The following is a 57,671-nucleotide window of genomic DNA, read 5'->3' as shown; positions in this document are numbered from 1 at the left end:
ATCATGCCTAACGAAGAGGGCGGAATAGCTATAGAACTTGAGAGTATGGTTATGAAACAATTTGGAGCAGAAATAGAAAGAGCATTGTTGCAAGCTGTAGAGCGACTCGAGAATGTTACTTTGCTCAACCATCATTATGTTATCGATTTACTTACTGAGCATCAAGTACCGCAATCCGAATTTGATAAATATAACCTCCACTGCTATGGAGCATACGTGTTGGATATGAAAGCCAGCCGAATCATTAAAATGACGGCAAAAATTACACTAATGGCTACCGGAGGATGTGGGCATGTATACAAAAATACGACAAATCCGACTATAGCTACAGGTGATGGTATTGGCTTGGCTCATCGTGCAAAAGCCAGAATCAGCAATATGCAATTTATTCAGTTTCACCCGACTGCATTCTATAGTAATACGACAGGTCAGCTACCTTTAATATCAGAGGCTGTAAGAGGCTTTGGAGCTAAATTACGTACTGCTTCAGGAGAGCCATTTATGCATAAATACGATGATAGGGAAGAGCTGGCATCACGGGATATTGTAGCACGAGCTATTGATAATGAAATGAAACTGCGTGGAGACGATTATGTTTGTCTGGATTGCCGACACTTAGATCAACGAAAGTTTCTCGAACATTTTCCAAANNTATCTATAAGCAATCTAAAGATGAAGGGCTGGACATGTTCATGGACTTGATCCCAGTGGTACCGGCAAGCCATTATCTATGTGGAGGAATAGATGTCGATTCATTTGGGCAAAGTACAATAAAGAATATGTTTGCTGTGGGCGAATGTTCGAATACAGGACTTCACGGTGCAAATCGTTTAGCATCCAATTCTTTGCTTGAAGCTCTCGTTTTTGCACATCGTGCAGCAATGAAAACGATAGAACGCTTGCATGAAGATAATTTTAATTACGATCATCTTCTAAAAATTCCCGAATGGAATCAGGAAGGAATGAGAGTGAATGAAGAAATGGTTTTACTCAATTACCTTCGAAAAGAATTGCAGACATTAATGAGTGATCTTGTCGGTATTGTGCGTAGCAATGCCCGTCTGAAAATGGCAAAGCAAAAAGAAGAAGAAATATACAAGTCTGTAAAAGAAATATATAAATTTTCGATACTATCGCCGCAACTCTCAGAATTAAGAAATCTGGCTAGTGTGGCTTATCTGATTATAACTCAAAGTATAGAACAAACCGAGAATAGAGGTACATTTTATAATAAAGATTTAGATATTCATGAATAGACCTTCATACGTAACTGATAGTAGATTATATCATTTTATTGATGAGGCCATTAAAGAAGATATTGGCGACGGAGATCACTCTACATTGGCCAGTGTGCCTGCTGATCTGCAACAAAGAGCTCATTTGATCATAAAACATGACTGTATCTTAGCCGGAGTTGATCTGGCTCGAGAGATATTTCATTATTATGATAAAAATCTGAAAATAGATATCCTCAAAAATGATGGGGATCAAGTAAAAGAGGGTGAGATCGCATTTATAGTATCAGGTGCGGCTCGTTCGATTCTCACAATGGAACGCCTAGTACTAAACTGTATGCAGCGTATGAGTGGAATAGCGACGTATACGCATCGGATGGTAGACTTGCTGGCAGACACAAATACGCGTATTCTGGATACCCGAAAAACGGCTCCAATGTTCCGTATGTGTGAGAAGTGGGCCGTGCATATAGGTGGAGGTCAAAATCATCGCTTTGGACTTTTTGATATGGTCATGCTCAAGGACAATCATAACGATTATGCCGGAGGAATAACCAAAGCTGTAGAGGCAACAGTAAAATATCTGAAAGAGAACAATAAAAATCTACGAATAGAGGTAGAAACACGCAACCTGAAAGAAGTAGAGGAAGCCTTGGCTACAGGTGCTGTGGACGTCATTATGCTCGATAATATGTCTTTATATGAGATGAGTGCTGCTGTAAAGCTAATAAACGGTAGGGTGAAGGTAGAAGCTTCTGGGGGCATAACAGAAGATATGGTGCATGATATAGCTAAGACCGGAGTGGATTATATTTCTTCGGGAGCAATTATATATTCTGCCCCAAATATTGATTTAAGCCTTAAAGCCTTTTAATTTTATCTGAATTACCATGAAAGCAGAAGAAATTCTATCCTTACGCTTATCTAATCATCAGTTGGATGGTACATTCGTGGGCGAAGCATACGAGTTGGTTTCGTGGATGGGAGCTATTCAGGCACAAGACTACAATATGGCGAAATGGGGCATCGGTATACGTATTCCCGAAATTCCCGATCAGAAGATTGAAGAGGCTTTGAACAAGGGTGATATTTTACGTCTTCATATCTTACGTCCGACATGGCATTTCGTATCTAAGGACGATATATACTGGATGCTTTATTTGAGTCTTCCGAGAGTGAAAACTGCAATGCGATCTTATGATAAGGATTTGGGACTTACCGAATCGTTAATAGCCCGTACAAATTCAATTATAGAAAAGGCACTTCAGGGAAATTCATTAACACGTCAAGAGCTGAAAGATGTAATAAATAGGGCAGGTATAGATGCCGATAATAGAACCGTTAATCATATAATGATGCATGCCGAGTTGGATGGCGTTGTATGCAATGGAGAGACGAAAGGCAAAAAACAGACGTATGCTTTGTTGCAAGAAAAAGTTGAAAATACGCCCGATCAGTTCGATAAAGAAGAATGCCTGTATAAATTAGCATTCAAATATTTTAGGAGTCATGGTCCTGCTACTTTACAGGATTTTGTTTGGTGGTCGGGATTGACTACAGCAGAAGCCAGACAAGGAATAGCTCTGATAGGGGGCGATTTTATTCATGAAACAATAAATGATCAAACATATATTTTTCATAGAGACTCTAAGCCGCTAAACAGTAATAATTTGATCAATCTTTTACCTGCTTTTGATGAATTTACAGTTAGCTATAAGGATAGAAAAGAAAGTCTGCATATTGACCATCACCATAAGATAATAACAAGTCCGGGAATATTCAGACCTGCTATCAGCCTTGATGGCAAAGTTATTGGTACTTGGAAAAAGTCATCAAAAAAGAATGAAATTCTTGATACCGAGTTCTTTTGCACATCAAATAAGAAAACGCAGAATTTGGTTACTAAAGCTATCGAAGGATATAAAAAATACCTACTTTAAGTATATATCATATACACTACAAATACAACATACAATGTAAAAGTAAGGAAGATAAAAAAGCTATTTATACTTATCAGAACAAAAGATTTTAAATTGGATATCAATCTGTTCTCTTCAAAGAATACTCTATTTCCTCTGAAAAAATAGAATGTTACATATAGAGTAGCAAAAGAATATAAAAGAAAATAGAATGTTGTATTTAAGTTTAACCAATCGAACAGACAGCTTAGAATTGTTGCTATCGTTATCGTTAGCAAGGTCGTAGAAAAGAAATGCAATGTAAATACTGCGCTGTCGAAATAATATTTTTTCTTTTTATTATGGAACAACCATAACCAAAAGGCAAAGAGAGGCATATATATAAAGAGAACTTTGGGGATATTGTGAATGAAGAACTCGATGGCTTTTTCTCCTTTTTGTTTATCTTTTACATTTTCTAATATACCTGCTATAAATTGTTTTGTCTTATTCCCTGTCTTTTCATCTACTCCTGATGTATTAATTTTATCTTCGATCTTACTAACTTTCTCAGGTATTTTAGTCTCATTAATGAGATTTTTCTTATTTACGTCCAGCTTTGCTATAATCGTATCTATGGACTTCGTATCTACATTTTCGCTGATCTCTTTTTGTGTTTTTTCTTTGTCAGGTGCTGATGCTTCGGGAAGGAGAGGGGGGATAAAAAAGGCAATGAAACCCATGAATATATAAAGAGTAAAAGGGTTCACATACGATTTTCGTTTTCCATTCATATACTCCAATGAGAGTTTGCCGGGAGAAAGAAATAGATATTTTGCTGTTCTCCAAAAAGAACTGTCGTAATGCAAAAAATCGAAGACAAAATGAGTAAATACATGATGGAAAGATTGCCTGCTTTCACTGTTTTCTTGTCCACATTTAGGACAGTAGTGCTGCTCAACAAAAGCTCCGCAATTTTGGCAAGTCTTGTTGATCCTGATTTTATGTTTACTCATAGTTCAAAAAAAGCTATTATAGTTATTTGCTGAATCGATAGGTGATACCTAGTGTACCGTATATGTTGTAGAACGTGAATTTAATAGGATTTGATCCCGAATAAAAATAAGGAAGAAGCCCCCAAGTAAAACTACCATAAAACCCAATATGACTATTTAAGCGATATTCACCTCCTGCTAATAGTCCAAAATCATAGTCACGAGAGTCGTTTCCAAAGTCGAATGTTGCACCCTCTCCGCTTATTTCTTGTTTCTGACCTACCGGAGAGTCTATTCTGATGTATCCATCATTTACATATCCGTCAAACTTGGATGAGAGAGTTCTTGCTGCATATATACCCAGTTTAACTTGCCATTTGTTATTGAATCGGTATGTACCATATATAGGTACGGTAAGATAAGTCATATCTACATTCGTTACATTCTTTCCTACAAAGTAACCTGTCAACTTTTCGCTTCCTTCGGTCAAGGTAACACTTGTGTACATGTACTTCACGTGATCGGAAACTCGCATCCCTTTCCAATCGAGACTTAGTCCTGTGCCTACACCCCATCGTTCGTTGAGGTTGCAGACTAGATTGAATCCTAGTTGAGGGTTGAATTTTGGATTGTAACTATTAATCTCTCTTACTTCAGCCGGAATAGGTACAGGAGCAGTTGCTCCCATATTAAATCCTAGGATAAAGCTCAGATCAAATGTATTGTTATCAGAATTCTGCGCTGAAATATTATTACTTATCATTAATACTGTTGCAAGTACTAGGATGATGTTATATTTTAATCTCATCAGATATATTCTTATTTTATAGGATCGCATACTAGTTCAAGGTCATCAGCAATGAGAGTGCTGCCCACAGCTCCCTGATATTCGTTTCCATCTTTGCTTGATGCCAAAACAATGGTAAGACGATAATCATTTTTCGTGAAATCGAGTTCTTCTTTATAACTGAATGGTATAGAAAAATGTATAAACCCATTGTTAGCTGGCGTTTCCACTATATTTCCGTCAGTATGAGACCATTTGGCTGTTCCTACAACTCTAGGCGATGTGAGAATTGATTCTCCATCAAGAAACTCTTCGTTTGCGGGAGCACCTTTACTTACTTTAAATATTGTAGCATACATCGACAGCGAATCTGTTCTGTTTGCTATAACTTTTCCATCTTTACCTGTAAAAATATCGCCCGGGGTATATTTGTAGTAACCATTGAACATGATTGGTTTACCATTTTCTTTCGGATGAGCCTGTCCCAATATTAGTGATTTTAGAGGGTTCGACATATTCGCGGAAAAAGCTCCTCTAAAAAGTGATCCCGAAAAGATAGGGTAGTCTATTCCAAAAACCGTTGTGCCTTTTATCGTGCGTAGTATCGCAGCATATTTTCCATTAACACAGTCGGTCGTTTTATCGGTAGGATAATGATCCAACGTTAATGATCCGGTGCCTACCAAAATAGACAGTCCCGAGTTTGCATTACTCCATAATAGATCACTTAAAATCGGATACGGTGCTTTTTCTGTACCCGCTGTTGTCCATTCTTCGAACGTATTTTTAAGACTAATCTTGGAGGTTACTGTTACTGTATATGTTTTTGTATACTTCCCATCTTCGGAAGTTACTGTATAGATAACATTTTTTCGTTTCGAAAAATCTTGAGAAGTTCCCGATTTCGGTTCGATCGTAGCTCCGGCTGTAACTTCAATTATTGGTGTAAGGTGTGAGTAATCAGCATTTTCGGAAACGAAAAGCTGAACAGTATATTCTGTTATAGCGCGAGTGATAAATACTCCATCTTCAACTTTCATATCTATAATGTCCGCCTCCATATTTAGCGGCTCATCTTTTATGCATGAAGTAATACTTAGCATACACAAGATAAATAGTGATAGATTCTTAATATTCATAAATTATTCTAAAAGAAACGATGATAAAGTTACACAATGATTTTGTGGCAGAAGTTTTTAGTTTTGTAAATTAATGCTTTTTAACGCTAAAATCTTCTGAGATAATTTATCATATTTCCTTCTGTGAATATGATATAGTTCACGAATAGAGTCACTTCCTAGTAGTATATTTCAGTAGGAGTACTACTTAGTTCAACATATAGGTTTTCATTTTTGACTGAAAAACGTACTTTGTTTTCCTTCGAGAGCCAACCTAATGCAAGAAGTATCAACGAATTTTTGTAATGTGTTAATTCTTCAATTTCTTGAACCGACATTTTGCCTCTTTCCGACAGATACTGCCAAATAGCTGTGGCGTTTATACGAATATCTTTCTTTAGCATGGCGAATCGTTTTAGTTTGGTTAAATAAAGCATATCTTATATGTAAATATACTAATTTTAATTGATTAACGAGACAACTAAGCCTCCTAATATTGTACCAAAACCACAATTTACCCAAGATTCAGCTGAAAGGGGATATGTTCCCCAATAACATGCAAAATAGTACCAATAGATATATGAGGCTATGAAACCGATCAACATACCTATCAGTACAATTTTGTTATGCAATATAAATTGTATTATATTTTTCATTATTGATTAAGCTAAAGAATATAGACCCGCATGACTTGTTTCAGGCAGTATAAGGGATTCTTCTTGTATACTTGGGAATACCGCTTCTCTAATGGCTCTAGCAAACATATTGTTTATTTTATGTCCCGGACAATTAGCTATAACTTTTCCCTTTATAAAACGACCGACTAAAGCTAAATCACCTACAATGTCTAACAATTTATGCCTGGCCGGTTCATTCGGATAAAGCAAAGGCTTGTTCATGATATATCCTAGCTTTGTAGAATCTTTTCTCTTTGCTCCCAGCATGTCGGCTAATAGATCGAACTTTTCTTGCTCTATAGGCTTATCGTATATAACAATAGCATTATCCAAATCTCCACCTTTCACTAAGTTATTATTGAGTAGAGATTCAATTTCTTTTACAAAGACAAATGTTCGTGCAGAAGCAAAATCTTTTGGAAACTCAGATAGGTCATGCATTGTTGCATCTTGCCTTTTTAGGAATGTAGAGTTGAAGGATATATGTGATTCTATACTAAAAGACTCATCCGGAATTAGTATCATTGACGATCCGGTGGCTTTATCTACAACCTTAATTTTTTTGCGTTTTATCGAAATATATTCTCTTGCAGTATTCTGTATTTCTGTACCGACTTCTTTTATTTTGCTCACATACAAAATAGAGCTTCCATCTAATATAGGAAACTCGGGTCCATCTACATCTATCAGGCAATTGTCTATTTCGCATGCGTATAATGCAGCCATAGCATGTTCTACTGTGCTCACATTAACACCATTGGCTGATACTACAGTTCCTCTTTGGGTAGCTGTAACATTCTCTGCCAAAGCATTTATTATCGGTTTTCCCGGTATATCTACTCGTCTGATCTTATATCCATAATTTTCAGGTGCCGGATTGAATGTGATATGTATATTTAGTCCTGTATGCAATCCTTTCCCTTGTAGGGAAAAACTGTTTTTTAAAGTACGTTGATAAACCATAATAATATTTATTTAATTTTATATTTAGGGAATCTTGATCAGGCATGAGCCTGCAGAATATCCCCCGCCGAAGACCGATATGCATATCAGGTCTCCCCGTGCGATTTTTTTTATATTTTGTGCCAATACCAATAAGGCACCTGTTGAGCCGGTGTTTCCTAACTCTTGAATATTCGTTAATACCTTTTCTTCGGGTATTGCTAGTTGTTTCGCAACATTCTTTAATATTCTCATATTAGCCTGATGTCCTATAAAAAAGGTTAGGTCATCTAACGAATATCCGTTGATTTCGACTATATCCTTCGTGTTTTGCGCCATGTATGTGCAAGCCTGTATAAAAACATCTTTGCCATGAGGCATTTTCAAACCATCTTCTTTCGGATTAAGGTAAACTGCTCTCGAAGCTAATCCTATATGTCCTAATCCTTGTGTTGTGACATCTATAATCTGAGGGTCTTTTTCTGAATAGGACTCGGTTGAGAAAAAGTAAGCCGTAGCTCCGTCTCCCCACAAGTGTCCAGATACGCAATCTGTATCATCTGAATATGTAGAGTTGCGATCGGCGCAGATAAGCAGTGCTTTTTCCGCTATCTGCGATGTGAAAAAGGAATATATGATTTCTATCGCATTGAGTCCCGACGAACATGCCGATGATACAAAAAATACTTTTGCATTTGATATATTGTATTTGCCTTGTACATAATGCCCTGTTGTAACAATCGTATCGCTGGGCGTATATGATGCAAAAATAATCAGATCTATATCTTCTATTTTGTAGGGAAGATTCGGTAATGCCGATTCTATGGCTTTGCTAGACATATAGTCTATCGTTTCTTCCTGCGAAGCTCTTGAACGAGTTAAGATTCCTGTACGTTGACTTATCCAATCGCTTGTTAATCCGTTTATTTCGGTGAAATAATCGTTTGGAATCCTTGTTTTCGGGACGTAACATCCTATTGAGTTAATAAACATATTAGTGTGTTGTTTTATATTACCTACAACTATTTAGCAATCCTACTATAGATAATTTCCAGATTGGAGGTTGGAACTAAACCCATAATGCGACTTATTTCTTCTCCTTTTTTAAGTATCAGGGTACAAGGAACTCCGGATATATTATATTTGTTATATAATTCTGGGTTCTTATTTACTTCCGATCTGTAAAACTTACTGTTTTTGCTTGTTAGCTGATTTATGTTATGCATCATTTTACCACAAATATTTGAGTCTTCTTTGTAAAAAATAATAGACACAATCTCAGTCGAATTTTCTATTTTAGACAAATCATATATTTCTTCGATTTGCACAATCTCATTTTCAATAGAGTATGAGTTCCCGTTTATAGATATTAGTCCCATAATGTTTACCAGAATAAAAAAAAGGACGAATAGTAGAACGAAATGCCATGTCTTGAAACGAAATTTTTTTAATTCAAACATTCTTAAAAGAAATTATAGAAATTAGGTTTTATACAAATACCTACTCTTATATTCATCGTGTATTGATTGTAGCCGAGGAGACTCTCTCCGTACCCTTGGTAGAAACGAGCAAATAAATACTGGTTTGATCTGTCTGACATTTTAAATGCAGCGGTTAGAGTTGTATTCACATTACCCCATCCTTTTCGAGGATTGATATCTGCTGAAAGCCACCAGCGATGTTTATCACTTGTGTAATTGACCGATACAAAGCCGAGTCCTCTATAATCTAGCAAATCTTTATTATTCCCCCCGTCTACATATGGAATCCAAACTTCCCCAGAAATATTGAATCGGGCGTTGAAATAATATTTCATAGATAAACTTAAATAGTTCCAGCTTCTGGATTCTTCCTCATCACGCCCGTTGGATTCATGTTTCAACTGTACGAAGGCAGCACCAACTACTCTGTCTTTATACAATATATACTTTCCAAGCCCTACACCCGGATTGTAGTTTGTATCCCTGAATGGACTTGATTGAGCATATATGTTCCAAAATGATTTTTGTGTATAAGTTAAATACAAAAATGATTTGAAAGGTAAGATACTTCTAGTCAGTCGTTGTCTTATACTTAGCTGGAAAGTTACATCAGCAGAGTTTTCTGTAATTTTCTCATCCAGTGGTACCCCCGTAACAAAATAGGTGTCTCTATATACAGCGAATGCAGGCATGCGGTCTGCCATTTTTATAGCATCCCTCTCCGATATTTCTAAATGCCTTGGACGAAAAATGTGAGGGTCTTTCATTGCACTGTCGTACTGCTGACGTATGCTATCGTTGCCTAAATACATTAAATCTGTATCATTTTGAGCAAGTAGTGTAACTGATGAAATAATAAATATTATAAATATATAGCTTCTTAACATGAGGTAATTAGTATTATAAATTGTCTAATGATGATGAGTATATAAATGAATTCTCTTTTCGGAGCGTTGTCTTGATATTTTTTTCTATGTTGCTGTTTTTATAATGAACATTCATTCACATTTCATTGTTCATCAACGCTATACTTTTATTAGGCTATATAAATAACGCATTACTTCCATCCTCCGATTCATATCCTGCATAACATTAATAGCGAATGAAGAATCGTTACAATCCCTGTCAGAGGTTTCTTTCACACTTGTATTATTAAACAAGATAGCTAAGATATCGATGTCTATATCATCCTTAATTTCACCTGCTTTTATACTGTTTCGCATAGCATCTTTCCATGACTCCAAAGATCGATTGTTTATTATTTTGAAGCGTTCCAAGAAATTGGGATAATGTTTGCCGGCCTGTATTACAAGAGCTGTATAATTTAAGAAAATGGTATGAGTAACTCCTGCTCTGGTAAAAGCATTGACAAATATTTTTTGCCGCCTATGCATTACTTCTATAAATTTCTCTAAAGAGTACGTATGTTTATCCATATTGTGCTGCAACTTATCGAATATCTTAAAGAAATATTCGTCAATAACAGCGTTAAAAAGCTCTTCTTTATTTTTAAAATAGCGATACAACGCACCTCTAGACATCTGTAATTCTTCTTGTAACACAGATATTGAAGCACTATCATAGCCTTTATTCATGAAAACATCAAAGGCTCTCCTTAATATATATTCTCTACTATATTTCATTATTTGAGTTAAAAATAAAAGACGTGAACGATCGTTCACGTTGCAAAGATCATGATAAAATTTAAAAATGCAATATCTTTTTTGTTAAAAAATATTTTGCAAATGCTTAGGTTGGAATATGCAATCAATAAGATTAGCGATGATCTTATTGATTGCTAGAGTATAATGGAGGGTGATTATTTGTCACGATAAAAATCGTGGATGGAGAGGGGATTTAAAAAAAATGTTTGTTAAGAAAATCCATGAATTTGCTTTTATATGATTCGGAGACAGGAATATATTCTTTCCCGAAAACGATACAATTTCGTTCTATTGTTTTTATTTTTTTCAGATTGACAATAAAAGAACGATGTACTCTCATAAATAAATTACTTGGCAGTTTTTCTTCAAGCGATTGCATACTCATTAAAGAGCTAATTGGTTCTTTTTGATTTTCGAGATGGAACTTCACATAATCTTTCTGGTTCTCTATATACAGAATATTATGAAAATCTATTTTTTCCATTCTGTAACCCGATTTGATAAATATACTTGTTGTTGAATGAGATATATTTGCCAGTTTAAACCATTCTAGAGCTTTGTTTGTTGCCTGTAAGAAATCTGTGTAGTTGATTGGTTTGAGTAAATAATCCAAAGCGTTTACACGGAAGCCTTCGACTGCATATTGATCATATGCTGTAGTGAAAATAATACGTGTAGATGCATGTATTGTTTTTGAAAACTCAAGCCCATTTATCTGAGGCATATTGATATCAAGAAATAGTAGATCTATCTGTCTCTCATTTATTGTGCTGATAGCAGATAGTGCGCTATTAAATGTTCCAACTAGCTCCAGATAAGATGTTTTTAAGACGTATGATTTTAGTAAACCGATAGCCAAAGGTTCATCGTCTATTATTATACATTTGAGAGTCATACTGTTATTTCTGTTTTTTTGAAATCTATCCTCAATAATGTAAAGAAGCGATCAGAGCGTTTTTCCGCGATAAATTCATATCTGTCGGGATATAACAACTCCAATCTCTTCGTAAGATTTACAAGTCCGATTCCTGAATTATGAGTTTCCATATTTTCAGATTTTTCAATCAAACTATTTTCTACAGTGCATAAAACACCTTTTCCCGGATCGACCAAGATACTTATATTAATGAAGCTATTATCTCCATTGTTTATTCCGTGTTTAAAAGCATTCTCAATAAGTGTAATAAACATCAGAGATGCAATCAGGTCTTTGCTTCCTGCACTATTTATTTCAACATTCAGCTTTACCATAGAACTAAGACGAAGTCTCATCAAATCGATGTAGTTTTTTGTGAACTCCAGTTCTTTATCCAATGGTACAAATTTCTGATCATTATCATACATAACATATCTCAGCAAGTTGCTCAAGCGATGTACTGCATTCTGAGCTCTGTTTTGATCTATGGCAATAAGCGAGTATATGTTATTTAATGTGTTGAATAGAAAATGAGGATTCAGCTGACTTCTAAGATTTCTCAAATCCGCTTCTAATTGTACACTTTTTACTTTCTCGAAGGTGATAGAATCTTTATACCAACGGGCTGTCATTTTTATGGCAACACTAAGACCAATGAGAAAGAAAATAGACATATAGTCTATAACAAATTTCATTAAAGGAGGGCCTCCGGGACCACCTCTTCGATGTTCTTCCATTCGTGGAAATTCTCTTGGATGTTCCTGCATATTGACAGGTATGGAAAAAGCGAGCAGGTCTGATATTACTGTTTGTAATGCAACAATAATGATAACAAGCACAATATTTATACTTATATAGGTAATAATCTTACGGTTGAATAAAAGTTTCTCTATTAAGTATAAATAATTGAGGTAAAACAGTATCGCTAGTAGGGCAACACGTATGCAATAATTGTAGAAAGGCTTGATATCAAATACCCCTTCTCTCGACATCAGATAAGTAGGAACAATTAAAACAATTGTCCAGATAAGTACATGTGGAAATATTCTTATAAAGTTTTTCATCGTTATTCGTATCTGAGTGCATCTATAGGGTCGAGGGTCGACGCTTTTTTTGCCGGATACCACCCAAAAAATATTCCGGTAGCAGTACATACTATAAAAGACAAAGCTATAGTATAAACTTGAATATCTATAGGCCATGCTAAAATATTTTTCACAATATATGCACTGCCAATACCAATGATCACGCCTATAACGCCTCCTGTAACGCTCAATAGTATAGATTCTATAAGGAACTGCATCAATATATCAAATCCCTTGGCTCCGATAGACATTCGCAAACCTATTTCCCTTGTGCGCTCGGTTACGGAGACATACATGATATTCATGATACCGATGCCACCAACAAAAAGAGAGATTCCGGCAATACATGCCAGCAATATAGTCATCATGTCGGTTGTAGAACTCATCATAGTTATTAGTTCCTTTTGCGATCTTACATTGAAGTCGTCTTCCTGATTCCCTGTTATTTTATGTTGTTGCCGCATTATATTCTCTATACTCGAAATGGCCTGATCTGTAGCATCTTCGCTAACCGCCGAAACCGATATCGATTGTATATAAGTTATTGCCAAAATACGCTTTTGTACAGTAGTGTAAGGTGATATCATCAGGTCATCCTGATCCATTCCCATTGTATTATCCCCTTTTGATGTTAATACACCAATGACTTTGAATGGGATTTTATTGAAACGTATCGATTGCCCTACAGGGTCTTCACCATTGGGAAACAGGTTATCAACTACAGTTTGTCCGATCACGCACACTTTTGCAGACGTCTTCACATCGGCATCTGTAAACATTTCACCTTGTGCTATTGTGTATTTGCGGATATCAAGAAAAGAAGGATTTACCCCATAGATAGATGTTGGGGTATTATTTGCTCCAAAAATCACTTGCCCCGAAGATTGAACTTCCGGCGATGCAGCGGAAATGAATTCTGCCTGATCTACGATTGCCTGATAATCTTCCATTTTTAATGTTTGCATGCTGGATGCGCTTTGACGCACACCTCCAAATTGTCCGGTTCCGGGACGTATATTTATCATATTAGAGCCCATCGTGGAAATCTGATCCTGTATGCTTTTTTTAGATCCTTGACCTATTGCAAGCATCGTAATAACGGCAGCTACACCGATAATTATACCAAGCATAGTAAGAAATCCCCTAAACTTGTTACCGCTAAGGGCTCGTAATGCTATTTTAAAGAGATTGATGAAATTCATTTTAATATATCAGTTTTCTACCGGTAATTTAGCGAGAAATTCTTTTGCCGATTGAATATTTGTATTCCTTGTATCTTCCTTGATACGTCCGTCTCGTATAACAATATTACGACTGCTAAATGCCGATATTTCGGGGTTGTGTGTAACGAATATAATAGTACGTCCTTCGGAGTGTAACCGCTGCATCAGTGATAATATTTCGAACGAAGTACGAGTGTCCAAATTCCCTGTTGCTTCGTCTGCTAATATGATAACAGGTTCGTTCACTAATGCTCTGGCAATGGCTACTCGTTGCATTTGCCCTCCCGACATTTGACTCGATTTATGATTCAGTCGGTCTCCCAGTCCTACATCTTGCAAGGCCTTTATGGCTCTCTGGTGACGATCTTTTGCCGATATATCCGGATTGTACATCAATGGTAGCTCAACGTTTTCAACAGCTGTTGTTTTTGCCAGTAAATTGTAAGACTGAAATATAAATCCTATCTTACGATTACGGAGGGTTGCTCTTTCATTTTTACCCATTTTGCGTACAGAAATCCCATCCAGATAATATTCACCATCGGACGGTGTATCCAAACAGCCCAGTATATTCAATAAAGTAGATTTACCCGAGCCGCTTGTACCCATGATTGTGACAAATTCGCCTTCGGATATACTAAAGTCTATTCCTCTCAAAGCATGAACCGTTTCATCACCAACAATATAGTTTCGCTTGAGGTTTTCAACTCTTATAATTTCTTTATTCATTACGTTATTTTTTCTTGTTATCTCCGGGGCGTTTTGGCATAAAAGGGCTAGATTCTCCATTTCCATTCGCTTGTGCTTCAGATTTATCGCCATTTGTCTTTTGTAATATTCCGGTTACAATTTCTTCCCCTGCATTTAGTCCTTCTATTATAGCTGTATGTATGCCGTCGGTTTTACCAATAACAATATGTTTGGGTAATAGCTTATCTCCGTCCTTTACCCATACTATTTTCTGAGTTTTATCATTATTAGGATCAACAGGACCTCTTTGTTCTGATACCTTTAACCCTTCTATATCTTTCATTACTTCGGGTGCAGGGTTGAAACGTAAAGCTTTTGAAGGAATCAATAGTTAGTCTTTTTCTTCCATTGTATAGATGTTTACATTTGCTGTCAGCCCTGGTTTTAATTTTAGATCAGGGTTGGGTGCATCTATTACAACTTGGTATGTAACTACGTTAGATGTAGTTGTTGCTTCCAGTCTTACCTGCACTACTTTTCCTTCAAATTCGTCTTCGGGAAAAGCATCCACAGTAAAAGATACTCGTTGTCCTTCTTTTACTCCACCTATATCGGCTTCATCTACATTGGCTATTACGCGCATTTTAGTCAGGTCGTTTGCGATGGTGAAAAGGGTTGGCGTACTGAAAGATGCAGCTACCGTTTGTCCTTGTTCTACAGCACGGGAAACAACTACTCCGTCTATTGTAGAAGTAATGGTTGCATAGCCAAGATTGGTTTGAGCCTTTAATACGGCAGTTTTGGATGATGTTACAGCAAGTTGAGCCGTTTTGTATGTCGATTCGGCATTTTCCCAATCAACTTTGCTGATTGCTTGTTTTTCCCAAAGGCTTTTTTGCCTCTCATAATTTTTCTTTTGAAGATCCAGATCCACTTGTCTCGATTGAAGTGCTGCATTAGCATTTTCCAGTTCAGATGCGAGTAGGCGTTTATCCAGTTCTGCAAGTACCTGTCCGGCCTTGACCTCTGAATTGTAATCCACATATATTTTAGATATTACACCAGAAACCTGTGTTCCTACTTCTACCAGGGTGATAGGTTCTATCGTTCCTGTCGCTGTGACGGCTATAGAAAGGTTTCCTTTTTCTACCTTAGCTGTTGTTAATGTAGTTATTGTCTTTTTCCCTTGTGGGAGTATAAGAAAAACTATACAACATAAAACGAGTAGTATAGCACCTATTATCAGATATTTCTTGGATTTTCTTTTCATCATTATCTTATTAAAGCGTTAATTCTTGTCCTTGATAGAAATTTAGTAATTTCAAACTTAGCAATGCTGTATATTTGGCTTGCAGTAAAGACTGTAAAGCATTGGCATAATTATTTTTTTCGGTAGTGAGTTCTACAGTATTGCGTATTCCTAATGAATATTGCTCTAGTACAAGCTGATAACTCAATTCCGAAGATTTTACTTGATCCTTGGCTGCTCTATACTTGCTTTGCCCCGATACTGCATCCTGATATAAGGTTTCTATCGTCTTTAATAATGTTTTTTCTGTATCTATCAATTCTAGTTGAGCTGTCTGTATGTCGAGCTCAGCCCTTTTTACGTTTGACTTGTTTTGTTTATTATCGAAAATAGGCACACTAAGTGTAAGCCCTATAGACTGATTGAAATTTCGTCCTATTTGTGTAGCAAAAGAGGGGGAATTATTAAATATATTACCCGTACCTATACTTCCTGTAACAGAAATAGTAGGTAGATAGCCTGCCTTTGCAGATGATTTACTGAGATTAGCCAGCTGTATATTTAATTTGCTATTTGCTACTTCGGGCATTATATTCAGAGCTCTTCTATAGACTTCGTATTTTGAAGGGATAAATAATAGTATATCTTCGTCGTTTATCTCAGGAAATACAATGTCTATCTCTTCATCATAATCTAATTCGAGCAATTGTTTCAGTTGTAACTTATAACTTTCGTAAGAACTTTGTGCTTGTACCAGATTGTACTTGTCGGAGCTATATTGAGCTTCCACCTGAGCATATTCACTGTGTGTAATACTTCCTGCATCAAGAAACTCTTTGCTCTGTTTCAATTGCTCTTCATCCGATGCTACAATATTTTCGTTGTTTTTTATGGACTCTCTACTATATAAAATTTGTAAATAAGCCTGTGTAATAGCTATCTCAGTCTGATTTCGGATGTTTTCTGTATTTAGGTTTTGAGCTTCTTTTTTTAGTTGAGCTAGTTTAATATTGTTCTTATTTTTTCCACCATTGTATACTGTCCAGTTTGCATTTAATGTATATTGCCCATTGAACAATCCTTCATAATGATAATTCCCGGCTCCATCCGGTGACTGAGAATTTGTGTATCGCTGCGAAACACTTCCACTTAAACTCGGAAACAATGCAGCCTTCGATTGCGAAATATCTACATTGTAACTTTCTGTAGTGATAATGGACTTCTTTACTTGAATATTTTCTTGTCTGGCATAGTCTATGCACTCTCTTAATGTCCATTTTTTTTGAGAGAAAGCAGCAACCGGAATGAAGAGTCCGGTTACTGCCATTACTAAACCTAACAAACTTTTAGTAAAATAAATGCTCATGTTTAAATTTTATCTTAATGTTTTCAAAACATTCCGTCTGGTGATTCTTCTGGAGCTGTACCTTCGTTAGGCATCCCTGAAGGAAGTTGATCCCGATTTTCATCAAGTCTCCTTTTGGGTGGCTCACGGAACTCCACGCTTTGTTTCTTTTCTGCAAATATGTGATATTGTTCGGCTGTAAGTATAGACTTGTACTTTTTGTCGTATTTCTCTTGTTTCTTTTTAATCTTCTCGTCTGTATTGCTTATTTTCTCTGTAAGTTTTAGCCTTTCTCTATTCGCTATTCCCGGGTTGTCGGATTTCATTTTTAGCTCTTGTTTCTCTTGCATCAATTTGAAGATATCCTTCCGTTCGTCCGAAATCGTTTTACTCAATTTCTCTCGTTGTTCAAGGGTCAGGTTCGGAATGTCAGGTATACCCATAATAAAAAAGCTCTCGTCTCGAGAATTACCTTGATGCATAGGGGCATGACCTTCTCCTCGTCCTTTGCCTCCTCCGGGAGGTCTTCCTCCTCCCATACCACCCATAGAGCCTTGTGCAGCAAGACTGCCGCATACTATAGCAAGGGATGTTATCAGTAATATTTTCCTCATTTTATTTCTCTTTTTTCTCAAAAGTATGTCTGAGGATTTCGCTATACAATGGTAATCGATGAATAAGTCTGTTTTATCGACAAATACATCATATTTAGGTTTGATCTGTTGGCTAGTCCAGATATTGGTGTACCGTAACTAAAACGAAACGTTTTCTTGCATTAAACTTATTGAGGGTGTAGTTCTCTTGTAACAAAAATGTAGGTGATTTGCAATGTAAAATATCAAATAAATATATGTTTAAAATTGAGTATTCAGTGAAAAAGAAGAACCGCAACTTACTAAAATCAATGTTGCTTGTATTTGCTTTATTATCAATAACTACACTTTCTGCCCAGACCATTCTGACCGGAAGTATTATAGATGCAAAAACAAAAGAATCTCTACCGGGAGTTACCATTTCTGTTAAGAACACAACAATAGGTGCTATTTCTGATGAAGATGGAAAATATGAATTGAAGCTTAGTCCGGGGAAATATACCCTCGTAACTTCTTACATCTCATATCAACCATTAGAAATTACAGATGTAGAGATCAAAAAAGGAGAGCCCACTGTAGTAGATATTCCCATGATAGAAGCATCTCATACATTAGGCGAAGTATATGTTGTAGCATTAGGACGTATAAATTCCGAAGTGTCTTTACTGAGTTCTATACGAAAGTCGAATGCAGTAGTTAGTGGAGTATCTTCACAGCAGATTGCAAAAAGTCAGGATCGGGATGCCTCGGAGGTGATAAGACGTATTCCGGGCATATCGATTATAGATGATAAGTTTGTTGTTGCCAGAGGGCTTTCTCAACGATATAACAATGTATGGGTAAATAATAGTGCTATACCTAGCTCGGAAGCAGATAGCCGATCTTTCTCATTCGATATATTGCCAAGCACACAGATAGAAAATATTATGATTGTAAAATCTCCACAACCGGAGCTACCGGCTGACTTTTCGGGAGGTTTTATTAAAGTAGAGACAAAGGGAATTCCGAATGAAAACTCTATACAAGTCAGTTACGGAGCGGGTATAAATACGCAAACTCAATTTAAGGATTTTAAATATAGTAAAGGTAGTGCAACAGACTTCCTTGGATTTGATAACGGCATGAGAAATCTTTCGAGTGCATTTTCATCGGGACGTATCGATAATAATAACTCTCAGCAAGTAACAGATCTTACCCAAAACGGATTCAATAACGATTGGCTTGTAAAAAACAAGAAACCATTACCCGATCAACGTTTAGGTTTTGTTATCAACCGAAAATATGCCGGAGCGAACAATAGTATGTGGGGACTCATAGCTGCTCTGAATTATAGCAATACAAGTAAGACTTTTACAGATATGGAAAACTCCCGATATGGGGTCTACGATTCGGACAATGATAAACCGTACTTTACATTTAAATATAAAGATAATCAGTACAACAATGATGCAAGGGTAGGGGCTTTAGCTAATCTGATATACATGCCGAACGATAAGCACCATTTTGAATTTCGAAATATATTGAACCAAATAGGTAAAAATAGATATACTGAGCGTGAAGGGTATCAAAATACAAGCGGTTTCTACGGGCAACGAAAATCAGAATATATCTATAGCAGTCGTCTTGCTTATTCAGCCCAATTTGCAGGGAAACACACCTTGACCGAGAAAGACAAATTAGATTGGGTATTAGGCTTTTCTTACAGCAATAGAAATCAGCCGGACAGACGTATTATAAACTGGGAGCAAAATGGTTATCCGGGTGATGCACACTATATGGAATACCAAATCGATCAAAATGATATAACACGTGACTATAACAAACTAAATGAATATAATTATTCCTTTTCTGCCAACTATACGCATGATTTCTCTTTTGAGAATGGATTCAAACCGTCTATAAAAGGAGGTGTATATGGAGAGTATAGAGATCGGAATTACAATACACGCTATTTTAAGTATCGCTGGATACCTGAGAATCTGGATGAGGACTTTGGATATAAAGATGTTTATACTCAGATGCTGATCCCCCAAAACTATGGAGCAACTAAGCTGTATGTTTATGATGATACCGATCGATTAAATGATTATTCGGGAACAAATACACAGGCTGCAAGCTATATCGGCTTCAATATTCCACTGAATAAATTGAATATTTATACCGGAGTTCGCTTAGAGCACAACAAAATGTCTTTGAAGAGCTATACAACAATATCAGGAGATAAATCAAAAACATCAGATTATAACTATACAGATATATTTCCTTCATTGAATGCTTCTTACAATTTGTCTAGCGATCATTTGGTAAGATTGGCTTATGGACGATCTACAAACAGACAGGAATTTAGAGAAATATCATCTTCGTCATATTATGATTTCGATTTGTTCAGTTTTGTTTCGGGTAATCCTGACTTAAAGCCTGCATATGTCAATAATTTTGACTTAAGGTATGAGTTTTATCCTTCCAACTCAGAAATCTTCTCGGTAGCTCTATTTTACAAAAACTTTACGAATCCGATAGAATGGACTTATCTCGATGGAGGTGGAACATATATCTATACTTTCAAAAATGCAGATAAGGCAAACAATTATGGTATTGAAGTAGATATAAAGAAAAGTTTAGACTTTATAGGGCTTAATAACTTCTCTTTGACCTTCAACGGGTCTCTGATAAAAAGCGAGGTGAAGTTTAAAGAAAGAAGCAGTGCCAACTACGACCGTCCTATGCAAGGTCAATCTCCTTATCTGGTAAATACTGGTATATTCTATCAGAACGAAAAGCTGGGCATTAACGCAACCGCGCTCTATAATATAATTGGGAAACGGATAGTTGGTATTGGCCGTGTATCCACTACTTCGGGTGGCTCTGTGAACAATGATATTCCTGATATGTATGAGATGCCAAGGAGTGTGGTAGACTTTATTATAACTAAAAAATTCGGGAAGCATTTTGAACTAAACGCAGCAGTAAAAGATATACTTGCCGCAAAAGTCAAGTATGCTCAATTTCCTAAGTTCATAGATGCTGATGGCAATACACAGGAAAGGGAACAAATAACAAAAGAATTTAAGACCGGACAAAATATATCATTAACAGCTAGATACTCTTTTTAGAAAACAAATTATAAATCAGAAAGTAATACATTTTAATAATATGAATATGAAGACATTAAATTTATTTGGAAAATTATTTTTAGTTGCATCTATCGCTATTCTATCAGCTTGTTCTGATAATGGCAATGATGATCCAATTGTAGATCCGTCTAAAGAACAGATCCTATTTAACAATGGTACTGAAATAGGTAATGGTGAACAGGAATTTAGTATAAAAGAGAGCCATACACTTGCAAAAGGTACTTATGTATTGAAAGGTTGGGTATATATCGAAGATGGTGCTACACTGACTATCGAGCCGGGTACTATTATCAAAGGTGATAAAAATACAAAAGCAGCAATTATAGCAAAGAGAGGCGGAAAGCTAATCGCCAAAGGAACAGCTTCTGCACCTATCGTATTTACTTCTAATCAGGCGGCAGGAAGCCGTAAGCCGGGAGATTGGGGAGGTATTATACTTTGCGGTAGAGCAAAAAATAATATCGATATCGTAGATGGAATGCAAATAGAAGGTGGAGTAAATGCCAAACATGGAGGAAATGACGATAATGACAACTCTGGTGTAATCAGCTATGTGAGAATTGAATATGCCGGATTTCCTTTTGCTACAGACCAAGAAATCAATGGTTTGACAATGGGATCTGTAGGTCGTGGCACACAAATAGACCACGTACAAGTATCTTATTCTAATGATGACTCTTTCGAATGGTTTGGCGGGACTGTAAATGCTAAATACCTTGTAGCATATCACGGATGGGACGATGATTTCGATACAGATAATGGTTACTCAGGTAATCTTCAATTCCTTTTAGGTGTTAGAAACCCTCAAATAGCAGACCAATCTTTATCTAATGGTTTCGAATCAGACAACAACGCGAATGGTACAACGGACGAACCATATACAAAAGCTGTATTTAGTAATGTGACTCTAATCGGGCCAATCGGACAAGCTACAGATTTTGCTAATACAACTCAATACATTACAGGTAATGGACTAAATCCGAACAATGGATCGAGACTAGGTGTATTCCAAGCTGCAATACAAATTCGTCGCAACTCTCGTTTGAATCTATTCAACTCTGTTGCAACAGGCTATCCGGTAGGTTTAATATTAGACAATCAGAAAGGAACTACTCAAAAATGGGCTGAAGACGGCATTCTTAAACTACAGAACAATGTTTTTGCAGGAATGAACGTTCTTAGTGCTGATATCAACAAACAATCGCCTACATGGACTGACCAATTGTCAACCAATGGAACATCTATAACAGACGAAACAAAAGCATCATTCTCAAGTACATTCTTTAAACTAACAGCTAACAATAATAAGGTTTTGACTAGTATTTCAGACCTGAAATTGAAACAACCAAACAGTAAAGCAAGTAATCCGAACTACGGTCCTGTTTCAGGTAGCCCTGTAATTGGATTGGCTTCTTTCTCAAATGCTTCGTTGTCAGATTCATTCTTCACAAAAGTAACCTATTCAGGTGCTTTTGCCAGTGACTCTAGCAATGATAACTGGTTGCAAGGATGGACAAATTTTGATCCTCAAAACACTACTTACTAATAATAACAGAAATTTTCAAAATGAGAAAAGGCCGGATGTGAAAAACATTCGGCTTTTTTATGCTTAATATTGGGGGATACCAATATGCATATAAGTGTATAAAATAGAAGAGAATGCAACATATATTCTCCTCTCTTAACATGATTCTGCAATTGCATTGTTTTAACAAAGAGAAATTATATCACGGTAAGATTAACCCTTAAATTGATACTTTAATCATATCTTTGTGTCTTTAAATCCATAATTTTTAACCATAAAAAGGAGATTATGTCCACATACACAGAAGATAACCGCAAGATCACTACTCGCCGCCTGATAGAAATGAAACAGCGTGGCGAAAAAATTTCAATGCTTACAGCGTACGATTTTTCAATGGCATCTATTATCGATCAGGCAGGAATGGATGTTATCTTGGTTGGTGACTCCGCCTCTAATGTAATGGTTGGTAATGTTACTACTCTTCAGATGACATTGGAGCAAATGATTTATCATGGGCGTTCTGTCATGAATGCAGTTAAACGATCATTGGTTGTCGTTGATATGCCATTCGGTACAGTGTCAGGTAACCCATTAAAATCTCTGGAATATGCTATCCGCATGATGAAAGAAACCGGAGCGGATGCTATTAAGGTAGAAGGTGGCGAAGAAGTTATCTCGGATATCAAGAAGATAATCGATGCCGGTATTCCAGTAATGGGGCACTTAGGGCTTATGCCACAATCTATAAATAAATATGGGACTTATAATGTGAGAGCAAAAGATCAGTCGGAAGCAGATAAACTACTAAAGGATGCTCTTAAACTTCAGGAAGTAGGTTGTTTTGGTGTCGTATTAGAAAAAATTCCTGCCGAACTGACAAAAGAAGTTACGTCAAAACTATCAATTCCTACCATAGGTATAGGGGCGGGACCTCATGCCGACGGACAAGTTTTGGTGGTACATGATATGCTTGGAATAAATAAAAATTTCTCTCCTAAATTCTTACGCCGTTATGCAGATTTACATTCTGTAATGACTGAAGCCGTTCAGAATTATATCAAAGATGTGAAGACTTCTGATTTTCCGAATGAGAATGAAAGTTATTAGAGCGTGATCTCTGTTACAGAGTATAGCTGATCTATTAAATATTATAATATCTATAAAAGGAGTTGAGAATAAATGAAGGTTTGTATTGCAGAAAAACCAAGTGTTGCAAGAGAGATAGCAAGTATTTTAGGCGCGAATGCTCGTAAAGACGGCTATTTTGAGGGCAATGGCTATCAGGTAACATGGACCTTCGGACACTTTTGTACACTCAAAGAGCCTCACGAATACACCCAGGAGTGGAAAAAATGGTCTCTATTCGTGTTGCCAATGATTCCACCTCGTTTTGGTATAAAGGTTATTGATAATGATGGTGTTAAGAAGCAGTTCTCAGTTATTGAAACCTTGATTTCTCAAGCAGATGAGGTTATAAACTGTGGAGATGCCGGACAGGAAGGAGAACTAATTCAACGTTGGGTATTGCAAAAAGCTCAATGCAAAGTTCCTGTAAAACGTTTATGGATATCATCATTAACAGAAGATTCTATACGCGAAGGGTTTAATAATCTTAAAGAAGAGCAGGTCTTCGATAAGCTTTATGAAGCCGGATTGTCCAGAGCAATAGGCGATTGGCTGTTAGGTATGAATGCAACCCGGTTATATACTGTAAAGTATGGACAAAATAGATCTGTACTGTCTATCGGACGAGTGCAAACACCTACATTGGCACTTATTGTCAACCGTCAACTGGAGATTGAGAACTTTAAGCCTGAACCTTATTGGGAGCTAAAAACAGTATATAGAGAAACAACATTCTCTGCAACTAAAGGACGGTTTCTGGTAAAAGAAGAAGGTGAAAAGTTTCTTGAAGAAATAAAACAAGCTGATTTTGAGGTAACGGATGTATCAGTAAAGAAAGGGGAGGAGGCGCCACCGCGCTTGTTTGACCTTACTGCTCTACAGGTAGAATGTAATAAGAAATACGCCTTCTCCGCAGAAGATACATTAAAGACGATACAGTCGTTGTATGAAAAGAAACTGGTGACATATCCTCGTGTCGATACTACATTCCTTAGTGATGATATTTATCCTAAAATTCCAGCCATCCTCCGTGGAATAAGTGGCTATGAAGAACTTGTGAAGCCTTTATTGGCAGCAGCAAAGATTCCGAAATCAAAAAAGGTTTTTGATAATAGTAAAGTTACCGATCACCATGCTATTATACCTACCGGTGTAAGGGCGAATGCGATAGCCGGTAACGAACAAAAGGTTTATGATCTTATAACAAGGCGTTTTATTTCAGCTTTTTATCCAAATTGTAAAATAGCAACTACGACCGTTCTGGGTGAAGTAAATAAAATAGAATTTAAGGTAACGGGCAAACAAATTCTGGAACCCGGCTGGCGAGTAGTATTTGAAAAGCAAGCAGAAAATCAGGATGAAAAAGAAGAGGATGCCGATGATAACATACTGCCTGCTTTTGAAAAAGGAGAATCGGGGCCTCATATCCCTGCCTTGAACGAAAAGTGGACTCAGCCACCTAAATATTATACCGAAGCAACTTTATTGCGGGCGATGGAAACGGCCGGAAAACTTGTTGATGATGACGAGTTACGTGATGCCCTAAAAGAAAATGGTATAGGTCGTCCTTCTACACGGGCAGCAATAATAGAAACTTTGTTTAAACGGAATTATATCCGTAAGGAACGAAAGAATCTGTATGCTACTCAAACAGGGGTTGAGCTTATTGGTACAATCAAAGAAGAGCTGCTCAAATCAGCCGAACTAACCGGGATCTGGGAGAAAAAGTTACGTCAGATAGAACGAAACGAGTACGATCCTCGTCAGTTCATTGACGAGCTCAAGCAAATGCTAATAGAGATTGTAGCCAATGTGAAAAATGATTGGGGAACGACTATTACAATACAAGAAGCCGTAAAAGAAGAGGCTAAATCAACAAAGAAACCTGCGAAGGAGAAGAAAAGTGCTGAGAAAAAAGGAACACCAAAGCCTAGGAAAGAGAAGAAAACCGAATCTAAAAATAGCGAGCCTCTATCTTGTCCGTTGTGCAAAGTCGGTAAAATATTGAAAGGGAAAACTGCTTACGGATGTTCTGAGTGGAAACAGGGCTGTACCTTCCGTTTGACCTTTGATGAAGTTGGTGATAGTTTGACTGATGATGAACTAAAAGCAATATTTGAAACGAAATATAAATCTTAGCTATTTTTGTGAAAGTCACATATAAAAAGAAAGAGCTATCATTCAATGATAGCTCTTATTTTTACCTTAAGTTTTAATTACTTTTTCTTATCTGCAGCAGCTTTGTCTTTGCAACAAGCTTTTTTCTCTCCGTCTTTTGTACAAGCTTTTTTGTCGGCAGCAGCTTTGTCTTTACAGCATGCTTTCTTTTCTCCGTCTTTAGTACATTCTGTTTTAGATTTAGGACAATCTTTTTTAGGTGCTTTGTCTTGAGCCATTACACTTGTTGATGCAATTAAGGCTAAACACATAATTGCCGACATGATCATTTTTTTCATACTTTGTACGCTATTAAGTGAATATTAATATTTTCGTTTGGATACAAATATAGTAGCAAATCAAATAGAATTTAATTAACTAAAGTTAAATTTGATAATCAAATACAGTAACTATTCCTAATTAATATTCAAAACGACCAAATTCACTATCGATAAGTAACTCTGTCTTGTCCGACTTCTCAACGTATCCCACGATCTGAGTATCGATGCCGAAAGATTTTGATATATCAATTACAGCCTCGGCATATTCCGAAGGTAAGTATATTTCCATACGATGCCCCATATTGAATACTTTGTACATTTCTTTCCAGTCGGTTCCCGATTGTTCCTGTATCAGTTTAAATAAAGGCGGCACAGGGAACAAGTTGTTCTTTGTTATCTTTACTTTATCTACAAAGTGGAGAACCTTTGTTTGTGCTCCTCCCGAACAGTGTACCATACCATGTATTACCGGGCGTAATTTATCCAGTATCTGTTTTATAACAGGAGCATAAGTACGAGTCGGAGATAGAACCAGTTTACCGGCATCAATTCCTAATCCTTCAATCATATCCGTTAACTTCATATTGCCTGAATAAACCAAATTGCTAGGAATAGACGAATCATAACTTTCCGGGTACTTGGTTGCCAAATAGTTCGCAAACACATCATGGCGGGCAGATGTTAATCCGTTACTACCCATACCGCCATTATACTCTTTTTCGTATGTGGCTTGTCCGTATGAGGATAGGCCGACAATCACATCACCATCCTGTATATTATCGTTAGAAATTACATCCGATTTTTTCATGCGACAGGTAACCGTACTGTCTACTATTATTGTACGTACGAGGTCGCCTACATCGGCAGTCTCTCCACCGGTAGGATATATATTTACTCCTAGTGACGATAATTCTTCACAAAGATCATTTGTTCCCTGTATAATGGCAGAGATCACTTCGCCCGGAATCAACATTTTATTACGCCCTATAGTAGACGACAATAAAATATTATCAGTAGCACCTACACACAGCAGGTCGTCTATATTCATTATCAATGCATCTTGTGCAATACCTTTCCAAACCGACAAGTCTCCGGTTTCTTTCCAATACATATAGGCTAACGAAGATTTTGTTCCTGCTCCGTCGGCATGCATGATATTACAATATTCGGCATCGCCACCTAATATATCGGGGATTATTTTACAAAAAGCCTTAGGGAATATTCCTTTATCGATGTTTTTTATAGCATTATGTACATCTTCTTTCGATGCTGAAACGCCACGCTGGTTGTATCGTTGGTCACTCATTATTATATGAATATATTTAAGCTGCAAAGTTAATAAAATAGAGGTAATATCGAAATAAGAAATACAGTTCTAATTTTTGCAATCATACAATACTATATATAACTCTCTTCTAGGCGAGAATTGCGTGAAAAAATGAGAAGAAATTAAGCGTATACTTACATGTAAATTTTATCTTTGTTGGAATAATAAAAAAGACTTTAATGCAAGAAGAAATATTTCCTCTAGTAGATGAACAAGGTATTGTAGTTGGACAAGCATCACGTAGTGTTTGTCATGATGGATCAAAGTTGTTACATCCTGTAATTCATCTCCACATCTTTAACACTAAAGGTGAATTGTATTTACAAAAACGTTCTGCTACAAAAGATGTACAGCCCAACAGGTGGGACTCTTCCGTAGCGGGGCATATAGATTTAAACGAGACACCCGAAAAGGCAGCATTGCGCGAGGCTTCCGAAGAGTTAAATATATCGGATATTATACCTCGCTATATAACCAAATATATAATAGAGACAGATCGGGAACGTGAATTAAGCTATTGTTATTATGCTATATACGATGGTGACTTTATACTAAATACCGAAGAACTTGCCGACGGACGTTTTTGGACGATCGGTGAGATACAAAATGAGTTGGGGAAAGATGTATTTACCTTAAATTTTGAATCCGACTTCAGATTATTCCTGCACAAAGGCTCTCAAAATATAGCTCAACAGTAGTCCTATATTTAGTTGATATATTCGATGACTTGTTTTAGATCTGAAAAATCTGAAATTATAAAATCAGCTTTGCCTTGAAGTTCATTTTCGGGAATTGTAGTGGAAACACCTACAACACGCATTCCGGCATCTTTGCCTGCTCGTATTCCATGAAAAGAATCTTCGAATACAACACATTCTGAGGGAGATACATTCAGGTCTTCCGCAGCTAATAGATAGCATGCCGGATTAGGTTTACCTTTGGTTATGCGTGCCGCTGTAACTTCGGTATCGAATGTTTTGGATAAATTTAATATATCCAAAGCACGTTTCATTTTGAAGTCCTGCGAACTGGTTACCAATCCTATTTTATAGTTATTGTTTTTCAGATACTCAATAAACTCCATCACACCGTCTACCAAAGGAAAGTCCATTTGCAATTCGAATTCGCCTAATTCTCTCTCTACGGTTTTTACTTCTTCTTTAGGTAAGTGGCTAAAATATTTTTTTAGTATGTCCGGACTAGTTGTTCCTTTTACTTTTAAGGCAAAATTTTCGATACCTAGATTATATTTTTCACCTAAAGCATCAATGTATATATCATATTGAGGTTCGGTGTTAGCTATTACTCCATCAAAGTCGAACAGTACGGTTGTTATTTTTGTCATATTTCAGTATTATTTCTTCTTTTCCGCTGCAAAGGTAAGGTTTTAAATCGTTATTAACAATTAGCGTTTGATTTGTAAAGAGTTAGTATGTTTTTCTGTTTAAAATATCTATTATAAAGTACTGTTACGATTGAAATCTAAATTCATTATATCGCCTATTCCTTGCAAAATGTATAGCAGAAAAGTGACAATAATAATTATATAAAAAAGTGTCACCTTTGTCACCTTTTGCTATGTAATTGTTTGCAGTATATTGTGTTGTGAGATATTTCGAATTGTCACTTTTTGTGCCATTATATATAGGATGTCATAAAAGTTGGAGTTAAGGTGCAATTAATACTTATTTGCTAAAGAATCGGTGTTGTAAAAAAGCCTCTTTATTTATTTTATTTATATTTTTGTATATTTGATTGTTTAAGATGAGAAGAATATTCCTGATAGGATATATGGGTGCTGGAAAAACAACAGCAGGGAGAGAGCTTGCAAAAGAGCTTAATCTAGAATTCGTTGATTTAGACCACTTCATACAGGCTCGCTATCAAAAAACAGTAGGACAGATTTTTGCAGATGTTGGAGAAGGCGAATTTCGTAATATTGAAAAGAGCATTCTGAAAGAAGTAGGTGAGTTCGAAGATGTAGTGATATCTACAGGTGGAGGCACACCCTGCTTTTTTGATAATATAGAGTATATGAATCAAGTAGGTACAACCATTTATTTGAAAGCATCGGCTGATGTGCTGGCTTCGCGATTGAATGATTGTAAAGATAAACGTCCTTTGATAAAGGATAAAAATGAAGAGGAACTACTTCGGTTTGTAACAGATACTCTAGAAAAGAGAGAGCCTTTTTATTCCAAAGCGAAAATTATATATGAAACTGAGGTGTTGGTCACTCGTGAAGATGTAAATGAGTATGTTCGGAAATTAATAAAATTATTATGAACTTAAGTCTGATTCGTTTTTTTGCAGGTATTACTTTGTTATCCTGTATTATTTCACTCTCTGCCCAAGAAAAGCAATATAGTTTCAATAAAGATAAATCGAAATTGACTCTCATTGTTGAAAAAGAAAATACAAAATTATTAGTAGTAAAAAACAATGTAAAAAGAAGAGGTCTTCCACTCAAAGAGGCCAAAATTTATACATTAGATATAGCTTCCGACACAGTTGGTACATGGTCGGTATTGCCTACAAAAGAAAATGTATGGAAGTTGTCTTTCGATATTCCTGATGCCAAAGGGTTTTATATAGGATTCGATGATTTTTATTTGCCGGAAGGGTCTCAGTTATATGTATATGAAAAAAGTAATGTAAAAAATGCTATTGTATACAAACATGAAGATAACCCCCAAGGTGGAGCTTACTCTCTCGAGAATTTGAAAGGAGATAATGTTGTACTTGAATATGTAGCACCACAAAATCTAGGAACTCCACGATTGCATATATCCGATGTAGGGTATAAATATGTTGATGAACAAGGCGATCCGATCAGTGGCTTTAATACTGCCTCTAATTCTTGTATGGTAAATATAAATTGTGCAGAAGGCGGCTTTTGGAAGAATCAGAAAAAAGGAGTGTTGCAATTGCGTGTCAAAAGAGGAGGTAGTACTTACCTTTGCTCGGGTACGTTAATTAATAACACAAGTGAAGATAAAACACCATATGTTTTAACAGCATATCACTGTTTCGAATACTTATCATCCTCTATAATATCCAACACTGAATTCTTTTTTGATTACGAGACGCCCGAATGTGAAACAGAGAATAGGCCCAACTATAAATATCATAAAGGAGCAAAACCATTGGTACTAAACTCAATTGATGATGGTTCTGACGGTGCTTTGCTTAAATTGTCCGAGCCAATTCCCGATACATGGGATGTATATTACCATGGCTGGGATAGAACGAATGATGGCGCAAGCGTAACAGGTGGAGCGGTAATTCATCACCCTCTGGGAGATGTTAAAAAAATAACTCTATTTAATAAACCTCTTACTTCGAGTAAATGGGATCCTGACTCTGAAGACGAGCCAGATGGTACTCAATGGAGTGTGACTTATTATAAAGGCGCTACAGAAGGTGGTTCTTCGGGAGCTCCTCTCTTTAATCAAAATGGTTATGTGGTGGGTACATTATCAGGAGGAGAAAGTAATTGTTCAAATCAAGGGTTAGCTGATTCTTTTGGTAAATTTTGGTTTCATTGGGATCAGTACTATGATGCAGATCAGCATATGTCTAAATATTTGGATCCCAATAATACAGGAGCTACTAAATTGAAGGGGTTGAGTTCGCTTGGAACTGATGAGCCAAATCCTGATCAACAGCCAGAATTACTCGTATATTTTAAAGGTGATGTCTTGCGCATATATGCTAAAGATATATTAAAGAAAGTAAGTATTGCAGACTTAAACGGACGAATATTGTATACTAAAACCACAGGTTTTGATTCTTCTATATTTGAAGAAACGTTATATGGATGGCGTCCGGGAGTATATATTGTCTCTGTGGATGTTTCGGGAAGGTCTACGAAGTCGATAAAAGTAATGAAGTAAAGAAGAAAGACTCAATCATAAAATGGCTAAAACCAAAACAGTATATGTTTGTAACAACTGTGGAAATGATTCTCCTAAATGGCTAGGGAAGTGCCCTGTATGTGGAGAGTGGAATACCTATGTCGAAGAGATTGTTAGTAAAGATAGCTCATCGAGAGGGAACTCCAACTTATTTGAAACATCTAAGGCGAAGCCGTTATTATTGAAGGAAGTAGAAACGGGAGAAGAACCACGTATAGACTTGCACGATGGAGAATTGAACCGTGTGCTTGGAGGAGGACTGGTTCCCGGTTCGCTGGTGCTGATTGGTGGTGAACCGGGCATCGGAAAGTCGACACTCGTTTTACAAACAGTCTTAGGACTGAGAAAAATAAAAACACTATATGTTTCGGGAGAAGAGAGTGCCAGGCAATTGAAATTGCGTGCCGATCGTATAAACTCCAATAGTGAGAACTGTTTTATCGTATGTGAGACAAATCTCGAACAGATATTTGTTCATATACAAAATCTGAAACCGGACTTCGTTATTATAGACTCTATACAGACAATCTTCACAGAAACCGTAGAATCGTCTCCGGGTAGCGTATCGCAAGTCCGTGAATGTTCGGCTTCAATCCTTAAGTTTGCAAAAGAGACAGGAACCCCTGTAGTTCTTATCGGACATATAAATAAAGAAGGCAGTATTGCCGGACCAAAAGTACTAGAGCATATTGTAGATACAGTACTGCAATTCGAAGGAGATCAGCATTATATGTATCGTATCTTGCGAAGTATAAAAAACCGTTTTGGGAGTACTGCCGAACTCGGTATTTACGAAATGAGGCAAAATGGGCTTCGTGAAGTTAGTAATCCCTCGGAATTGCTATTAACTCAGAATCACGAAGGATTGAGCGGTGTTTCTATTGCCGCAGCTATAGAAGGAATACGTCCGTTTCTTATCGAAACTCAGGCTTTGGTAAGTACTGCTGCTTATGGGACTCCTCAACGTTCGGCTACAGGTTTTGATCTGCGACGGATGAATATGTTACTTGCGGTATTAGAGAAAAGAGCAGGTTTTAAGCTGATACAAAAAGATGTATTTCTTAATATCGCAGGAGGGCTTAGAGTAAATGACCCCGCAATGGATTTGTCTGTAATCAGTGCGGTACTGTCTTCAAGCTTGGATATTTCCATCGAGAAGCATGTTTGTATGACAGGTGAAGTGGGTTTGTCGGGTGAAATACGTCCCGTAAATCGTATCGAACAAAGAATATTGGAAGCAGAGAAGCTGGGCTTTTCTAAGATACTTGTTCCTCAAAATAACCTGAAAGGATTTACCTCAACAGTCAATATTGAGATCGTACAAGTACGAAAAGTAGAAGAAGCTTTCAGGCAATTATTTGGATGAAAATATAACGATATTAGAATCGTATCAAAAAGGAGTATTGACATTATCTTTTTTGCTTGTTACGTTATTTGGAGGATTCATAATTATGTCATATCCCGTTATATTGCAACAAGTAAAGAAAAAGATAAAAGAATAGTTTATAATGAATTACGAAGAAACACTAGAATATTTATATAATCAATTACCTGTTTATCAAAAAGTAGGAGGTACAGCCTATAAAGAAGGATTGGACAACAGTCTATCTCTTGATAAATATTTTTCACACCCTCATATCCGATATAAGACAATTCATATTGCAGGAACAAACGGAAAAGGATCTACCTCACATTTATTAGCCGCAGTTTTGCAACAATCAGGATATAAGGTTGGACTATATACTTCTCCTCATCTAGTTGACTTCAGAGAGCGTATCCGTGTAAATGGAGAGAAGATATCGAAGCAATATGTTTTGGATTTTGTTACAAAACATAGAGAGGCTTACGAGCCTATACAGCCTTCCTTCTTTGAGCTCACGATGATGATGGCTTTTCAGTATTTTGCCGATACTAATGTTGATGTTGCAATAATAGAAGTTGGGCTGGGCGGAAGACTGGATAGTACTAATATTATAACACCGGTATTGAGTATAATTACCAATATTAGCTTCGATCATATGCAATTTCTGGGCAATACACTAGAGAAAATTGCGGCTGAAAAAGCAGGTATAATCAAGAAGGATATTCCTGTTATTATTGGAGAGGCAGACGGTGATGTCCGCAGAGTGTTTGAAGATACTGCAGAGAGGGTAGGAGCACCTATCGTTTTTGCAGAAGATGAAAAACTTATACACTCAAGCTTGCGTACTGCCAGTGGGTGGTTGTATGATACAAAATACTATCAGCAACTCAAAGGTGAACTTTCGGGTTATGCCCAGATAAAAAATACGGCGACAGTACTATGTGCTATACGTGAACTTCAAAAACAGGGCTATGTAATACCATCGAAGGCTGTATATAATAGTTTTGCCTATGTGAATGAATATACCGGACTGATGGGACGCTGGCAAATATTACAAGATTATAATCCCAAAATTGTATGTGATACAGGGCATAATGAAGCCGGAATGAAATATATATCAGAACAGCTTGTGAATGAGCGTTACGATACCTTACATATTATTCTGGGTATGGTAAATGATAAGGATATTTCTTCCGTATTATCCTTACTCCCTAAAAAGGCTATTTATTACTTTACTAAAGCATCTGTACCTCGGTCGATGAACGAACGAAGCTTGCAAGAATTAGCTGTCAAAAAAGGACTTACAGGCTATTCATACCCTACGGTGAAGGAAGCTATTCGTGCAGCAAAAGATTGGGCTACACCAAGTGATTTTATATTTATAGGAGGAAGTAACTTCGTTGTAGCTGATGCACTTATCGAATTCGGCTATGAATAGAAGTAATACAGGGTATTAATTCTTTTGCTCTTTCTTTACTTTACTATGTTGCGGCTTTAGTGCATTAAGTATTGCACTATCATATTCATACACATCATCAGCATAGTATAGCATATCGTCGTCAGGATACATATAGACTGTGTAATAATCGATGAATAAAGAAATCTTGTCTTTAGGATTAAGAATATCCGGTAGCTTTTTTAATTTGTTTTCTTGTATCAGCTTCTTTCCTGCCTTTGACATAGGTTGTTTATCTATACTATAAAATAATCGATCTTTATATATGTCGTCTGATGTTGTCGACATACAAAAGAAAGCCAGATCGAAAGGTTTTTGTACTCTGACACATCCATGGCTTACGGCTCTGTTTTTTCTTCCGAATGCCGCTTTAGATGGAGTGTCGTGTAGATATACCGAAAATGCATTGTTGAACATGAATTTTACTAAGCCGAGAGCATTACTTTCTCCGGGACTTTGACGAATCGTATATGAAAACTTAGAAGGGTCAACTTCTTTCCAGTTGATAGTCGTAATATCTACTTCTTTGCCGTTCCTATACAGTTTCATGTTGTGACGCTTAATGTATGTAGGATCTTTTTTTTGTAATACTGCTACTTCTTTCTGTGCTATACTTGTTGGAATATTCCATATCGGATTCAGATTTAAGTAGCTGATATCACTTTGTAATAAAGGTGTTTTATTAGTAGCAGTACCAACACAAACCTTCATGATCAGAGGAAGGCTGTCTTGCTCCATGGCTGTAAGATATGCCGATGCAACATTTACTTCGATATGCTTGTTATGCTTTGCTTTTGTCATTTTCCAACGATAACGTTCCATATTAGCTTGTAGCTTATCCAAATAGTAATCCAGTGGCCTGTTTAGTGCATCTATAGTCAGCTTGCCAACTTCTTTTTCTTCCGGGTAGGAGTTCTTTTTACGAAATACATTTATTGCTTCGAGCAGATTTTTATCCAAGATCATATCTGAAGAATCATCTCTGATAGAGTCACCTTCTTTCATAACATATTCTCCTGTTAAGGCTAATCTTTTGGCGATTTCAGATATATGTTTATTCTTATCTCCCAGCTTATAGGTTTCTGTACTTGTTATCTTTTTAAATCCTTGCTCTTTGTTATCTTTCAGATTTTGGTATTCTTTTTGAAGTCTCAGATAGATCGGATCTGTGGGAACCGAATTAATGATACTAGAGATCGGATCTTCTTTCAACCCCTTATATATCTCTTGATAGAAAGCAGAGTCGGCGGTTAATACTGATATATCATAATCTTTTTTGTACAACTTTTTAGGGTTGACAAAACCGTATTTCATCCCTTTGATGTATTTTACAGCAGTCAGAGTAGAAGTCAGTTCCAGATCAACCATCTTTTTATACAGGTCGTCAAGGTTATACAGACCTGCGTCTATAGAGTCTGTAACAGCTTCTATTGTGTTCGCAGAGAAATACTCAGGAGATAGTCCATGTATATTACTCTCATTCAGAATAGAGATAAAGTCTTTTAATCTATCTACATCCAATGTGTCATGTGACCAAACAGGATGATATTCATTTTCTGAATAAAATGGCAATAATAGGGAGTCTTTGAAAATAAGCTCATGTATAGTCTCTTTTATCTGCTGAGGGTTATAGTCGGGATATAGTCTTGCAAATTTAGACTTAGCTACCTGTTTATTTGTTGATTCGCTAAGCTTTGTAGTTTCCTTTTCTTTACAGTCCGTGAAGCTAAAAATTAAGAATGCTAAGACTAAAGAAATGGATAATATTTTTTTCATAAAAGTAAAGTTGATCAAGTACAAGTGTTTTTAGAAAGACAAAAGTATACAAAAAGTTATGATAGTACAAAAGTGTTAAGATCTATGATGTTACTTATAATTATCTCAGAAAAACAACATCAGCAGCAATTGTGTGAAAACGATCCGAGCAAACATGGATACCGGATACACTGTAGCATAAGCAACGGCAGGTTCATCACCGTCGATAGTCGAATTGACATAGCTTAAAGCCATCGGATTAGCCATACTGCCACAAAGCATTCCTACATTCCGGGCAAAGTCGATCTTATATACTTTCATCGCTATCAATGCAACAATAAGTACCGGTACAACGGTAAGTATAAATCCAAATCCAATCCATATCAGTCCTTCGGTTTGGAATACTGTTTCGAAGAAATGCTCTCCTGCTCCAATACCCAGGCAAGCCAGATATACAGTCAATCCAAATTGCCGCATTAATAAATTGGCACTTTGTGTTGTATAAGTAGTAATATGAAATCGAGGACCAAATGAACCCATCAAGATTCCTACAATAATAGGACCGCCGGCAATCCCTAACCTGATCGGAAAATCCATCCCCGGAAAAGGTATAGGTAAGGCTCCAAGTATAAGGCCTAGAGCGATTCCAAGAAATATTGCGATCAGATTTGGTGTATTCAATCGCTTCTCCTCATCACCAAGTATTTTAGCAACATTGTCTATCGATGCTTTTTCTCCTACTACAGTAAGTTTATCTCCAATTTGTAGCATAAGATCCGAAGAAGCCAGTAGATCAATACCTGCACGGTTAATACGTGTTATGTTTATTCCATAATTATTGCGCAGTTTTAGGCTTCCGAGTTTTTCACCGTTTATTTTGCTATTAGTGATAATGATTCTTCGTGATACTAATTGACTATTGTCTATGTGGTTCCAGTCTATATCTTCTTTATTCCAGTCGACGTTTTCTTGTTCTCCAAACAGAACTTTGATATGCTCTACATCGCTCTTTTTGGATATGATAAGCAGGTGGTCGTTATGCCTGAGGATACTCGCAGAAGTAGGAATCGTAACTATACCATCGTGCCAGATACGCGAAATAACGAAATGTTTAGCAGTTAATTTCATTATATCAACTATCGATTTCCCTTCTATAGCCGGATTGGTTATATGAAATTCACCGACATGCATTTCATTCTCTTTCTTTTCTGATAGCTTTGCAAATTCATCGTTTGGCACAAAGCACTTTCTAAGAAATATGATCGCCAGAATAACTCCCACTACCCCTAATGGATAGGCAATGGCTGTAGCCAAAGCCATGTCGGCTATTACCCTTTGATTTCCGCTAATTTGTTGTAATGCCTGCTGAGCCGCACCAAGAGCCGGTGTATTTGTCGTAGCACCGCATAATATTCCTACCATATTAGGAAGGGATATGTCGCTCGCATAGCTAAATATAACGGTGAGGATTAGTCCTAGAAATACAACTCCCAAGGCAAGCATGTTCATTCTCAAACCTCCAGCCCTTAAAGATGAAAAGAATCCCGGACCTACTTGCAATCCCAATGCATATACAAAAAGGATAAGTCCAAAATTTTGAGCAAAGTTGAGCATGTCTTTGTTCAGGTCGAAATTCAAGTGACCAATAACTATACCAACAAAGAAGACAAATGTAATACCAAGAGAGATATTGAGGAGTTTTAGTTTTCCTAGTTGTAGTCCAACAGCAGAAACTATAGATATAATTATAATTGATAGAACCGATGGTGATTCTATTATGGTTTTCATAAACCAATCCATACAATTTACTACTTAGAAATGGACTGCAAAGGTAAAACATTTAATGTGAAAGAGCCAATATCCGCATGTGAAAAATAAAAAGAGAGAGAAGAATATAAATTTTCCGTCTCTCGCTATTCAATCATAGAAGCTGTTAATGATAATTTGCGGACTTCCTATTTCTTACAGATATTTGTGAATATACACCACTTACAAGCTTCTCCGGTAGGGGTTTGCGTAAATGATGTCTCAGGGTCGAATATTTCATCGAGGCACGTATCGAAGTACTCTTTGAATTCTTCTCTATACATTGAGAAGTCTGTTATATTGTCATCGTTGCGTCCCGATTTATTGATTACTCCCGGCTCAAATTTAGAGTCGAATAAATTTCGAAGATAGTATATGCCCGGTTCTATTATTTTATTCGGATACTTTTGCATATAAAGGTGTGAATACATAAATACCTGCATTACAGCTTTAGGACGATCTTTAAGTTCCTTATCAAAAAGATCTTTCATTTCTTTATATCGTAATACTCCTTTTCCTGTCTTGTAATCTATAATACGGGTACGACCTTTAACTTCATCTACACGGTCGATAAATCCTTTTAACGATACAACTTTTCCTGATGGTAGAGTATATTCCATTTTTATTCTTTCTTCTGAGTCTACATAGATAAAAGGTGTCAGTCCTGCATCAGTAACTAGAACCTGTTTGATATATTTCCGCAGCACTTCTCCGGTCAGATAATTCTGTCCTGTCAATTTTTTTATTTTTTCTGTCTTAAAGTAGTTTTCGGCAAAAGATCGTTCTATATTTTCAGTCAGCAGCTTTTCATCCTTTCTGATCTTGTGTAACAAGTCCGCAGTAATCATCTTTCCCTTAAATGGCTCGTACAACCATTCCATTATTGAGTGAAAAATTGTTCCAAACATACTGGCCTCTATTGTTTCCACTATCTCATCCTCTTCTGCCATGTTTTCTACTACAGAGAAATAAAACTGTAGAGGACAATTGAGATACATATTGATAGCACTGGCAGATAGTTGTTTGTCTCCTCCTTGCAAAAACACATTCATCTTTTCCTGTATCTCAGGAGTTTTAGATACTGAAATGGGAAGACTCTCGGTAGAAGAAACTTTATAAACAGTGAGCTTTTCCCTTATATCGAACGAATCGGCGTATAAATGTTTTATCTGTTTAAAATAACGGCTTACTTCACCTGATTGTAATCCTTCAGTACGAGTATCATACAAAAGATAGATTCGTTTAGCTCGGTTTATCAAACGATAAAAGTGATAAGCAAAAATACTATCCTGATGCTCGTAAGTCGGCAAATCAAAACCTTTTCGAAGATTGTATGGTATAAAAGAACTTGTAGCGCGTTTGAGAGGGAAAATGCCTTCATTCATCGATAAGATAATAAGGTTATCGAAGTCTAAAGCACGAGTTTCTAGCACTCCCATAATTTGTAATCCAGATAAAGGCTCTCCCGTGAATGGCACACTGATGTTTACTATCAACTTTTTCAATAGTTTGAAATATGTTTCAATTTTAATTTCAAAGGAAACATTTTGCAAAGCATCGTTCATTTTATTGATCGTCTTGTAGTATTCCACAATAAATTCACCCTCAATGTCTACCGAACGGGCACTTATTTGCTCTTCTTCGTTCTCTATTTCTTTTTGATTATATAAAGATCTCCGTAGTGTTGATAATATGTCTTTTAAATACTCAGGTGCATCGTACCAATTATCTATTGTTTTGAATATCAGACTAAATAATGGATGAATCTCCAATTCTTTGACCGATATTATAATTTTATTGTATTGAAGTATACTTTGTCTTAGTTGTTTAGCTTCCTGTCCGGCTATATTTGTTATATATCGGTGATTAAGAATAGCCAGTACCGGTTTGTAATAAAAGCCTGCGCTGTTTTCGGATCTCCTTACATTCTTTTGCAATTCAAAAATGTGTTCCATCAGTCCTGAAACAGAACTATTGTTCAGGCTATACCCCATTGTAATGTTTATCTTGTCTATCTCTGGGGGGATGGAGTAAAGCGTTGGCAATAAAAGATTTTCATCAGGTAGCACCAATGCTGTATTCATAGCTTGATCAGATGACACTATCTGATTTTCTGCCAACAAAGACTTGATGATTGTATGCACATATTTTGCTTGTCCTATGGACGACGGAATACCAATAGCTTCCACAGTAGGGTGGTCAAGGCTTAATTCCTCGGGTTGTAACGCGAGCTGAGATGGAAATTGCACCTTATTTTTATCCATAAAAAAAGATGCTTTGTTTTGAGGATCGCGTACCAAAGGAGATGAGTAATCCCAATAAAAATCGGCAATGCCTTTTTTATGAAGGTAACTAAGCAGTTTCTCTTCCGATTTGCTATGTCCGTTTAGCCCTATAAATATTATTTTTTCGTATGGAAGTTCATAATCCGGATTCTTCGAAAAAGAATCTATTACATCTCTAAAAATCATTCCTTCATAGGCTTGATTTTTTTCTGCAAGTTGGTTTCTTAGAGAAGAGTATAGCTGAAAGAGAACTTCCCACATTTCAAGGAAGTCTTTCTTTTTGTCATTTTCTCCTACAGGCAAAAAATTTGACCAGAAACGTCGTATAACTTCTATCTGTGTTTCGGATAAGTATGAGAATCCGGCATCGATATCTTTTAAATCTTTTATATTTCTGAACAGCTGCTGTGCATCAACCAAATACTTATCGATGTCGTCAAAATCATTGAGCAGCATTTCTCCCCAATATAGAAATTCATCGAATGTTTCGTTGGTCTTACCTACCTGTTTGTATATACTAAACAACATAAAGAGCATCTCAATGCGATCTGCTTTTTTATATGGACTTAGTTGTTCGAACAAGTCTGCTATTGTTAGTATTTGGGGCGAAAAAATAGGCTTATCCGCTATCTGAGATAAGTAATGTTGGAAAAAGACTCCGGCTCTACGGTTCGGAAAAACAAAAGTATAGCGACTAATGTTTTGTCCATCGGCCTTATAGTATGCTTGAGCTACATTGTATAGAAAAGGAATCATTATTTCGAAAGTAGGTAAATCAACTATATGCAAAAATACAAATTTAAGCTATTGGCTGTATTATTTTCTTCAAAAGATTACTGGCAAAGTTCTTATTGTTGAAGAAGTGCCTTGTAATGAAAAAAAGATTCCTTACACAGCTATAAGGATTGTGGCTCCCTTATGAGAAAGGGATGCATTTAGTATGCACCCCTTGTCAATTTGGTTAAATGTTTAATTTTTATAATCTTACAAGGCTCAATGATTTTTTTGCATGAAATAAGCTTTACCGTTATTATACCAAACTTCAAATCCTTTTGATTTTAGCAAATCCATGATTGGCACGGGTTTGAATGGTGCAGTTAATTCCATAATCTGATTGTTTTGCAATTCCTTTGATAACCGGATAATCTCTTGCATTGGGTTTTCTCCCGACTCTATAATAGGACGAGCATCAAACCTAATCGTGATATTCGTTTCATCAAACCATTCCGGCTTATCTTTTTGTTCATTNNTGGCGGCTTGGCGCAGTGTTTCAAGAAGTAGAATAGGGGAGATGCCTGCAACTTTTGCAGCTTGCTGCAATGTTGTAACCTTTGCCACAGTACGGCGCAAAATAGGATTCCGCAGTTTAGAGAATGCAGGAGAAAGCTCCAATAGCGTATTCTCTAATTGAGGATATTCATCCAGCAAATCTGAAACCTTTATATGTAGATTAATATCCATGACTCTTTATTTTGAATAAGAAAGTAACCTCTGATCACCTTCCAGTTTTCGCAAGTCGGTTATATCCTGAGTAATTTCTATCACGCCTAAATATTCACCATCCTGTCCCCTGAGAGCGGTATAATCTATATGCACAAAGCGTCCTTTGAAGTTAGATATCCAAAATGCAGCTTTATTTTCTTTGCCGGTTTTGAAGTCTTCAATGATTTGTTCTACGATATGAACACTATGTGGAGGATGGCACATACGTACATCACGCCCGATAATAGAACGATTTCGCTCAAATACACGATTAGGACTATGAGAAAAGAACTTTACTTTATCATCTTTATCAACAAAAGTGATATCTACCGGAAGAGTTACAAAAAGAGCTTCTAGCTCCTTCATATCGAAGCTGCCTGAAGATAGCTTGATTGCATTACCCGGCATAAAGATGACTTCTTCTTGCTTTACAAGTTCGGGTTTCCACTCTACGCTTGGATCATAAAGGCAAAAACCGTATATAGTAGTTTCCTTATGTATTTGATACCAATTTTCTTCAGTGAGTGTATCCAAGCACATCGGCAATAGAATTTGTTCTTCTTTCATTATCATGCCTTCTATTGCATCGATGGCAGGTTGCAAAACCAACGAGCAAACTGTTTCCAGCTCTTCTCTTGTCAGTTCGCTTTTGAGAGCTTCATGAGCGGCTTTCAATAATTCCCGGGTTTCATCATGTTTACCCCACATCACCTTCGGTGGACCTGTAATTCCTGCCTTCTCCAAAAATGGAAACAGTAGATACTCTTTGCGCAAATAGTGTTTATCTACATCCGATAGTTGATTAAAGAGGCTTCGCAATCCCATCGTATAATCTGCAATGTCACTATCTTTCAAGTTTTTCAACACATCGAACATCCCATAAGTCAGGTCGATGCGCTTTTCCAGTTCTCTGTTTTCTTTGATAAAAGTATCTACAGGATGTCCATCAGGTACACCTTTGGCGGGTGAGGTATCTATACTTCCGTCGAGTACAGCCGTATGTATATCACATAAGCGCAATATATCTTCCTCGGGAAGACCTTCAGCTATCAATTCCTGTTCTACCTCTACTACCTCATTGTATGGAACCGAGTGCAGTAAATTTATCAGACGGCTTTTCACTTGTTCGGGAGCTTCGCCGTTATGTAATTGAAGAATAAGATGTTTAAGTAACTCTTTTCTTTTTTCGGAATTATTGATTAGCTCGCTCATCGCCTATTCTTTTATCATGGTTAATAACATCTTAAAAGACTCCACAGCTTGAAGTGCATGAGTTATGTTGGCCGGCATTATAATAATCTCACCTGCCTTTACCCTGTGAGGTTCGCCATTTATGCGAATCTCAGCTTCACCATCCAGTACTTGTACAAGCGCATCGAAAGGTGCTGTATGCTCGCTAAGTCCTTGTCCCTTGTCGAAGGAAAATAATGTAACATTTCCTGCTCGGTTTTTAAGTATTTGTTTGCTTACTATTCCTCCTGTGGAATAATCGATTTGCCCCGCAATATTGAATACGGTTGCTTTAGCGAATGTATTTGTTTCCATTTTTAATGTTTTATGTAATTATGTGCTGACATTATGAAGCAAGAAACATCTTCATATCTTCGTCAGGTGTGGTAATAGAGCCAATACCAAAATTATCAACCAGCACTTTTGCCACGTTAGGCGATAAAAATGCAGGAAGTGTTGGCCCTAAGTGAATATTTTTTACACCGAGTGATAACAATGCAAGAAGAACGATAACAGCTTTTTGCTCGTACCATGCTATGTTGTATGCAATCGGTAATTCATTAATGTCATTTAGTTCAAAAACTTCTTTAAGTTTCAGCGCAATCAAAGCGAGAGAGTAACTGTCGTTACATTGTCCGGCATCGAGAACACGAGGAATACCACCTATATCGCCTAGAGGCAATTTGTTGTAGCGATACTTAGCACAACCGGCAGTAAGGATAACTGTATCTTTAGGTAGATTTTCTGCAAATTCAGTATAATAGTTACGTCCTTTCATACGACCGTCACAACCTGCCATTACAAAGAACTTACGTATAGCTCCTGTTTTTACAGCGTCAACTACCTTATCAGCAAGTGCAAATACCTGTGCGTGAGCAAATCCTCCGATAATTTCTCCGGACTCTATTTCAGTAGGAGCTTTGCATTGTTTTGCATGCTCTATCAATTTTGAAAAATCTTTAGGCTGTCCGTCTTTTCTATCTTCTATATGTTGGAAGCCGGTAAATCCTGATGCACCGGTAGTATATACTTTATCAGCGTAGGTTGAAGTAGATCGTGGAGGTACAATGCAGTTAGTTGTAAATAGTATTACACCATTAAATGATTCAAAGTCTTCGTTCTGACGCCACCAAGCACTACCATAATTGCCTACAAAATGGCTATATTTCTTAAATGCAGGGTAGTAATGCGCCGGAAGCATTTCGCTGTGTGTGTACACATCTACGCCTGTTCCTTCTGTTTGTTCCAATAGGTCTTGCATATCACGTAAGTCGTGACCAGAGATAAGAATACCCGGATTATTGCGAACCCCGATATTTACTTTTGTAATTTCAGGATTTCCGTATGTAGAAGTATTAGCCTTATCAAGCAAAGCCATTGTTTTTACACCATATTCACCACACTTAAGCACAAGAGCTGTAAGCTCTTCTCCGCTTAATTCTTGGGTTGTTGCAACTAAAGCTTCTTGCATAAAAGCATGGATGTCATCATCCTCATACCCTAGGTTTGATGCATGTTCAGCGTAAGCTGCCATCCCTTTGATTCCATAGATAAGAAGTTCACGCAACGAGCGTATGTCTTCATTTTTAGTTTCAAGGATTCCTACATTTCCAGCCTTCACTTCCATTTCTTTTACGCTTTCGGTAGTCCAAGTAATGCAGTCACAATCTAGGTTGGGAGTAGTATTGCCTCCTTTAGCTTTTAATTCGAGTAAAAGTTCGTCTCGCAGATTTATCGCTTCACGTACACGTATTACGAAACGCTCTTTGTCGAAGTTTGCATTGGTGATTGTCATAAATAATGACTCCATTACAAAGCGGTTTGTATAAGCGGGTATTTCTACACCTGCTTTACGTAATTCTACTGTACTGTATGAGATTCCTTTGAGAAGAAACATTAACAAGTCTTGAAGATTAGCAACCTCCGAAGTTTTTCCACAAACACCTTTTACCGTACAGCCTGTATTGTGAGCTGTTTCCTGACACTGATAACAAAACATATTCATATCCTTAGTTTTTTAGTTAATTATTTTTTATAGAATGATTATTCTTTTATTTCTGATAAATTGGTTATATAGTAAATTTAACTCCTGATTATTGTGACTAACCTGTTATTTCCTATGCAAACATACGATGGTAGTAAAACTAAGATCGTAACATTTGTTACGACTATGAATTATTTTTTGTAACTTTGTAAAAAATTACAAGACTATGAACTCTGACTTACTCTTTTTCTGTACAATGTGTCGTGAAAAATCTCAAGAAGAGATTGCTCGACTAAAATGTACGATAGATCATACTATAAAGCATTATAAAAAAGGAGAATATATCGCCTATCAGGGTGATGTTATTTCACAGTTATATATGTTATCCAAAGGGAAAGTAAAAACAGAGATAGTTTCCGATTCGGGGCTTACTCTATCAGTAGAAGAAATTTCAGCTCCTTATCCTTTGGCTGCTGCTTTTATTTTTGCGGAAAATAATCGTTTTCCTGTGGATGTGATAGCTCTTGATGATAGCGAAATCTTATTTATCACGAAAGATTCTGTGGAGAAACAAATGGCTAAATGTCCCGGTTTTTTGCGAGGATTTATGGCTTTTAATGCCGATCGTGTACAATTCTTGTCCGAAAGGCTCAAAATATTCTCACAAAAAGGAATTAAAGCTAAAATAGCATATTACATTTTACAGCACGATAAAAACGGATCTTTTGAATTAGGGAAAAGTATCGCATCTCTTGCCGAGTATTTTGGTGTAGAACGTCCTTCCCTATCCAGAGCTATTTCTGAAATGGCTGCCAGTGGAATAATAGAATTTGAAGGAGGTAAAGGTAAAATACTAAACTATAATGAAATAAAAGAATTGTTAGGATAATTGATTTCCGAATATCTTTTGTCTTACTCTATAATAATAGAGAACAGAATTTTCTATTCTATCTATATAATTCTGTATTGTCAATATACATGTACACTACCTTGTGCGGCCGGTAGGTAATTTACTCCAATCCAAGTTATCATCAGTAATATGAATGCGATAGGCAACGCCCAAAGCGCAACTTTATCATATTTACCATACAACCGTATATGTATATACGCGAGATAAGCCATGGAAGTAACAAAAGCCCATGTTTCTTTAGGATCCCATGACCAATAATGCCCCCATGCTTCTTTTGCCCATACAGCACCCATCAGCATTCCTAATACAAGGAATCCAAATCCTACATAAACGATATTATCTATAAAATTGAATATCTTATCATCAGAATAGCTATTACGATGTACTTTTCGTAATTGCACAAAAGCTCCGATAGTAGCAGCTCCAAACATAGCGTAAGAAAGAATGTAGGATGTGACATGAGGTACAAACCATTCGCTCTGGAGAGCAGGCATCAAATTTTTAGAATGTATTTCGGGCTTAAATAAATTGATAAACACAAAAACCGATGCTACCAATGCAGAGAAAGATAATAGCCAAGGATATTTCCATCTGCGATAAGCTAGGTATCCGACCGAAGATAGAAAGAAAGAATACCATAAGCGAGTTTCACCCATCGTTCTCATTGGCGGACGTTCGATATGTATCCAAAAACCTGTTATAAATGCAGCAAATACAGCAATACCACATAGCATTAATATATCAGCTAATCGCTTTTGTGATCGATACACTATAATTCCGGCCGAAAACCAGAGTATCACAGCAGGAAGTGCAAACCATATAAAATTATTCCAATTCATATTCTTATCTTAGTACTATTATTCTTTGTTGTTCTTATTCTCACTTCTATGTTTAACCAATCTGCCATTCCAAATTAAAGCGATTGAACCCAGAGCTATAAAAATAAATCCGATGTATACGGGTATAACCCAAGGATCGTATACAAGTTCCATGCTACTGTATGAAGATAAGCGCCCGGCCTGATTATCGTATCCATATTGATAGATCGTCCAACTTCCGATACGCATTGGTTTATTTACTTCTATAGTTCCTTTTTTTATTGTGCCGTCAGGTGTATAGGCTTCTATATCCGACATAAATCGTTTTGGCTCGGGAACGCTCATTACCACACACAGCTGTTCATTGAGGGAAAGGGTCATATAAAGTTGTGCCTGATTTCCTCCGCATATCCATCCAGTGGTATCTTTACCTTGAGATACATTGAATGCTCGTATTTTGGCAGCCGGAGTTGCTCCGGGCATAGGTACCTCCCTATAGGTACTATCGCTGTTGCGCACTGCCTGATGGATATATTCTTTCAATTCAATCTCCCATCCATTAAGTTGTCCTTCAGTTATTTCTGTATCTATCTGATAATAGTCCGGCTTGTCTTCTGGTAGAGGTTTTCCACTTTTACGATCGATGATAGTTAGTTTGGGCGGATATTCCTCCATATCAAAATCGTTGAGCTGTATCGCAATAGGTAATTCTTTTACGTTTTCATCTTCATCATAAACTCTCCACTCTACCTCTCCTTCACGTATGTGCATCAGATAACGTTCAATATCAGCATGTCCCAGTCCTGCTGCGAATAGTGTGATCCATAGTCCGATATGGTTCAAGTAAAATGCGTAGTCTTTCTTGCGAAAATTAAGCAAACGACGAACGATAAGACAGCCAAGTGATAATAGGGTGATAAAGTAAATGAGTATGAAAGTCCATGAACTTGTCATACTGTCGAAACCTAGGCGTGAAAATATGTTTTCCGGAACGTCATGCGTATTGCTTGCCGTTTGTGGTGTAAGTCCCATGATGATCGTAAGAATGAGTAATGCTGAGATTAAACAGACTGAAGAGGGAATACCACTAAACCATAGTATGAAATGGCTTTTACGCACAAAAAGCGAAAGAATACATAAAATCAGTATAATAGCTCCAACCAAGAGATTGGATGGGAATGCCAATAAATAAAAATTAAAATTACCAATTGTGAGTTGAAGGAGAAATCCGACCAAAAGAATTCCGCACGTAGTAACAATGCTTTCAGGATATCCCCAAGGCTGTTGCCACATTTTTCGATTATTTGTTTTTTTCATCTGTTTATATAGAAGAGAGCTGTTATTTTTTTGTCGAGAATAGTTTAGGTGTTATATTTATGGATACCCATCCCCAGTCTTGCCAGCTTTTATGGTATCCGCCTTTCACTACATCCATCGACTTGCTTCCAAGCATAAATGAATAGCCTGCCATAAGTTTTACATCAGGCATAATAGACCAATTTACCTGAAAGTCAAACTCAGATCCTAAGCCTTTGTCTATTTTTTCATTTGATACAACAACTTCATTTGCAGTCAAGAAATAATGATAATTCAAAGATAGATCGACTTTTTTCGAGGGCTTGTAGAAAATGGCAAGTTGATTGTCCCATAGCCCCGGATTGAGACCATTCGCAAATGAAGAAGCATAGAAGTAATCCATTGTTCCATAGAACTTATGGTGTGTACCATACAACGGATCAAATGCTTTTTGCTTTGTGTCATCCTGCTTGTTTCCACTCAGATAGTCACTGCCTAAACCTAATGACCATTTAGGGTCTATTTTGAAACCTGCAAAAAGGCTTCCCATAAAGGCTGATACTTCTTTATTTGACTTGTTTTTTCCTGTTTGATAATAAAAAGAACCTTTGATATCCCAACCATTTGCTATATAAGTCAAATAAGTCCCAAAGGTTTGCATATACTTATTGGCTGAATCTTCTTCGCTTCCGTACTGAAGACCCAGATTCATTGCGAGTAATGAGATGCCGAATGGGTTCTCTTTATTTCCATAGTGATACCAAAGTGTTTGCATATTTTTATAAGGCTGTCCTCCGGCTTCATAAAAACTTCCTCCTTTTATTTTTTCATCGTTCTGGTTTAAAGCCAGGATCAAATGGAAAGTGTTTATTTTATCAGCATACCCTAACTTTAATACATCATGACAGCGTCCCGAAACGTTCCAATCGAGCCCGCCTAATATACGTTCATCGTCATAAGATAAGGCTTGTCTTCCTAATTGGGCAAAGAATCCATTCTTAAAATTTAATTTAGCCCATGCTTCGTTTAGCATGAAACGTCCATTCTTATCTACTTGGGGATCTTGCCCCCAAACTCCAACGTGCTGTCCTGATAGTTTTAATTCCAGATTTGAACGTTGAAAGTCCATTGAGATTCGAGCACGGTTGTTTATGAAAGTAGCGGGGTGTTCACCTTCATTTCTGGGGAACAAGGCTCCATTGCGATATTCTCCGCGTGATCGTAGTTGCGCCGATATGGAAAATATGTCTTCTTGATTATTCTCTTGTCCTAATAATGTGAGAGGTAGTAATAGCAACCCTATTATGAAAATCTTTCTCATAATGATTATAGTTTAAAAAGCGCCTGCAAATGCTATATTAGATGAATGCAGACGCCCTTGAGGTAAGAAAAAATTAGTTCATAGCCAGCTTTCCTTCTGATTTGGCTTTTTCTATCCAAGTAGGAAGTGTTGTTTTAATCCACTTATCTTTGTCTTCACGAAGCTTTTTCATATCCAGTCCGATATATTCCTGAGCTTTTGATTTTGTAGAAATATCTGGCATTTTAACGTCTGTAACTCCAAGAGTGAATAATACTTTTTGCAGTTCCAGTTGTGCCTGTAGCGTACGGTCTAAACTATGAGCAAGGATTCGTTGAGTTTCTACAGGAGCATGGAAGGATGCACCATGAGATGCCACCGCAAAGTCCCAACGCCATTGAGCCTGACGAATCAATTTCAAAGACTCTTTCATTTTAGCTTCATCTGCACCATTGTCCCATGCTGCTTTAGCCATTACATGGGCTTTAGCCAGTTCTACTTCTATCCTGTTTCTAATCTCTAATGCCTTATCCTGATATTGATAAACATAATTTTTTAGATTCTCTTCACTATCTCTATGGCATGTTTGACATGTTGATGACACATTTTTAAGCGGACTCATTACCTGATGGTTAGAATACTTAATGCCACCTTCGGACATATATGGCATGTGACAGTCGGCACATGACAATCCACGTTGAGCGTGTGGTCCTAAAAGGAAAATTTCATAGTCCGGATGCTGCGCTTTTAGCATTGGAGCTTTGCTCAGATGATGTACCCAGTCTGTATAGTTTGCATTGTCATAATATTCTTCCATCGATTCTACGGTCATACCTCCATCCCAAGGGAAGGTCAGATATTTACCGTCACCCTTAAAGAAATATTCGACATGACATTGGGCACATACCAGAGAACGCATTTCCTGAGGAGTTGCTTTTGTAATATCTTTGCCTTGACGCTCAAACGCTTCTATCAAAGCCGGACGAGTGATAGTCAGATTCATCGTCTTAGGATCGTGACAATCGGCACAACCTACAGGATTTACAATCTCACTGCCAAACTGACTCCATGAGGCTTTGTAAAAATTCTCTATTCCTACTTCATGCATCATTCGTGGTACATCAGGACTCTTACAAGCCCAGCAAGTAGACGGTTGCATGTCTTTGTGTTCATGATCAGGTGTTCCGGTACGAAGTGTATGCGTCACATCTTCTATCGTATACATATGTCCGCGTGGAGCCGAATAGTCTCTGGAAAATGCATAACCAGCCCAAAGAACAACCATTTCGGGACGGCTTTCGAGTACATCTTCAGGCATATTTCCTAAATGCTTACTGCGGAAATCCATTTCTTTTGTTTTTTTCCAGGTATCGTATTCACGAGGGTAATTGATACCCCATTCATCACTATTGGTATTAATTCCTGTAATCTCTATCTTTTTATTATTATACAGAGTCGCGATTTCAGCTCTACGTTCTGTAATAGATGCTGCTAAAAGTCCAAGCATAAACACCAAAACCATTACTACCGCAAAAATCCCCCATCCAATGATCGGTTTTCGCCTGATTGCTTCTGCTAATTTCTTTAACATATTGGATCTTATTTTTTATTTTTCATAATATTATTCAACCAATCCGGTACTGCTGACTTTGGTAACGGAACAATCGCGTTCGGAGAAGAAGATAGATTACTCACGACGGTGTGAGGAACTTCCCGATGACAATCCCAGCACGCTTTTCCTTCACCTTCTTTTACTTGTGTGTAGTTTATCATACCGGTATTCACAAATTCTGTATTCAATTGAGTATGACAGCGAATGCAGTTATCCATGATTACTTTTTTACTGGCATCTCGAGGACGGATAACCTGTGGTTCAGCATTTAATGTAAATACTGCAGCATGGTAAAGTCCATCCATAGCTTTGAATGCATATTTATTAATGACATTATCATGTGGTACATGGCAATCGTTGCAATTGGCCCATTCTCGGTGTGCGCTGTGTTGCCATGTTTGATAATAAGGGGTCATAATATGGCAATTGATACAAGCTTCGGGATCATCAGACAGATAAGAATGTGCCCGGGACATATAGGCCGTGTATCCGCCAAGTCCGGCTATGATTCCCGCTATAACAAATAGTGGAACAACAAAATTCCGTGGTATTAGATTTAGAAGTTTTCTCATTTTATTTACCAATGAACACTGTTATTAAGCAAAGATATTGTTTAGAAATGATAATTTCCGTAACAAATGTTACGTGGTGTTATTTTTTATTAATTAATTTAGAGCTACTTATATCATTTCGTCTNNTGATTAAAGTCGTGTCATAATATTAAAGAATAGAGTATCTGTTTATTGAAATAATTTATTTCGAATAGATACTCATACAGATTTTTTAGTTGTACGAGAGTGAACCGTTATAAAAGACGTATATAAATGTTTGTTATTCACGCTAAAATACAAATTATTTTTTATCCTTCAAAGAATTTTGTTCTTTGTTTTAACTTTTTATTTGCTTAAGGTTTAGCTTGATCTCTATTTGCCCTTTTCATCTAAAAACGGTAATTTTGCGCACAGCTTTTTTGAAGCACTAAAAAAACATACAAAAGAAAGAAATGAATAAGAAGATATCAGATTTTGAGATAATGGCACCTGTTGGCTCTTACGACTCTTTGGCTGCAGCCATACAGGGTGGGGCAAACTCTATTTACTTTGGAATAGAAGGGCTGAATATGCGAGCCAAGTCTTCTAATAACTTTACAATGGATGACTTGAAGCAGATAGCCGCTATATGTAAAGAAAATGGACTAAAGAGCTATCTGACGGTGAATACAATTATTTACGACAATGATATCTCGTTGATGCACCAGATTGTAAATGCTGCAAAAGAGGCTGAGCTTTCAGCCGTAATTGCTTCGGATGTAGCTGTGATGATGTATGCGCGAAGTATAGGTGTTGAGGTTCATCTATCTACACAATTGAATATAACCAATACAGAGTCATTAAAATTTTACGGGCAATTTGCTGATGTTGTTGTATTGGCACGCGAGCTGAATCTCGATCAGGTGGCTTCTATCTATAAAGATATTGTAGAGCAAAACATACGAGGTCCTAAAGGGGAACTTATCCGTATCGAAATGTTTGCTCATGGAGCTTTGTGTATGGCTGTGTCAGGTAAATGTTACCTGAGCTTGCATGAAAGAGATTTATCTGCAAATAGGGGGGCATGCAATCAGCTGTGCCGCCGCAGCTATATTGTAAAAGATAAGGAGTCGGATATCGAACTCGAAATTGACAACGAATACATCATGTCTCCAAAAGATTTGAAAACCATTCATTTTATGAACAAAATGATGGATGCAGGAGTACGTGTATTTAAAATAGAAGGACGGGCTCGTGGGCCCGAATATGTACGTACTGTAGTTGAATGTTACAAAGAAGCGGTGCAAGCCTACTGTGAGGATACATATACAGAAGAAAAGATTGAAAAGTGGAACGAACGCCTTGCTACGGTCTTTAATCGAGGGTTTTGGGATGGTTATTATCTTGGTCAGAAATTGGGAGAGTGGTCTAGTAACTATGGCTCAGGAGCAACAAAACGAAAAATATACATAGGTAAAGGGCTTAAATATTTCTCAAATCTTGGTGTTGCCGAATTTTTTATGGAAACACAATCGTTGAAGGTTGGTGACGAAATACTTATTACCGGACCTACTACAGGAGCAGTAACGCAGATCGTAGACGAAATTAGAGTTGACCTTCAACCTGTAGAAGAGACAGTAAAAGGCGAAAAGTTCTCTATTAAAGTAAATGAGAAAATCAGACCTTCAGATAAACTATTTAAGTTGGTTGAAGTAGAACGGAAGAAGAAGTTTGTGGAAAAAATATAGTAATATTATTTTTTCAGATTCCTTTTTATATTGAATTTCACAATATTCGTAACTAGATTCAATGGTAAAGGTTTATCCAATGGCAATTGTATTGCTCCTTTTGATGTTTTGTATTGTGTGAGTTCTTCTTCGAAGGCAATAATAGCTTCTGCACCCGGGTATAAACCGATGTGCTTTTTATGACCTGCAAAGTGTATAAGATTCCCATTCTGATGAAATGTGGGCATTTGCCAACTGATTTTCTCGATTGCATCAGGTGCGGCTTTTTTGATGGTTGTTCTTAGTTTCTTCATCAATACCTGAATGTTCTCAGGAAATAAAGCTATATATTCATCTATATTTTGCATAATTATAATGTTTAGCTCTAATAAAATAAATTTGTAAGGCTTGNNCAAGCCTTACAAATTTATTTAAACTTATTTCATTTACAATAAATTACAAATCATTTTTTTGCTAATCCTTGAGCTGTTTGCATTAATCTTACAAATTCTCGGCGATACCCCTGCTTATCTTCGCCATATCCTTTTTGAGCTAATGCAATAGCTTTGCTATAGCTACCTTCTCCTTTGTATTGAGAATCTTTTATAATTTGCCCGAACATGGCAACAGTCGAAGCAAAGCGAAAATCGTCTGACACATTATCACCCTTGTCATCTATTAACGGAACTTCAATTTTCTGGCTTTGGTCGCTGTTTGGTTGTTTATACCTCAATTTTACGGTTAAGAGATCAGGATATTTATTTGCTACAAATATATTTTGAGTAGATACATTGGTTTCTTTTTGATACTTCAGAGGATCTACATCCCCTATAAGATTGCTTTTTACTCCTGTTGGAATAACTTCATAAAATGCTGTAACTGTATGACCGGCACCCATTTCTCCGGCATCTTTTGTGTCGTCATTAAAATCTTCTTTGTTTAACAGCCTTGTTTCGTATCCTATCAGCCTGTATGCTTGTACTTTTGTTGGATTAAATTCGATTTGCAATTTCACATCTTTAGCGACAGTATACATGGTAGCGCCAAATTCGTTGACTAAGACTTTATTTGCCTCTTGTAGATTATCAATATATGCATGATTACCATTTCCGGCTTGTGCCAGAGTTTGCATCTTGCTATCTTTGTAGTTGCCCATTCCATAACCTAATATGGAAAGAAACACTCCACTCTTGCGCTCTTGTTCTATCAACGCCAGTAGACCCTCATTACTGGAAACTCCTACATTGAAGTCTCCATCAGTACATAGAATAATACGATTATTACCTCCTTTTATAAAGTTTTGCTTTGCTATTTTGTAGGCTAATTGTATACCGGCTCCTCCTGCAGTAGAACCTCCTGCGTTCAGATTGTCAAGCGCTTCTTTTATTTTTTGTTTGTTCGCTCCCGATGTCGAAGGTAAAACTTCTCCTGCAGAGCCTGCATATACAACTATAGCTACACGATCTTTCTCTCGAAGATTGTTTGTCAGTAGTTTTAATGATGACTTTACAAGGTCAAGTCGTGTAGCGCCATACATCGATCCCGAAACATCTATAAGAAAAACAAAGTTTGAAGCCGAGAGATTTTCTCCAGCCATACTGCGTGCTTTTAATCCGATTTTTACCAAGCGATTTTGACTATTCCAAGGACAATTGCCTACTTCTGTAGATATTTTTACAGGGTCGTTCCCTGTCGGTTCGGTATAATTGTAGCTAAAGTAATTAATGAGTTCTTCTATTCGCACTGCGTCTTTGTTGGGTAGACTTCCCCGATTTATAAAACGCCGCATATTGCTATATGATGCCGCATCTACATCTACCGAAAATGTAGAGAGTGGCTCTTCGTTTGCTAAACGAAACCTGTTTTCTGAAAATTGGCTATATTCCTCATCTTGCAGATTGTCGTATGGCGAAGATTCCATTCTTAAAGATGATATTGAACGACTTGTTGTCATCTCTGTCGTACTTACATCAGCTACAGATATTTCCAGCTTACTTTCTCGCACATCAGCTAAGGATATTTGCTTTTCGTCTTGAACTATATATGCATAACTTAGCGGTGGAGATTGATTCGTTTCATATTCAGTCTTAGGTGTGATTGTTGTGTTTTCAGCTGTTTTAGAATCTTGTACTTTTGTTTTGTTACTGCTACAAGAAAATAATAGGAAAACAGAATGTACTAAAATAATCGTTTTGTAAGTTTTCATAATCCATCTAATTTTGGTGAATATTATTCTATTTACTATATAGATAGATTTTCTACTAAATTCCATAAAACTATATGAACTAAAATAAAAAAGGTGAGAGTATGTACTCCCACCAATTCCGTATTATATTCGTTATAAGTCTTAGATGTTTTCTCTGATTTTTTTTGCAATTTCTTCAAATTCAAATTGCTCAATCTTTATTCTTGGATTTGAAAGGCTCATATCTGATTCTTTATTAATAGGAATCAAGTGTATATGAGCATGAGGAACTTCAAGGCCTACAACCATTATACCTACACGTTTGCAAGTAATCGCTTTCTCAATAGATTTTGCAACTTTCTTTGCAAAAATGACCATATCTTTTAAAATATCGTCGTCAAGATCGAATATGTAATCTACCTCCTGCTTAGGAATGACAAGTGTATGTCCCTTTGCCATCGGATTTATATCCAAAAATGCAAAGAACCTCTCATCTTCAGCCACCTTATATGATGGTATCTCACCCTTAACAATTCTACTAAAAATACTAGGCATAAGTTTATAATGATATATCCATAATTTCGAAACTCATAATTCCCGAAGGAACTTTTATTTCGGCTATATCTCCTACTTTCTTACCCATCAATCCTTGCGCGATAGGAGTGTTTACAGCCATCTTATTTTCTTTCAAGTTAGCCTCGCTCTCTGCAACGATCGTATATGTCATCTTTTGGTTATTTTTCGTATTGCGTATTGTAACCTTGTTCAATATTTGCACAACGTCTGTTCCTATTGAATCTTCATTGATCAGACGAGCATTTGCCAATAGGTTTTTCATTTGGGCTATTTTAGCTTCAAGTAGCCCCTGAGCCTCTTTGGCTGCATCGTATTCAGCATTTTCAGATAAGTCTCCCTTGTCTCTAGCTTCTGCTATTTGTTTCGATATAGCAGGCCTTTCCGTAGTTTCAAGAGTGTTGATTTCTTCTTTCAACTTTTTGTAACCTTCCGCGGTCATGTAAGTGATAGCCATGGTAATTAAAAATTAAATTAATTCCTACTGTTTTTTAAATTTTTGATTGTTTTTAAAGCGACAAAAAGAAAAAGAATTCCTGCCGTTAAAGGCCAGAACTCCTTTTCCTTTTTCATTTTATCAAAAACAAAGATATAGTATATTTTTCGTATTTTCAAATATTTGGAAATACTTTTATAATAATTTTTGAACTTCTGAAGCTAGGTTATCAGTAGATAAAATTCTTTTCACAATCTCTCCATTCTTGTTTAATAAATATGTAGTAGGGAAGCCTTGAATATTGAATTTCGCGAGCCATTCAGACCTGAGTAGCTTACTATCTCTTACACATATCCAGGGTAAATTTGTTGCAGCATTTTTCCATGCATGTATATCCGTGTCAAAAGATACTTGGTATACTTCTACATTTCCTTTATTCTTACTATATACATTATTGATAAGTATATTGTGCGCCGGAGAAAAATCTGTTTGGTATGCAGTAAAATCGAGTATAACAACTTTTCCTTTTAATGAAGATAAACTTACGTCCTTATTATTAATATCAGGTAGCGTTATATTATAAAACACACTGTGATCTGTAGCTTCGGTATTCTCTAGCTTCTTCATTGTTTCTTCCTGACTTGCCATTTGTTTCAACTCAGCCAAAGTAGTTAGCGTAAAAGTCTTTAAATGCTCTGCCCGAGGTGATTTTGATTTGTATAGATCCCAAACGGTAGCAACAGCTCTGAAAGCTACTAAGTCATTTTTATCATAAGGATCGAATATTAAATATCCATCTACTTTTTGAAATAAAGCAAAATAGCTGGCTAAGCTTTTAGAGTCAGATAAGATTAGATCTTTAGCTTTAGTTTTATATTCATTCAGTGCTTTTTGAATTTCTGCGACATATTGATCCTGTGATATTTCTTTACTTTCAAATTGTTTTCTCAAATCAGACACAGTCCGACTAAGCTTGTTTTGGGCAAAAACAATATCTTTTATTTTCACAGAGCCTTCAGATCCCTCTATTGTATATTCCGATGCAAATGTAGGTTTGCTAGCATGTACAGTAATTGTTTCTATAGAGTCTATTGCTAAGTTTATGGATTGCTTATCCATTCTTAGTAAATAGAATTCAGGATATCCTAATGCAGGCTCTTTAAATTTGAAACTCCCATCTGCATCTAGCTTTACTGAGTCTATGGTTGTTGTTTCATTCAAAGACCGTCTTTCTAGATATAACATTGTGGTGTCGGCATTGGCAATCTTACCCTCTACTGTAAAATGAGGGCCTTTATTCTGACAAGATGCAAAAGAGATGACCGCAAGAGTAATAATAGATAACTTGGAAAAAAGAAATGTTTTCATGTATAATGCATGTTATATTATATAAGTATTTAGCGGAACAAAGATATTAATTATAATTATTATGTGATTCTCCGTAAGAGTTTCTTTCCAAAAATATTTTCATATATATAATTATAGTAAGGTTGGGATTGGTCTTTTTGACGGATGGTCTTATGGACAAAAAAACAATAATTGATTAAGTTATTTTGTTT

The 57,671-nt window shown here is 36.7% G+C and carries 47 protein-coding genes and 3 pseudogenes (1 of these 50 running past the window's edge); 14 read left to right on the top strand and 36 right to left on the bottom strand.

Annotation, left to right across the window (positions count from 1 at the left end; translation table 11 throughout):
• From B3P17_RS04220 to B3P17_RS04210, 3 genes and pseudogenes are all read left to right on the top strand, one after another.
• A pseudogene (locus B3P17_RS04220) lies at positions 1-1,256 on the top strand (L-aspartate oxidase); it begins 399 nt to the left of the window's first position.
• Positions 1,249-2,109 (top strand): carboxylating nicotinate-nucleotide diphosphorylase, encoded by an 861-nt coding sequence (nadC, locus tag B3P17_RS04215; RefSeq protein WP_252638756.1) that lies wholly within the window; start codon positions 1,249-1,251, stop codon positions 2,107-2,109. The pseudogene B3P17_RS04220 and the gene nadC overlap by 8 nt, the downstream one beginning before the upstream one ends.
• Before the next feature lie 16 nt (positions 2,110-2,125).
• Positions 2,126-3,175: a winged helix DNA-binding domain-containing protein gene (locus B3P17_RS04210; protein ID WP_291103670.1), complete on the top strand. Its 1,050-nt coding sequence runs from the start codon at positions 2,126-2,128 to the stop codon at positions 3,173-3,175.
• Here the strand turns inward: B3P17_RS04210 and B3P17_RS04205 are convergent.
• From B3P17_RS04205 to B3P17_RS04130, 16 genes and pseudogenes are all read right to left on the bottom strand, one after another.
• Entirely contained in the window at positions 3,172-4,149 is a 978-nt protein-coding gene (locus tag B3P17_RS04205) for a DUF3667 domain-containing protein (protein ID WP_291103666.1), read from the bottom strand. The genes B3P17_RS04210 and B3P17_RS04205 overlap by 4 nt on opposite strands.
• Before the next feature lie 22 nt (positions 4,150-4,171).
• The gene (locus tag B3P17_RS04200) at positions 4,172-4,936 is read right to left on the bottom strand and encodes a porin family protein (protein ID WP_252638761.1); all 765 of its coding nucleotides are present in this window, start codon (positions 4,934-4,936) and stop codon (positions 4,172-4,174) included.
• 11 nt (positions 4,937-4,947) lie between these two features.
• Positions 4,948-6,054: a PCMD domain-containing protein gene (locus B3P17_RS04195; RefSeq protein ID WP_291103663.1), complete on the bottom strand. Its 1,107-nt coding sequence runs from the start codon at positions 6,052-6,054 to the stop codon at positions 4,948-4,950.
• Positions 6,055-6,212: 158 nt separating this feature from the next.
• Positions 6,213-6,437 (bottom strand): winged helix-turn-helix domain-containing protein, encoded by a 225-nt coding sequence (locus tag B3P17_RS04190; RefSeq protein WP_135104478.1) that lies wholly within the window; start codon positions 6,435-6,437, stop codon positions 6,213-6,215.
• 330 nt (positions 6,438-6,767) lie between these two features.
• A pseudogene (locus tag B3P17_RS04185) lies at positions 6,768-7,673 on the bottom strand (UDP-3-O-acyl-N-acetylglucosamine deacetylase); the annotation flags it as partial.
• A gap of 24 nt (positions 7,674-7,697) precedes the next feature.
• Complete coding sequence (locus B3P17_RS04180; protein WP_252638767.1) at positions 7,698-8,645, bottom strand: 3-oxoacyl-ACP synthase III family protein; 948 nt, start codon at positions 8,643-8,645, stop codon at positions 7,698-7,700.
• A gap of 29 nt (positions 8,646-8,674) precedes the next feature.
• A complete protein-coding gene (locus B3P17_RS04175) occupies positions 8,675-9,031 on the bottom strand; it encodes a thioredoxin family protein (RefSeq protein ID WP_252638768.1) in 357 nt (118 codons plus the stop codon).
• Positions 9,032-9,114: 83 nt separating this feature from the next.
• The gene (locus B3P17_RS04170) at positions 9,115-10,020 is read right to left on the bottom strand and encodes a phospholipase A (RefSeq protein WP_252638772.1); all 906 of its coding nucleotides are present in this window, start codon (positions 10,018-10,020) and stop codon (positions 9,115-9,117) included.
• A 138-nt stretch (positions 10,021-10,158) separates the two neighbouring features.
• Positions 10,159-10,776, bottom strand: a complete 618-nt coding sequence (locus B3P17_RS04165; protein WP_135104407.1) for a TetR/AcrR family transcriptional regulator — start codon at positions 10,774-10,776, stop codon at positions 10,159-10,161.
• Between the two features lie 214 nt (positions 10,777-10,990).
• Positions 10,991-11,692: a LytR/AlgR family response regulator transcription factor gene (locus B3P17_RS04160; RefSeq protein WP_291103649.1), complete on the bottom strand. Its 702-nt coding sequence runs from the start codon at positions 11,690-11,692 to the stop codon at positions 10,991-10,993.
• Positions 11,689-12,777: a sensor histidine kinase gene (locus B3P17_RS04155; RefSeq protein ID WP_252638776.1), complete on the bottom strand. Its 1,089-nt coding sequence runs from the start codon at positions 12,775-12,777 to the stop codon at positions 11,689-11,691. Before B3P17_RS04155 ends, B3P17_RS04160 begins: the two co-directional genes overlap by 4 nt.
• A 2-nt stretch (positions 12,778-12,779) precedes the next feature.
• Positions 12,780-14,000, bottom strand: coding sequence for an ABC transporter permease (locus tag B3P17_RS04150; protein ID WP_252638778.1), 1,221 nt, complete (start codon positions 13,998-14,000; stop codon positions 12,780-12,782).
• 9 nt (positions 14,001-14,009) lie between these two features.
• A complete protein-coding gene (locus B3P17_RS04145; RefSeq protein ID WP_252638780.1) occupies positions 14,010-14,750 on the bottom strand; it encodes an ABC transporter ATP-binding protein in 741 nt (246 codons plus the stop codon).
• Positions 14,751-14,754: 4 nt separating this feature from the next.
• Positions 14,755-15,984, bottom strand: a pseudogene (locus B3P17_RS04140) (efflux RND transporter periplasmic adaptor subunit).
• 7 nt (positions 15,985-15,991) lie between these two features.
• On the bottom strand, positions 15,992-17,326 hold the full coding sequence (locus B3P17_RS04135; RefSeq protein ID WP_252638783.1) for a TolC family protein: 1,335 nt from the start codon (positions 17,324-17,326) through the stop codon (positions 15,992-15,994).
• 23 nt (positions 17,327-17,349) lie between these two features.
• The gene (locus tag B3P17_RS04130; protein ID WP_252638785.1) at positions 17,350-17,919 is read right to left on the bottom strand and encodes a hypothetical protein; all 570 of its coding nucleotides are present in this window, start codon (positions 17,917-17,919) and stop codon (positions 17,350-17,352) included.
• 236 nt (positions 17,920-18,155) lie between these two features.
• Between B3P17_RS04130 and B3P17_RS04125 the strand changes: the two genes are divergently transcribed.
• The 4 genes from B3P17_RS04125 (at position 18,156) to B3P17_RS04110 (ending at position 25,821) form a co-directional block, all read left to right on the top strand.
• Positions 18,156-21,011 carry a TonB-dependent receptor gene (locus B3P17_RS04125; RefSeq protein WP_252638787.1) on the top strand — a complete coding sequence of 952 codons (2,856 nt, stop codon included), beginning with the start codon at positions 18,156-18,158 and terminating at the stop codon, positions 21,009-21,011.
• 46 nt (positions 21,012-21,057) lie between these two features.
• Positions 21,058-22,578, top strand: a complete 1,521-nt coding sequence (locus tag B3P17_RS04120) for a hypothetical protein (RefSeq protein ID WP_252638788.1) — start codon at positions 21,058-21,060, stop codon at positions 22,576-22,578.
• Between the two features lie 267 nt (positions 22,579-22,845).
• Entirely contained in the window at positions 22,846-23,664 is an 819-nt protein-coding gene (gene panB / locus B3P17_RS04115) for a 3-methyl-2-oxobutanoate hydroxymethyltransferase (RefSeq protein WP_291103641.1), read from the top strand.
• A gap of 72 nt (positions 23,665-23,736) precedes the next feature.
• The gene (locus B3P17_RS04110; RefSeq protein WP_252638791.1) at positions 23,737-25,821 is read left to right on the top strand and encodes a DNA topoisomerase 3; all 2,085 of its coding nucleotides are present in this window, start codon (positions 23,737-23,739) and stop codon (positions 25,819-25,821) included.
• 77 nt (positions 25,822-25,898) lie between these two features.
• Here B3P17_RS04110 and B3P17_RS04105 read toward each other — a convergent pair whose 3' ends face one another.
• Together B3P17_RS04105 and B3P17_RS04100 are read right to left on the bottom strand one after the other, a co-directional pair.
• A complete protein-coding gene (locus B3P17_RS04105) occupies positions 25,899-26,138 on the bottom strand; it encodes a hypothetical protein (RefSeq protein ID WP_252638793.1) in 240 nt (79 codons plus the stop codon).
• 121 nt (positions 26,139-26,259) lie between these two features.
• Positions 26,260-27,426: an AIR synthase related protein gene (locus B3P17_RS04100; protein ID WP_252638794.1), complete on the bottom strand. Its 1,167-nt coding sequence runs from the start codon at positions 27,424-27,426 to the stop codon at positions 26,260-26,262.
• A gap of 200 nt (positions 27,427-27,626) precedes the next feature.
• Here B3P17_RS04100 and B3P17_RS04095 point away from each other — a divergent pair, with 200 nt between their 5' ends.
• Entirely contained in the window at positions 27,627-28,145 is a 519-nt protein-coding gene (locus B3P17_RS04095) for an NUDIX hydrolase (protein ID WP_252638795.1), read from the top strand.
• A gap of 8 nt (positions 28,146-28,153) precedes the next feature.
• On the opposite strand, the gene B3P17_RS04090 is transcribed toward B3P17_RS04095, so the two are convergent.
• The gene (locus tag B3P17_RS04090; RefSeq protein ID WP_252638797.1) at positions 28,154-28,792 is read right to left on the bottom strand and encodes an HAD family hydrolase; all 639 of its coding nucleotides are present in this window, start codon (positions 28,790-28,792) and stop codon (positions 28,154-28,156) included.
• 419 nt (positions 28,793-29,211) lie between these two features.
• Here B3P17_RS04090 and B3P17_RS04085 point away from each other — a divergent pair, with 419 nt between their 5' ends.
• The 4 genes from B3P17_RS04085 (at position 29,212) to B3P17_RS04070 (ending at position 34,165) form a co-directional block, all read left to right on the top strand.
• Positions 29,212-29,733 (top strand): shikimate kinase, encoded by a 522-nt coding sequence (locus B3P17_RS04085; RefSeq protein WP_252638799.1) that lies wholly within the window; start codon positions 29,212-29,214, stop codon positions 29,731-29,733.
• A complete protein-coding gene (locus B3P17_RS04080) occupies positions 29,730-31,343 on the top strand; it encodes a trypsin-like serine protease (RefSeq protein WP_291103632.1) in 1,614 nt (537 codons plus the stop codon). The genes B3P17_RS04085 and B3P17_RS04080 overlap by 4 nt, the downstream gene beginning before the upstream one ends.
• A gap of 22 nt (positions 31,344-31,365) precedes the next feature.
• Positions 31,366-32,730 carry a DNA repair protein RadA gene (radA, locus tag B3P17_RS04075; RefSeq protein ID WP_252638811.1) on the top strand — a complete coding sequence of 455 codons (1,365 nt, stop codon included), beginning with the start codon at positions 31,366-31,368 and terminating at the stop codon, positions 32,728-32,730.
• 142 nt (positions 32,731-32,872) lie between these two features.
• Complete coding sequence (locus B3P17_RS04070; RefSeq protein WP_252638813.1) at positions 32,873-34,165, top strand: bifunctional folylpolyglutamate synthase/dihydrofolate synthase; 1,293 nt, start codon at positions 32,873-32,875, stop codon at positions 34,163-34,165.
• A gap of 15 nt (positions 34,166-34,180) precedes the next feature.
• On the opposite strand, the gene B3P17_RS04065 is transcribed toward B3P17_RS04070, so the two are convergent.
• The 7 genes from B3P17_RS04065 to hcp all read right to left on the bottom strand — a co-directional run bounded on the left by B3P17_RS04065 (position 34,181) and on the right by hcp (position 44,740).
• Positions 34,181-35,959 (bottom strand): L,D-transpeptidase family protein, encoded by a 1,779-nt coding sequence (locus tag B3P17_RS04065; protein WP_252638814.1) that lies wholly within the window; start codon positions 35,957-35,959, stop codon positions 34,181-34,183.
• Positions 35,960-36,064: 105 nt separating this feature from the next.
• A complete protein-coding gene (locus B3P17_RS04060) occupies positions 36,065-37,738 on the bottom strand; it encodes a putative transporter (protein ID WP_291103627.1) in 1,674 nt (557 codons plus the stop codon).
• Between the two features lie 155 nt (positions 37,739-37,893).
• On the bottom strand, positions 37,894-40,785 hold the full coding sequence (locus B3P17_RS04055) for a PD-(D/E)XK nuclease family protein (protein WP_291104015.1): 2,892 nt from the start codon (positions 40,783-40,785) through the stop codon (positions 37,894-37,896).
• A 237-nt stretch (positions 40,786-41,022) separates the two neighbouring features.
• Positions 41,023-41,490, bottom strand: coding sequence for a DUF1858 domain-containing protein (locus B3P17_RS04050; RefSeq protein WP_291103624.1), 468 nt, complete (start codon positions 41,488-41,490; stop codon positions 41,023-41,025).
• 6 nt (positions 41,491-41,496) lie between these two features.
• On the bottom strand, positions 41,497-42,723 hold the full coding sequence (locus B3P17_RS04045) for a DUF438 domain-containing protein (protein WP_291103621.1): 1,227 nt from the start codon (positions 42,721-42,723) through the stop codon (positions 41,497-41,499).
• Positions 42,724-42,726: 3 nt separating this feature from the next.
• Positions 42,727-43,056 carry a cupin domain-containing protein gene (locus B3P17_RS04040; protein ID WP_006843444.1) on the bottom strand — a complete coding sequence of 110 codons (330 nt, stop codon included), beginning with the start codon at positions 43,054-43,056 and terminating at the stop codon, positions 42,727-42,729.
• Positions 43,057-43,087: 31 nt separating this feature from the next.
• On the bottom strand, positions 43,088-44,740 hold the full coding sequence (hcp, locus tag B3P17_RS04035; protein WP_291104013.1) for a hydroxylamine reductase: 1,653 nt from the start codon (positions 44,738-44,740) through the stop codon (positions 43,088-43,090).
• A gap of 211 nt (positions 44,741-44,951) precedes the next feature.
• Between hcp and B3P17_RS04030 the strand changes: the two genes are divergently transcribed.
• Positions 44,952-45,614 (top strand): Crp/Fnr family transcriptional regulator, encoded by a 663-nt coding sequence (locus tag B3P17_RS04030; protein WP_252638821.1) that lies wholly within the window; start codon positions 44,952-44,954, stop codon positions 45,612-45,614.
• 80 nt (positions 45,615-45,694) lie between these two features.
• Here the strand turns inward: B3P17_RS04030 and ccsA are convergent, their stop codons facing one another.
• The 5 genes from ccsA to nrfH form a co-directional block, all read right to left on the bottom strand.
• Positions 45,695-46,474 carry a cytochrome c biogenesis protein CcsA gene (gene ccsA, locus B3P17_RS04025; RefSeq protein ID WP_252638827.1) on the bottom strand — a complete coding sequence of 260 codons (780 nt, stop codon included), beginning with the start codon at positions 46,472-46,474 and terminating at the stop codon, positions 45,695-45,697.
• An 18-nt stretch (positions 46,475-46,492) separates the two neighbouring features.
• The gene (locus B3P17_RS04020) at positions 46,493-47,770 is read right to left on the bottom strand and encodes a cytochrome c biogenesis protein ResB (protein ID WP_291103614.1); all 1,278 of its coding nucleotides are present in this window, start codon (positions 47,768-47,770) and stop codon (positions 46,493-46,495) included.
• A gap of 22 nt (positions 47,771-47,792) precedes the next feature.
• The gene (locus B3P17_RS04015; RefSeq protein ID WP_291103611.1) at positions 47,793-49,070 is read right to left on the bottom strand and encodes an alginate export family protein; all 1,278 of its coding nucleotides are present in this window, start codon (positions 49,068-49,070) and stop codon (positions 47,793-47,795) included.
• Positions 49,071-49,143: 73 nt separating this feature from the next.
• On the bottom strand, positions 49,144-50,640 hold the full coding sequence (gene nrfA / locus B3P17_RS04010; protein ID WP_252638833.1) for an ammonia-forming cytochrome c nitrite reductase: 1,497 nt from the start codon (positions 50,638-50,640) through the stop codon (positions 49,144-49,146).
• An 8-nt stretch (positions 50,641-50,648) separates the two neighbouring features.
• Complete coding sequence (gene nrfH, locus B3P17_RS04005) at positions 50,649-51,233, bottom strand: cytochrome c nitrite reductase small subunit (protein ID WP_135104441.1); 585 nt, start codon at positions 51,231-51,233, stop codon at positions 50,649-50,651.
• A 431-nt stretch (positions 51,234-51,664) separates the two neighbouring features.
• Between nrfH and B3P17_RS04000 the strand changes: the two genes are divergently transcribed.
• Positions 51,665-52,939: a peptidase U32 family protein gene (locus B3P17_RS04000; protein ID WP_252638835.1), complete on the top strand. Its 1,275-nt coding sequence runs from the start codon at positions 51,665-51,667 to the stop codon at positions 52,937-52,939.
• 5 nt (positions 52,940-52,944) lie between these two features.
• Here B3P17_RS04000 and B3P17_RS03995 read toward each other — a convergent pair whose 3' ends face one another.
• The 5 genes from B3P17_RS03995 to B3P17_RS03975 all read right to left on the bottom strand — a co-directional run bounded on the left by B3P17_RS03995 (position 52,945) and on the right by B3P17_RS03975 (position 57,480).
• Complete coding sequence (locus tag B3P17_RS03995; protein WP_252638837.1) at positions 52,945-53,286, bottom strand: iron chaperone; 342 nt, start codon at positions 53,284-53,286, stop codon at positions 52,945-52,947.
• Positions 53,287-53,381: 95 nt separating this feature from the next.
• On the bottom strand, positions 53,382-55,124 hold the full coding sequence (locus B3P17_RS03990) for a vWA domain-containing protein (RefSeq protein ID WP_291103601.1): 1,743 nt from the start codon (positions 55,122-55,124) through the stop codon (positions 53,382-53,384).
• Between the two features lie 141 nt (positions 55,125-55,265).
• Positions 55,266-55,658 (bottom strand): HIT family protein, encoded by a 393-nt coding sequence (locus B3P17_RS03985; RefSeq protein WP_252638839.1) that lies wholly within the window; start codon positions 55,656-55,658, stop codon positions 55,266-55,268.
• A 4-nt stretch (positions 55,659-55,662) separates the two neighbouring features.
• Entirely contained in the window at positions 55,663-56,133 is a 471-nt protein-coding gene (gene greA / locus B3P17_RS03980; RefSeq protein WP_135104445.1) for a transcription elongation factor GreA, read from the bottom strand.
• A 174-nt stretch (positions 56,134-56,307) separates the two neighbouring features.
• On the bottom strand, positions 56,308-57,480 hold the full coding sequence (locus B3P17_RS03975) for a TlpA disulfide reductase family protein (protein WP_252638840.1): 1,173 nt from the start codon (positions 57,478-57,480) through the stop codon (positions 56,308-56,310).
• Between the last annotated feature and the right edge of the window lie 191 nt (positions 57,481-57,671).

This window comes from Dysgonomonas sp. UBA7630 (assembly GCF_002483985.1).
GTDB lineage: Bacteria > Bacteroidota > Bacteroidia > Bacteroidales > Dysgonomonadaceae > Dysgonomonas.
This window is presented reverse-complemented; position numbering and strand designations above follow the sequence as displayed.

What these genes read in the sequence shown, in the direction of transcription:
- nadC (WP_252638756.1), top strand. Translation starts at nt 1,249, where the DNA reads ATGAATAGACCTTCATACGTAACTGATAGTAGATTATATCATTTTATT.
- B3P17_RS04210 (WP_291103670.1), top strand. Translation starts at nt 2,126, where the DNA reads ATGAAAGCAGAAGAAATTCTATCCTTACGCTTATCTAATCATCAGTTG.
- B3P17_RS04205 (WP_291103666.1), bottom strand. Translation starts at nt 4,149, where the DNA reads ATGAGTAAACATAAAATCAGGATCAACAAGACTTGCCAAAATTGCGGA.
- B3P17_RS04200 (WP_252638761.1), bottom strand. Translation starts at nt 4,936, where the DNA reads ATGAGATTAAAATATAACATCATCCTAGTACTTGCAACAGTATTAATG.
- B3P17_RS04195 (WP_291103663.1), bottom strand. Translation starts at nt 6,054, where the DNA reads ATGAATATTAAGAATCTATCACTATTTATCTTGTGTATGCTAAGTATT.
- B3P17_RS04190 (WP_135104478.1), bottom strand. Translation starts at nt 6,437, where the DNA reads ATGCTAAAGAAAGATATTCGTATAAACGCCACAGCTATTTGGCAGTAT.
- B3P17_RS04180 (WP_252638767.1), bottom strand. Translation starts at nt 8,645, where the DNA reads ATGTTTATTAACTCAATAGGATGTTACGTCCCGAAAACAAGGATTCCA.
- B3P17_RS04175 (WP_252638768.1), bottom strand. Translation starts at nt 9,031, where the DNA reads ATGGGACTAATATCTATAAACGGGAACTCATACTCTATTGAAAATGAG.
- B3P17_RS04170 (WP_252638772.1), bottom strand. Translation starts at nt 10,020, where the DNA reads ATGTTAAGAAGCTATATATTTATAATATTTATTATTTCATCAGTTACA.
- B3P17_RS04165 (WP_135104407.1), bottom strand. Translation starts at nt 10,776, where the DNA reads ATGAAATATAGTAGAGAATATATATTAAGGAGAGCCTTTGATGTTTTC.
- B3P17_RS04160 (WP_291103649.1), bottom strand. Translation starts at nt 11,692, where the DNA reads ATGACTCTCAAATGTATAATAATAGACGATGAACCTTTGGCTATCGGT.
- B3P17_RS04155 (WP_252638776.1), bottom strand. Translation starts at nt 12,777, where the DNA reads ATGAAAAACTTTATAAGAATATTTCCACATGTACTTATCTGGACAATT.
- B3P17_RS04150 (WP_252638778.1), bottom strand. Translation starts at nt 14,000, where the DNA reads ATGAATTTCATCAATCTCTTTAAAATAGCATTACGAGCCCTTAGCGGT.
- B3P17_RS04145 (WP_252638780.1), bottom strand. Translation starts at nt 14,750, where the DNA reads ATGAATAAAGAAATTATAAGAGTTGAAAACCTCAAGCGAAACTATATT.
- B3P17_RS04135 (WP_252638783.1), bottom strand. Translation starts at nt 17,326, where the DNA reads ATGAGCATTTATTTTACTAAAAGTTTGTTAGGTTTAGTAATGGCAGTA.
- B3P17_RS04130 (WP_252638785.1), bottom strand. Translation starts at nt 17,919, where the DNA reads ATGAGGAAAATATTACTGATAACATCCCTTGCTATAGTATGCGGCAGT.
- B3P17_RS04125 (WP_252638787.1), top strand. Translation starts at nt 18,156, where the DNA reads ATGTTTAAAATTGAGTATTCAGTGAAAAAGAAGAACCGCAACTTACTA.
- B3P17_RS04120 (WP_252638788.1), top strand. Translation starts at nt 21,058, where the DNA reads ATGAAGACATTAAATTTATTTGGAAAATTATTTTTAGTTGCATCTATC.
- panB (WP_291103641.1), top strand. Translation starts at nt 22,846, where the DNA reads ATGTCCACATACACAGAAGATAACCGCAAGATCACTACTCGCCGCCTG.
- B3P17_RS04110 (WP_252638791.1), top strand. Translation starts at nt 23,737, where the DNA reads ATGAAGGTTTGTATTGCAGAAAAACCAAGTGTTGCAAGAGAGATAGCA.
- B3P17_RS04105 (WP_252638793.1), bottom strand. Translation starts at nt 26,138, where the DNA reads ATGAAAAAAATGATCATGTCGGCAATTATGTGTTTAGCCTTAATTGCA.
- B3P17_RS04100 (WP_252638794.1), bottom strand. Translation starts at nt 27,426, where the DNA reads ATGAGTGACCAACGATACAACCAGCGTGGCGTTTCAGCATCGAAAGAA.
- B3P17_RS04095 (WP_252638795.1), top strand. Translation starts at nt 27,627, where the DNA reads ATGCAAGAAGAAATATTTCCTCTAGTAGATGAACAAGGTATTGTAGTT.
- B3P17_RS04090 (WP_252638797.1), bottom strand. Translation starts at nt 28,792, where the DNA reads ATGACAAAAATAACAACCGTACTGTTCGACTTTGATGGAGTAATAGCT.
- B3P17_RS04085 (WP_252638799.1), top strand. Translation starts at nt 29,212, where the DNA reads ATGAGAAGAATATTCCTGATAGGATATATGGGTGCTGGAAAAACAACA.
- B3P17_RS04080 (WP_291103632.1), top strand. Translation starts at nt 29,730, where the DNA reads ATGAACTTAAGTCTGATTCGTTTTTTTGCAGGTATTACTTTGTTATCC.
- radA (WP_252638811.1), top strand. Translation starts at nt 31,366, where the DNA reads ATGGCTAAAACCAAAACAGTATATGTTTGTAACAACTGTGGAAATGAT.
- B3P17_RS04070 (WP_252638813.1), top strand. Translation starts at nt 32,873, where the DNA reads ATGAATTACGAAGAAACACTAGAATATTTATATAATCAATTACCTGTT.
- B3P17_RS04065 (WP_252638814.1), bottom strand. Translation starts at nt 35,959, where the DNA reads ATGAAAAAAATATTATCCATTTCTTTAGTCTTAGCATTCTTAATTTTT.
- B3P17_RS04060 (WP_291103627.1), bottom strand. Translation starts at nt 37,738, where the DNA reads ATGGATTGGTTTATGAAAACCATAATAGAATCACCATCGGTTCTATCA.
- B3P17_RS04055 (WP_291104015.1), bottom strand. Translation starts at nt 40,785, where the DNA reads ATGATTCCTTTTCTATACAATGTAGCTCAAGCATACTATAAGGCCGAT.
- B3P17_RS04045 (WP_291103621.1), bottom strand. Translation starts at nt 42,723, where the DNA reads ATGAGCGAGCTAATCAATAATTCCGAAAAAAGAAAAGAGTTACTTAAA.
- B3P17_RS04040 (WP_006843444.1), bottom strand. Translation starts at nt 43,056, where the DNA reads ATGGAAACAAATACATTCGCTAAAGCAACCGTATTCAATATTGCGGGG.
- hcp (WP_291104013.1), bottom strand. Translation starts at nt 44,740, where the DNA reads ATGTTTTGTTATCAGTGTCAGGAAACAGCTCACAATACAGGCTGTACG.
- B3P17_RS04030 (WP_252638821.1), top strand. Translation starts at nt 44,952, where the DNA reads ATGAACTCTGACTTACTCTTTTTCTGTACAATGTGTCGTGAAAAATCT.
- ccsA (WP_252638827.1), bottom strand. Translation starts at nt 46,474, where the DNA reads ATGAATTGGAATAATTTTATATGGTTTGCACTTCCTGCTGTGATACTC.
- B3P17_RS04020 (WP_291103614.1), bottom strand. Translation starts at nt 47,770, where the DNA reads ATGAAAAAAACAAATAATCGAAAAATGTGGCAACAGCCTTGGGGATAT.
- B3P17_RS04015 (WP_291103611.1), bottom strand. Translation starts at nt 49,070, where the DNA reads ATGAGAAAGATTTTCATAATAGGGTTGCTATTACTACCTCTCACATTA.
- nrfA (WP_252638833.1), bottom strand. Translation starts at nt 50,640, where the DNA reads ATGTTAAAGAAATTAGCAGAAGCAATCAGGCGAAAACCGATCATTGGA.
- nrfH (WP_135104441.1), bottom strand. Translation starts at nt 51,233, where the DNA reads ATGAGAAAACTTCTAAATCTAATACCACGGAATTTTGTTGTTCCACTA.
- B3P17_RS04000 (WP_252638835.1), top strand. Translation starts at nt 51,665, where the DNA reads ATGAATAAGAAGATATCAGATTTTGAGATAATGGCACCTGTTGGCTCT.
- B3P17_RS03995 (WP_252638837.1), bottom strand. Translation starts at nt 53,286, where the DNA reads ATGCAAAATATAGATGAATATATAGCTTTATTTCCTGAGAACATTCAG.
- B3P17_RS03990 (WP_291103601.1), bottom strand. Translation starts at nt 55,124, where the DNA reads ATGAAAACTTACAAAACGATTATTTTAGTACATTCTGTTTTCCTATTA.
- B3P17_RS03985 (WP_252638839.1), bottom strand. Translation starts at nt 55,658, where the DNA reads ATGCCTAGTATTTTTAGTAGAATTGTTAAGGGTGAGATACCATCATAT.
- greA (WP_135104445.1), bottom strand. Translation starts at nt 56,133, where the DNA reads ATGGCTATCACTTACATGACCGCGGAAGGTTACAAAAAGTTGAAAGAA.
- B3P17_RS03975 (WP_252638840.1), bottom strand. Translation starts at nt 57,480, where the DNA reads ATGAAAACATTTCTTTTTTCCAAGTTATCTATTATTACTCTTGCGGTC.